Source organism: Rhizobium sp. A22-96 (genome assembly GCF_053521805.1).
Window position 1 is genome coordinate 1 of the sequence record NZ_JBNWDQ010000008.1, and the last position, 57,671, is coordinate 57,671.

Annotated in this window: 44 protein-coding genes and 1 pseudogene (1 of these 45 running past the window's edge); 21 read left to right on the forward strand and 24 right to left on the reverse strand. The window is 56.0% G+C overall.

The annotated features are described in order from the left end of the window. The 5 genes and pseudogenes from ACQZ6F_RS29590 to ACQZ6F_RS29610 form a co-directional block, all read left to right on the forward strand. Positions 1-514, forward strand: a pseudogene (locus ACQZ6F_RS29590) (caspase family protein); the annotation flags it as partial. Between the two features lie 228 nt (positions 515-742). Further along, positions 743-1,849, forward strand: coding sequence for an alpha/beta hydrolase family protein (locus tag ACQZ6F_RS29595; RefSeq protein ID WP_449094811.1), 1,107 nt, complete (start codon positions 743-745; stop codon positions 1,847-1,849). 247 nt (positions 1,850-2,096) lie between these two features. Then, complete coding sequence (locus tag ACQZ6F_RS29600; protein ID WP_449094812.1) at positions 2,097-3,089, forward strand: alginate lyase family protein; 993 nt, start codon at positions 2,097-2,099, stop codon at positions 3,087-3,089. 535 nt (positions 3,090-3,624) lie between these two features. Further along, complete coding sequence (locus tag ACQZ6F_RS29605) at positions 3,625-3,849, forward strand: hypothetical protein (RefSeq protein WP_077471595.1); 225 nt, start codon at positions 3,625-3,627, stop codon at positions 3,847-3,849. A gap of 5 nt (positions 3,850-3,854) precedes the next feature. After that, positions 3,855-4,943, forward strand: a complete 1,089-nt coding sequence (locus ACQZ6F_RS29610; RefSeq protein ID WP_449094813.1) for a transporter — start codon at positions 3,855-3,857, stop codon at positions 4,941-4,943. On the opposite strand, the gene ACQZ6F_RS29615 is transcribed toward ACQZ6F_RS29610, so the two are convergent. Further along, positions 4,940-6,010, reverse strand: coding sequence for a nucleotidyltransferase family protein (locus ACQZ6F_RS29615; protein ID WP_246662605.1), 1,071 nt, complete (start codon positions 6,008-6,010; stop codon positions 4,940-4,942). The genes ACQZ6F_RS29610 and ACQZ6F_RS29615 overlap by 4 nt on opposite strands. Positions 6,011-6,085: 75 nt before the next feature. Then, positions 6,086-7,216, reverse strand: coding sequence for a helix-turn-helix domain-containing protein (locus ACQZ6F_RS29620; protein WP_449094814.1), 1,131 nt, complete (start codon positions 7,214-7,216; stop codon positions 6,086-6,088). A gap of 481 nt (positions 7,217-7,697) precedes the next feature. Between ACQZ6F_RS29620 and ACQZ6F_RS29625 the strand changes: the two genes are divergently transcribed. After that, positions 7,698-8,018 carry a hypothetical protein gene (locus ACQZ6F_RS29625; protein WP_449094815.1) on the forward strand — a complete coding sequence of 107 codons (321 nt, stop codon included), beginning with the start codon at positions 7,698-7,700 and terminating at the stop codon, positions 8,016-8,018. Positions 8,019-8,150: 132 nt separating this feature from the next. On the opposite strand, the gene ACQZ6F_RS29630 is transcribed toward ACQZ6F_RS29625, so the two are convergent. The 8 genes from ACQZ6F_RS29630 to ACQZ6F_RS29665 form a co-directional block, all read right to left on the reverse strand. Beyond that, complete coding sequence (locus ACQZ6F_RS29630) at positions 8,151-8,651, reverse strand: DUF995 domain-containing protein (protein ID WP_449094816.1); 501 nt, start codon at positions 8,649-8,651, stop codon at positions 8,151-8,153. 31 nt (positions 8,652-8,682) lie between these two features. Beyond that, the gene (locus tag ACQZ6F_RS29635) at positions 8,683-9,627 is read right to left on the reverse strand and encodes a glycoside hydrolase family 26 protein (RefSeq protein ID WP_449094817.1); all 945 of its coding nucleotides are present in this window, start codon (positions 9,625-9,627) and stop codon (positions 8,683-8,685) included. Positions 9,628-9,644: 17 nt separating this feature from the next. Beyond that, positions 9,645-10,184, reverse strand: a complete 540-nt coding sequence (locus tag ACQZ6F_RS29640) for a DUF995 domain-containing protein (RefSeq protein ID WP_449094818.1) — start codon at positions 10,182-10,184, stop codon at positions 9,645-9,647. Between the two features lies 1 nt (position 10,185). Then, complete coding sequence (locus ACQZ6F_RS29645; protein ID WP_077471602.1) at positions 10,186-11,595, reverse strand: UDP-glucose dehydrogenase family protein; 1,410 nt, start codon at positions 11,593-11,595, stop codon at positions 10,186-10,188. Between the two features lie 30 nt (positions 11,596-11,625). Further along, positions 11,626-13,467 carry a glycosyltransferase family 2 protein gene (locus ACQZ6F_RS29650; RefSeq protein ID WP_449094819.1) on the reverse strand — a complete coding sequence of 614 codons (1,842 nt, stop codon included), beginning with the start codon at positions 13,465-13,467 and terminating at the stop codon, positions 11,626-11,628. Then, complete coding sequence (gene galE / locus ACQZ6F_RS29655; RefSeq protein WP_449094820.1) at positions 13,464-14,450, reverse strand: UDP-glucose 4-epimerase GalE; 987 nt, start codon at positions 14,448-14,450, stop codon at positions 13,464-13,466. The genes ACQZ6F_RS29650 and galE overlap by 4 nt, the downstream gene beginning before the upstream one ends. Further along, positions 14,450-15,463, reverse strand: a complete 1,014-nt coding sequence (locus ACQZ6F_RS29660; protein WP_077471605.1) for a UDP-glucuronic acid decarboxylase family protein — start codon at positions 15,461-15,463, stop codon at positions 14,450-14,452. The genes galE and ACQZ6F_RS29660 overlap by 1 nt, the downstream gene beginning before the upstream one ends. Before the next feature lie 870 nt (positions 15,464-16,333). Next, a complete protein-coding gene (locus ACQZ6F_RS29665; RefSeq protein WP_246662606.1) occupies positions 16,334-16,753 on the reverse strand; it encodes a hypothetical protein in 420 nt (139 codons plus the stop codon). Between the two features lie 257 nt (positions 16,754-17,010). On the opposite strand from ACQZ6F_RS29665, the gene ACQZ6F_RS29670 reads away from it, so the two are divergent. Both ACQZ6F_RS29670 and ACQZ6F_RS29675 read left to right on the forward strand, forming a co-directional pair. Beyond that, positions 17,011-17,433: a DoxX family protein gene (locus tag ACQZ6F_RS29670; protein WP_449094821.1), complete on the forward strand. Its 423-nt coding sequence runs from the start codon at positions 17,011-17,013 to the stop codon at positions 17,431-17,433. A 240-nt stretch (positions 17,434-17,673) separates the two neighbouring features. After that, on the forward strand, positions 17,674-18,048 hold the full coding sequence (locus ACQZ6F_RS29675) for a response regulator (protein ID WP_449095057.1): 375 nt from the start codon (positions 17,674-17,676) through the stop codon (positions 18,046-18,048). Positions 18,049-18,095: 47 nt separating this feature from the next. Here ACQZ6F_RS29675 and treZ read toward each other — a convergent pair whose 3' ends face one another. Next, on the reverse strand, positions 18,096-19,889 hold the full coding sequence (gene treZ, locus ACQZ6F_RS29680) for a malto-oligosyltrehalose trehalohydrolase (protein WP_449095058.1): 1,794 nt from the start codon (positions 19,887-19,889) through the stop codon (positions 18,096-18,098). A 128-nt stretch (positions 19,890-20,017) separates the two neighbouring features. Here treZ and treY point away from each other — a divergent pair, with 128 nt between their 5' ends. Beyond that, positions 20,018-22,486, forward strand: coding sequence for a malto-oligosyltrehalose synthase (treY, locus tag ACQZ6F_RS29685; protein WP_449094822.1), 2,469 nt, complete (start codon positions 20,018-20,020; stop codon positions 22,484-22,486). A 355-nt stretch (positions 22,487-22,841) separates the two neighbouring features. Here the strand turns inward: treY and ACQZ6F_RS29690 are convergent, their stop codons facing one another. The 4 genes from ACQZ6F_RS29690 to ACQZ6F_RS29705 all read right to left on the reverse strand — a co-directional run bounded on the left by ACQZ6F_RS29690 (position 22,842) and on the right by ACQZ6F_RS29705 (position 29,697). After that, positions 22,842-25,967 (reverse strand): efflux RND transporter permease subunit, encoded by a 3,126-nt coding sequence (locus ACQZ6F_RS29690; RefSeq protein WP_449094823.1) that lies wholly within the window; start codon positions 25,965-25,967, stop codon positions 22,842-22,844. Further along, positions 25,964-27,166 carry an efflux RND transporter periplasmic adaptor subunit gene (locus ACQZ6F_RS29695; RefSeq protein ID WP_449094824.1) on the reverse strand — a complete coding sequence of 401 codons (1,203 nt, stop codon included), beginning with the start codon at positions 27,164-27,166 and terminating at the stop codon, positions 25,964-25,966. Before ACQZ6F_RS29695 ends, ACQZ6F_RS29690 begins: the two co-directional genes overlap by 4 nt. Before the next feature lie 185 nt (positions 27,167-27,351). Beyond that, positions 27,352-28,197, reverse strand: a complete 846-nt coding sequence (locus ACQZ6F_RS29700; RefSeq protein WP_449094825.1) for a glycosyltransferase family 25 protein — start codon at positions 28,195-28,197, stop codon at positions 27,352-27,354. Positions 28,198-28,662: 465 nt separating this feature from the next. Continuing rightward, positions 28,663-29,697, reverse strand: coding sequence for a LacI family DNA-binding transcriptional regulator (locus ACQZ6F_RS29705; RefSeq protein WP_449094826.1), 1,035 nt, complete (start codon positions 29,695-29,697; stop codon positions 28,663-28,665). A 160-nt stretch (positions 29,698-29,857) separates the two neighbouring features. Here ACQZ6F_RS29705 and ACQZ6F_RS29710 point away from each other — a divergent pair, with 160 nt between their 5' ends. The 7 genes from ACQZ6F_RS29710 to ACQZ6F_RS29740 all read left to right on the forward strand — a co-directional run bounded on the left by ACQZ6F_RS29710 (position 29,858) and on the right by ACQZ6F_RS29740 (position 38,956). Continuing rightward, on the forward strand, positions 29,858-31,429 hold the full coding sequence (locus ACQZ6F_RS29710) for a sugar ABC transporter ATP-binding protein (protein ID WP_449094827.1): 1,572 nt from the start codon (positions 29,858-29,860) through the stop codon (positions 31,427-31,429). Further along, positions 31,429-32,442, forward strand: a complete 1,014-nt coding sequence (locus tag ACQZ6F_RS29715; RefSeq protein ID WP_449094828.1) for an ABC transporter permease — start codon at positions 31,429-31,431, stop codon at positions 32,440-32,442. Before ACQZ6F_RS29710 ends, ACQZ6F_RS29715 begins: the two co-directional genes overlap by 1 nt. Before the next feature lie 106 nt (positions 32,443-32,548). Beyond that, positions 32,549-33,472 (forward strand): sugar ABC transporter substrate-binding protein, encoded by a 924-nt coding sequence (locus tag ACQZ6F_RS29720; protein ID WP_449094829.1) that lies wholly within the window; start codon positions 32,549-32,551, stop codon positions 33,470-33,472. Between the two features lie 391 nt (positions 33,473-33,863). Further along, complete coding sequence (locus ACQZ6F_RS29725; RefSeq protein WP_449094830.1) at positions 33,864-34,874, forward strand: Gfo/Idh/MocA family oxidoreductase; 1,011 nt, start codon at positions 33,864-33,866, stop codon at positions 34,872-34,874. 12 nt (positions 34,875-34,886) lie between these two features. Next, positions 34,887-35,846 carry a sugar phosphate isomerase/epimerase family protein gene (locus ACQZ6F_RS29730; RefSeq protein WP_449094831.1) on the forward strand — a complete coding sequence of 320 codons (960 nt, stop codon included), beginning with the start codon at positions 34,887-34,889 and terminating at the stop codon, positions 35,844-35,846. Between the two features lie 519 nt (positions 35,847-36,365). Next, complete coding sequence (locus tag ACQZ6F_RS29735) at positions 36,366-36,755, forward strand: hypothetical protein (protein ID WP_449094832.1); 390 nt, start codon at positions 36,366-36,368, stop codon at positions 36,753-36,755. Between the two features lie 1,040 nt (positions 36,756-37,795). After that, positions 37,796-38,956, forward strand: coding sequence for a glycosyltransferase (locus ACQZ6F_RS29740; RefSeq protein ID WP_449094833.1), 1,161 nt, complete (start codon positions 37,796-37,798; stop codon positions 38,954-38,956). Positions 38,957-39,003: 47 nt separating this feature from the next. Here ACQZ6F_RS29740 and ACQZ6F_RS29745 read toward each other — a convergent pair whose 3' ends face one another. The 3 genes from ACQZ6F_RS29745 to ACQZ6F_RS29755 all read right to left on the reverse strand — a co-directional run bounded on the left by ACQZ6F_RS29745 (position 39,004) and on the right by ACQZ6F_RS29755 (position 42,586). Next, positions 39,004-39,936 (reverse strand): 1,3-beta-glucanase, encoded by a 933-nt coding sequence (locus ACQZ6F_RS29745; RefSeq protein WP_449094834.1) that lies wholly within the window; start codon positions 39,934-39,936, stop codon positions 39,004-39,006. A 57-nt stretch (positions 39,937-39,993) separates the two neighbouring features. Then, positions 39,994-41,076 (reverse strand): glycosyltransferase family 4 protein, encoded by a 1,083-nt coding sequence (locus ACQZ6F_RS29750; RefSeq protein ID WP_077471622.1) that lies wholly within the window; start codon positions 41,074-41,076, stop codon positions 39,994-39,996. Positions 41,077-41,245: 169 nt separating this feature from the next. After that, positions 41,246-42,586, reverse strand: a complete 1,341-nt coding sequence (locus tag ACQZ6F_RS29755) for an NAD(P)-binding protein (protein WP_449094835.1) — start codon at positions 42,584-42,586, stop codon at positions 41,246-41,248. A gap of 305 nt (positions 42,587-42,891) precedes the next feature. Between ACQZ6F_RS29755 and ACQZ6F_RS29760 the strand changes: the two genes are divergently transcribed. Both ACQZ6F_RS29760 and ACQZ6F_RS29765 read left to right on the forward strand, forming a co-directional pair. After that, positions 42,892-44,859: a hydrolase gene (locus tag ACQZ6F_RS29760; protein ID WP_449094836.1), complete on the forward strand. Its 1,968-nt coding sequence runs from the start codon at positions 42,892-42,894 to the stop codon at positions 44,857-44,859. 212 nt (positions 44,860-45,071) lie between these two features. Continuing rightward, on the forward strand, positions 45,072-46,511 hold the full coding sequence (locus ACQZ6F_RS29765) for an oligosaccharide flippase family protein (protein ID WP_449094837.1): 1,440 nt from the start codon (positions 45,072-45,074) through the stop codon (positions 46,509-46,511). A gap of 36 nt (positions 46,512-46,547) precedes the next feature. Here the strand turns inward: ACQZ6F_RS29765 and ACQZ6F_RS29770 are convergent, their stop codons facing one another. From ACQZ6F_RS29770 to ACQZ6F_RS29795, 6 genes are all read right to left on the reverse strand, one after another. Next, positions 46,548-47,549 (reverse strand): glycosyltransferase family 2 protein, encoded by a 1,002-nt coding sequence (locus ACQZ6F_RS29770; protein WP_077471626.1) that lies wholly within the window; start codon positions 47,547-47,549, stop codon positions 46,548-46,550. A 95-nt stretch (positions 47,550-47,644) separates the two neighbouring features. Then, positions 47,645-49,351 carry a Wzz/FepE/Etk N-terminal domain-containing protein gene (locus ACQZ6F_RS29775; RefSeq protein WP_449094838.1) on the reverse strand — a complete coding sequence of 569 codons (1,707 nt, stop codon included), beginning with the start codon at positions 49,349-49,351 and terminating at the stop codon, positions 47,645-47,647. Next, positions 49,348-51,387: a glycosyltransferase gene (locus ACQZ6F_RS29780; protein WP_449094839.1), complete on the reverse strand. Its 2,040-nt coding sequence runs from the start codon at positions 51,385-51,387 to the stop codon at positions 49,348-49,350. Before ACQZ6F_RS29780 ends, ACQZ6F_RS29775 begins: the two co-directional genes overlap by 4 nt. Continuing rightward, on the reverse strand, positions 51,384-52,787 hold the full coding sequence (locus ACQZ6F_RS29785; RefSeq protein WP_449094840.1) for a hypothetical protein: 1,404 nt from the start codon (positions 52,785-52,787) through the stop codon (positions 51,384-51,386). The genes ACQZ6F_RS29780 and ACQZ6F_RS29785 overlap by 4 nt, the downstream gene beginning before the upstream one ends. A 140-nt stretch (positions 52,788-52,927) precedes the next feature. Next, positions 52,928-53,620: a class I SAM-dependent methyltransferase gene (locus ACQZ6F_RS29790; RefSeq protein WP_449094841.1), complete on the reverse strand. Its 693-nt coding sequence runs from the start codon at positions 53,618-53,620 to the stop codon at positions 52,928-52,930. A gap of 141 nt (positions 53,621-53,761) precedes the next feature. Continuing rightward, entirely contained in the window at positions 53,762-54,475 is a 714-nt protein-coding gene (locus ACQZ6F_RS29795; RefSeq protein ID WP_077471631.1) for a sugar transferase, read from the reverse strand. Between the two features lie 303 nt (positions 54,476-54,778). Here ACQZ6F_RS29795 and ACQZ6F_RS29800 point away from each other — a divergent pair, with 303 nt between their 5' ends. The 3 genes from ACQZ6F_RS29800 to ACQZ6F_RS29810 all read left to right on the forward strand — a co-directional run. Continuing rightward, positions 54,779-55,885 (forward strand): IS630 family transposase, encoded by a 1,107-nt coding sequence (locus tag ACQZ6F_RS29800; RefSeq protein ID WP_449094842.1) that lies wholly within the window; start codon positions 54,779-54,781, stop codon positions 55,883-55,885. Positions 55,886-55,975: 90 nt separating this feature from the next. Next, positions 55,976-57,115, forward strand: a complete 1,140-nt coding sequence (locus tag ACQZ6F_RS29805) for a glycosyltransferase (RefSeq protein ID WP_449094843.1) — start codon at positions 55,976-55,978, stop codon at positions 57,113-57,115. Positions 57,116-57,246: 131 nt separating this feature from the next. After that, positions 57,247-57,671 carry the 5' portion of a polysaccharide biosynthesis/export family protein gene (locus ACQZ6F_RS29810; RefSeq protein WP_449094844.1) on the forward strand. 835 nt of this gene lie beyond the right edge of the window, so the window shows 425 of its 1,260 coding nt (coding positions 1-425); the start codon lies at positions 57,247-57,249; the stop codon falls past the right edge of the window.

The window sequence follows — 57,671 nt, forward strand, 5'->3', positions numbered from 1 at the left end:
CAAACCTGCTCCAGCGGGCGCGAACGACAATGCGCATGCGCTTCCCGGTGCGAAGGGGCAGCCATTGCCTGCCGTTGGCAATACGCCTCCGGTGAAGGGGCAGGGCCAGGTGGCAAAGACGCCGCCGCCGCAAGCCGCTCCGACCGCCAAGCAGAACCCGGTTGCTGCAGCGCCCAAGCCGAATGCACACGGCCAGGCGGCAAAGCCGGCAGCAGCCCCAGCCGTTGCCACCAGAGCACCCGCCAAGCCGAGGGCGGTCAACAACAACCAGCCGCATATCGCAGCTGCGCCGCCGCCACGGCATGTAAACCCCGTGGCCGCACAGCCAAGGCCGGCTCCGCGTGCGGTCGCACAGGCGAGGGCGCCTGCGCCGAAGCCTCAGGCTCAGCCGAGACCGCAGCCGCAGCCGCAGCCAAAGGTCGTGCAGCAGGTGAGGAGACCTCCGCCGCCACCGCCGCAGAAGCCGCCGGAAAAGAAGAAGTGCGGAGCCCCGGGGCTTCCCGCATGTCACTGATCGGAGGGCCTGCCCAGGCAGGCCCCATAATCAGCGGCATCTGATTGCAGCAACTTGACCGTGTTGCTTGAAAGGCTTTTTCAACGTCGTAGAACCGGCAACCCAGTGGCATTGCGCCACAAGCTGCAGGTCGCTCTCGACAAAGGACTTAATGGTAGAACCTATGATTATAGCCCGATGGTTTATGTCACTGTTTGGGATCGGCTGAGACCAGAAGCGAGGACAATCATGAAGCGCCATAAAGCAGAGCGTGCGAAGACGGTCCGCCAGATTAATTTGGTCCTCGTTGCTATCGCAGGCTTCCTGCTATCCCTGAACGGAATGGCGGTAGGTGCGACAGCGAAGCCAGCTGTTCTCGTCGCAGATGCGGCAGCCCCCACAGATCGGCCGCCCGTATCTCCAGCGCAGGAAACGCAGGTCGGTTTCGACGAAGTGCGGGTTCCAAACGGAAGTGAGGCGCCGCTGACCGGCGGAATATGGTATCCGACCACAGACGGCCCCCGTAATGTTCCTCTCGATGGCTTCTCCCAACAGGTTGCACTCAACGGGGCGGTGAAGGGCCGCGGGTTGCCGCTCATTGTTCTCTCCCACGGCGGCGCGGGATCTTATGCCGGCCATTACGATACCGCGCTTGCGCTTGCCCGAGCTGGTTTCGTCGTCGCTGCGATCAGCCACGCCGGCGACACACATGACGATCAAAGCAAGGTCATGATGCTTTGGCGGCGTCCGGCGCAACTGAGCCGCTTGATCGACTATATGCTGTCGGATTGGCGTGGGCGCGCCGCAATCGATACACGCCGTATAGGGGCTTATGGCTTCTCGAACGGCGGCTTTACGGTGTTGGTCGAAGCAGGCGGAATACCGGACTTGATGAAAATCGATCCCTACTGCGCCTCTAACCCGACGCACGACCTTTGCACCGCGCTGGCTCAGGCCGGCGTGCATTCGATTTCGGCGATCAACATACCCTCTGACGCCTGGAAGCCGGATCGACGGATCAAGGCGATTGCCGCGGCGGCGCCTGCCTTCGGCTTCACGTTTGATCGCGCCGGGTTGGCGTCCGTGAGCGTTCCGGTATTGTTATGGCGTGCGGCCGACGACCGACGTCAGCCAAATCCGTGGTATGAGGAACACATTCGCGACGCTCTGCCGCTGGTGGCTGAATATCATGTCGAAGCGCGAGCAGGCCACTATGCCTTTCTTCCCCCTTGCAGTGCTCACATGCTCAAATCGCTGCCCCAAATTTGTGTCGATGCGCCAGGCTTCGATCGGGCCGATTTCCACAAGCGACTGAATGCCGAATTGATCCGCTTCTTTCAGGCAGGCCTACCCTGATCGAGCAAAGTGGTAACAGGACGTGGACGCCGAGTGGCCGGAACAGACCACCACGGGATGGACAGCGTTTCACGAGGGCTGGTCAGCGCGTCGCCTGTTACCCGTTTTTTGCTATGAAGATTATCTCGGGTTTAGGCGACGGATTTCGTTCTCTCGACCGTTCAACCAGCACAAATCTTATGAGAGCCTCAAATGACATAGTTCATCAAGGTTCGGACACATCACGGTCCATTGTTGGAGAGCGAGAATGGTTGCGTCATTCAAATTGCCAATGGACCAAAGCCTGCGATATCAGGCAATTCTTCTTGGCATCCTGCTTGTCTTCATTCTCCCCATCACGGCACGAGCAGACACCTGCAAGGTTCCGCCGCCAGTTTTGGCCATAGACCCTCCCGGCTTTTATGATGATCCGGGCGGCTATAGCGAGGCGATAAAGCCGCTCCATGCCTTTATCGAAGAGGTAAATAAGGTCGCCGACAGTGGCGATCAGGCCTGCCTGGTCGCGCTTATTGATAGCTGGGCGCGGGCCAATGCCCTCATGGCACCGATCAAAGGCTATCAGGGATATTATGAACGCTCATGGGCTGGCGCCGATTTGGCGCTGGCGCTGCGTCGGTTCTTTCCCCAGACAAAGACGGGCGCTCACACCGTTCCTCCGGCCATCTCGAGATGGCTTATCGACATGGCTGCCTCCACGCGGGATGCGAACGCCATCAACCGGCTGCACAACAATCTGGTCTACTGGGCAGGCCTTGATCTTGCAGCAACGGGAACACTGACGAACCGACCCGATCTGATCGACGCCGGCATCGCTCGGGCGCGAGAAGGTATCAAGGATATTCAACCAAACGGTACGCTTCAGCGTGAACTGAAACGCGGCGACCGGGCTCTTCATTACCATAACTTTGCCCTTATTCCATTGGTCTTCACAGCGGAATTGGCGCAGGCGAGGGGCATCGATCTGTATTCGGAAAACCATGGCGCCATACGACGCCTGGCGAACTTGGTAATCAATGCCGTCATCAATCAAAACAGCTTTTCGGCCTACACCTCTACACCGCAACACCTATTTCCCTGGACTTTTGCCGGCGATCTTGCCTGGATGGAGCCATATCAAGCCCGCTTCGATGATTCACGTTTGGCGGCCTTGATTGCTCCGCGTCGACCATTTATCAACCCGCGGCTCGGCGGCAACGTCACGGCGGCGTGGGCCAGGCCGCCGGCAATGGGGCATTCCTAGTGCCGAAAGCCCGCATGAATAAAAATGCACGCAAGCATGCTCTGGTGAAGATGGTGCGAAGCCGTCTTCCCAACATTCCGCGTCGATCCTGGTTTTCAATCGGCGCGGAGGGCTGCCCCCTTATCGGCGTCTAATCTTCACCTCGCTGCGGGCGATCAGCGCTTGGCCTGCCTGGTGCGTATCGGGGTTGCAAAGGGTGGGCCAAGTGCGATTGATGGGCGTTAGAAGGCTTGACGCTCACAAGATGAGATGAAGTATATCTTACAGCATAATTCGAAGACATCCGAAAAATACAGAGATACTTTTCACGTATTTCTGATGTTGCTGTAACTGAAAATAGATAACTATTAAAGAGCCAATTTTATAAGTGAAAATTTCACGGCATTGAAGGCTTATATAAAAGATATTGAAATGCATAATATATTAATATACAATAAAGTTGTATCAAATTTCAAATATTATGTATCCTTTAGTTGAAATTTGATCATGTATATACTCTATACTTGGAATTTGCGCTTTTAAGTGGGAGGGTTATATGGTTGATCATGATGAAGCAAGGAATACCGGGCCAAGCAGGCGAGAGTTTGTGGAGGGTTGCGGGAAGTTTGCGGTGGTAGCTCCCCCCGTTTTGACTTTCTTGCTTTCCACGACAATGACGTCGGGCGCTATAGCCAAATCCGGTCACGGCAACAATGGATACGGCAACGGCGGCGACGATGGTGTGCCGGGTCACTCCGGAAAAGAAGATATAGATCGCTGATCGTCTTGCCAGAAGATCTGCTGGTGCTGCCAGGTCAGCGCACGCTGGTTAAACAGCTGGGAAATGCGTTTGTTTTGTTCAGTTGCAACGAGCAAAGGCTGTACGAAATAGACGCACCAGCCGCTTGGACATGGCAGCAAGTTGCCTGCGATGCTGTAGGTATAAGTTGGAGCTGTCTGTCGGCGCGACTGTCATCTGAGTTCGGGTTAACTGGTGCGGACGCAAGAACTCTACTCGATCGATATGTCGAGCTGGGTATCCTCCATGCTTGTATGGTATCTGTCTTTGCCATTTGCATGAATGACACGAGATGGATGATCGAGTCGCCAAAGGCACTCTCAGGAGAATTGAAAGAGCTCTTTCGCGGCATCCTTATTCCAATCAAGGCGCCGTGGGAACATCGTCTTGTTGTCATCAGAAAAAACTTGGAACGATACGACCTGATTGCAGAAGACGAATGTCTGGGGACTTTCAGTCGCTCAGAAATAGTGCCGGCGGTAAAATCGTTCTTGACGGACGCCTTGCTGCAAACAGAGTTTACGTTGGCTCTGCACGGAGCTTTCTTGCGCTGTGGAGATATGCATCTGCTAATCGCGGGGCCTTCGGGAGCCGGAAAAACAACCCTTGCGCTTGCACTGGCCGCAGATAACCGGTGGTCAGTGGAAGGTGATGACATTGTCCTTGTCGATGAAAAGAGCCAGCTCAAAGGCGTCTCGTTTCCAATCGCGATCAAGAATGGCAGCTGGGCACTTTTGCAAGATCGTTTTCCGCAACTCGCGACGTGCCACGCTTACGTTCGCTCCGACGGCAAGATTGTCAAATTTCTTCCCACCGACGCCGAAGGCGATAACAGCCCATCCCTTCGCGCGACGACCATGATCTTCATTCGCCGGAGTGAAGTTGGACAATGTTCGCTGTCGAGAATGGCGCCTTTGATGGCCTTCCAAAGACTGTTGGCTGAAGCGGCCGCACCCGCTCACAAGCTGACTGATCGCGCCTTCAGATCATTGGGCGAGCTTGTCAATAGATCGCAGGCATTTGAAATGGAGGTCGGCAGCCTGGAAGACGCAGTTCAGGCGATACGCAGCCTTTAGATTTCTCCCGACATCCGAGCCATCATGATTTTCTGCCCCTTTTGAACGATGCGCCTGGGCAATTCCTTCAATGGGCCACGAAATCGCCAATGAATCTGCGCGGTTCTTATGCTCCAGGCGGCATTTCCCATAGATCGGACGGCGTAGCCTAGCACCGGATGGTTTTCACGGCTCCTCAGATAAGAATGCAATCTTAGCCACGACGGCATGGACCCGTCTTGCGCGATTTGGGTTGCGAAAACAGAACGAAGTGCCGCCATCTGCGCAGCCAGCATGGCTCGACCTAATGGATCTGAGAGCAAAACATGCAGTTCTTTCCAATTGATCCCATCATCGCTGCTGGAAAGCTTGTATAGTTCGAAGAGGTTTCGCAAATTGATGTGAAGATTCCAGAAATGGCCGTCTTTCAACAGGTCATGCACAATCCAATGCTGGGCCTGAAGGGTGGCTGAAAGAACGTGAGCTTTTCCTGAGCCGATGGCAATTTCTCGCTGGTGTTTTGCCAGCACCGGATCTGAAGGCCAATATTCGGGATATCGGCCAGGTGGGTAGTGCAAATCGACTGCGCCTACGTCTTTCGCTCTACCCCAGCCGAGAGCAGCAATTGGAGCATATTGCAGTTTAAGCAAGCACTCTTCAGCCATTCGTCTTTCATCGCTAGCGACTGTGACATCCAGGTCTCGCATGATCCGAGCGCTTGGCTGCTCTAAGCTTGCCATCGCCAGCAATGCTGTACCCTTGGTGAGCAGTGGTACTATTCCAACGAAGTTCAACGCTGCAACCAGTTCTTCCAGTTGATCGAGCAGCCTTAAATTTCTTGCGACATTGCAGCGGTGAATGAAATTAAGGAAGGAGGCTACCTCATCCGGGAGGAGGGCTTGCCGCTCTTTCTGCGAAACTGCTGTCCATATTGCTGGCGTCAGCAAGGTCTCGTTTGCAAGTGCCAGAACCGCTTCCCAATCCCTTACAACGGAAACGTCCCCCATCAGGCAGGAGGCGAGCTGAGTATTTATTCTTTCAGTGGTGCGAACGATGCTTATGTTGTTTCTCCTTCCCGCACCTGACAAGGACAGACACTCTGATTGCGGACTGTCTCGCTTTTCTATGCTTCGACTGATTGAGCGCCGATTACCGGTTTTAAACTAAATCCCAAGTGTGCTTAGCCAGCCGCTAAAAGTCGGCGCTTCTGCCGTGCGCGGTAGGCGCGTCATCTGACACTCTCCGGTGTGCCTGCGCACGTCACTTGGGCTGTAGCCGAATTCATGAGTGAAGGCGCGACTAAAGTTGGCCGCTGATTCAAAGCCGAGCTCGTAGCCGATATCGACTATTTTTCGATTATTTATCGGGTCGGCAATTGCCGCATGAGCTGCCAAAAGCCGTCTTCTTCTGATGTAATTCAAAACGCCGCCCGATGTCTGGAAAAGCTCATAGAGCCGAGTTCTAGAGATCGCCAATTCCCGACTTAATGCATCTGGCGTAAGGTCCGGCGATCCCAGATTGTTTTGGATGAATCGACGGGCCTTGTTCATCAACCCGATGTGAGAGGTTCGGTCGCCATCCGCGCAGGTGTCCACGAGTGGTGCAACGCTATGGAATATCATCTCCTGCAGCTGGTTTCGCACACTATGCAAATCATCCTTCGTCAAGCGGCTCAAGTTTGCCTCAAGAAATGAAACATAGTCGGACAGAAGGCTCACCCGTCGGCCTGCGAAGACAATATTGTTGCTGGTGCCAGGCAATCCGCCATGTTCCGCGAACAGATCGCACGGCAAAATGAGCATGACGGATTTGGCGCCGAGGGTACGCCCATAAAATGGACAGCCGAGTGCCCGGATCTCCATCATGCCCGGTTCGTTTTCGACGACACGCCCATTGACGCTCGTCCACGTTTTCCCGGTGCGCAGAAAAGTGATCTGCCAGTGATCAATGGAGCTAAAGCGTATCTTCTCAGCCGAGCGTTCATAACTGAACGCCGGCGTATCCTGCTGTATAAGAAGAGCGCCTTCGAGGTTCCATACGGTTTGCTCGACCGGAAACGTGTCATCAGCTTTGAGCCGATCTTGCAGACGTATGTCGACGAGCGGCGTCATACGTTCTTGCCACATTGAAAACTGTTGGTCGGCGGGGACATCCGATGTGGAGAAGGGGAGCGAGATCAGCTCAGGCAATTCATCCAGCCTACCACAAAGAGGGGTTTGCGAGATGCGCGGCCATCGACGTCTTTCCACAAATTCGGGTTGGTCAGACGAAGCTTCAGTTTTGCTCCACATCATGGTAATGGCCTCTCGACAATAAATGCGAAACCGCCGGGCGGAGCGCACGGCGTGTTTGTAGCCGGTTGCTTTGGATCCGAATGTGTAAGTAGCCAATTAAAACCGGAAGTGGCCGTGATGCAGCCAACAGTTTCAGTCTCAACAGGTCGGGCAGTCGCCGACGCCGCTCCCTGACCGCTAAGCTGATGAATGGATCGCATTGAAGGAGCAGTGTTGGTTTGTGAGGAGAGAGTTCTGGCCAGAGGCGATAGATCGAAAGACGGGCCAACAGAAGCGAGCCATACCCGACCGAAGGTCCTGGGCAGCTCTTGTCCCGCACGCCGAATGAATGCCCTCACATACAACATCGCTACAGACCTTAGCCTGAGCCCCCACCGAAGAGTTAAGCAGAATTCGTTAATATTTTCAAGATATTTATAAGCAGGACTTAAATATTCCCCGCCGAGAAGAGACGGGGAAAGTGATATTGGAGATTAAACCTATGGCGGCAGATCGAGAGTATCGAAATCTATTTCGTAATCACATTCTGATTGCATCTTTTATTTCAGCAATTCTTCTGATTGTGTCTCCGGTAGGGCTATCTATTGGCGCAGATGCGTCAGAGCTGCCGCAGGGCAAGGACGCAACGATTAAGCTGTATATGAAGAAGTACGAGAAGAACGATGTCGTCCATTACAGCGGTAGCTCACTCGCGAAAACCGTGAAGGTGTCATCCGAAGAGTACTTCAAAGGCTCTCCCTATGTTTGTACACCGAGCGGATTCGGACGGACGTCGCATTGTCGGACTCGCAGTTTATTTTGAGGCAACGGTAAAACCGCCTCGCACTGCTTGAGAAAAAGAATAGGGGCCTCGTGTTGGGCGACGAAACGGCGAAACATGGGGGCGCAAGCCGTTTCGCCATCCTGGCGATGACCCCTATTTGAGAATGCAACCTCAACCGGGAAGATGTTTGCGAACATAATCTCCCGGCCGCAGTTTCAGAATTTCGTCATCATGTCTTGTTGGGTTATGACGGAACACATACCATTTCCCGCCTGATGCTCGTTTCTGATAGATGACACCAGCTTTCTTGCGATGCAGGAAGCAGGAGAGGTTGGATGCGGCGCTCTTCCTGCTGTACCAGACGGCACTCATGCATAGCTTGCCGCTGTTGGTCGCATACCACATGCCCCTTGCGTAAGATCTCTGGCCGTTGTCGTGGGACCACGCCGTGAAGCGGTTATGCCTATGCGAGAAGAAGCCTGCACCCTTCGTCCAGATCCAGGAGCGTCCTGCATAGAGTCTTTTGAGCGCGACGGCGGTCATCGGGTCGGCCTGGCGTGCGGCTCGCGCGGTCATCCGATCGATTTGATGCTGTGTTGCCGCATTCGCGGTGCCGATCGAACACAATACCGAAAGCGCAACGGCCAGTATTATGTAACGGAACGAAGACATTGTGGTTCTCCTTTAACTCTGCGCCGCGCAATCAATTCAATAGCGGGCTCGCGACGCGCCAATCCGGCCGGCCGAGACCATCCGGCCAAGGATAGACTTCACCGTCGTCAAAATAGACGACTGCTGTCAGGTCCGGGAATTCAGGGTGCGGCTTGTTGGCTTCTTCAGCCCATGCGTGCACATAGGCCTCGTTTCCCTGATAACCCAGCTCTGCGATAACGATCGGCTTCTTGAAGCGTTTGACGCGATCGTAACCGGGTCTGGTGGCGTCCACGAAGGTCGAGTCATGGCCGAGCTTGAGTTGATCGAACGGCTGGTATCCAAAAACGGACAGCCCGATCACGTCGACGAATTGATCACCTGGGTAGTAGGCTTCGAGCCCGTCCTTGCCCATTGGGGACCACATATATTTTGCCGAAGGCAGGCTTTGCCGGCATATCTCAATCGCATGCCGATAGGCCTTGATATAGCCTTCCGGTTTCCAGTAGGCCCAGGTGAATTGCCCGTTCTTTTCGTCCATTTCTTGCGCCCACCGAATGGTGACGGGCCTGTTGAGCTTGGCCGCCGCCGAGCATATCGCTGCCATGTTGGAGTCGTAATGGCCCGCGAGAATGCCGCTGAGAAGATCGTCCGGAGTGACGCGCCAGTCGCGTGCCCAGGACCACGGTTCGACCGTGATCAGCAGCGAACGTCCGCGTTTGCGCGCATATTCGTCCGCCGCGCCAAGCGTCGACAGATCGACATCCTCCCAAGGGAGGAACAGATGCTCGATCTTGGGGTTGGTGTCGTTGGAGAAGTCCCCATTGGGATCATAGGCTCCCCCCGGAAGCGATTGCGATGTGATGATCGGCCTCTTGTCACGAAACAAGGTCTGGTCCTCGGCTTTCGCATCAAGACCGTTGCTGGCGGCGTAAACCGCTCCATAGAGTGCGGCTGCTCCCAGCAAGGTTGCCGTCAGTTTTGAAAGGGTTTTCATCGGATAGTCTCCTTCCCCTATTCGGTCTTGCGAACGCTGATGGAGGCCTTTAAGGCCGCCAATCGCTGCGAGACCAGATCGTCGGCGATCAATTTCGCCGCCTCGTCGGTATTGTTGATCGTTGGATGGCGGAACACGAACCACGCTCCGCCCGCTTCCCGCCTCTGATAGACAGTTCCATCGTGGATCTGGTGAAGAAAGCAGGTCTTGGCGGGGAACTGGCCGCTTGTCGCATGCCAGATCGCGTTGAAACACAGACGCCCAGCGTCAGTCACGGTCCAGCGTCCCTCAGCCCAGGATTGCCCTTCGGCTCCGTCGACCCAGGCGGAAAAACGCCGATCGGCATCCTGCGTTCGGCCCGCGCCATCGGGCCAGCTCCAGGTCTTATCGCGATAGAGGATATATAGCTCATTCGCCGTCATAGGCCGCGCGCCCTCTGGCAGCTTTACATCCGTTGCTGCTTTTGCCGTATTGCCGCCGGCAGCAAGAGTGAGGCCGATGGCAAGTATCATCGCTCTTGCAGGAGCAAAGGAGGTTTCTTTGTTCGATGGCTTCATCTCACTTCTCCCGCACTGTAATTGAGGTCAGCTGTTCCCGTGTCCTGACTGTTCGCGGCCTGCCTGCACGCCTGGCGATTTCCTTGAGGTCGCCATGGAGGCTCGCTGACTTGCCGATTGTCGAAATGTGAAATTCGAGCCGCTGGGCGGCGTCCAGGTCCAACGCATTTCTGAGATCAATGAGGATCGGCTGCCGCATGTGCTCTTTGAGCTGGACCAGGTCCATCTTCTTGATCGTTTCCCACTCCGTCATGATGACGACCGCGTCGGCATCCCTTGTGCATTCGTAGAGATCGTCAAAAAAGTCGACGCCATCCAGAATTTTTGAGGCATTCTCGATCCCCACAGGATCATAGGCCCGGATGTGTCCGCCCAGCCGCTGCAATGCCTCTATGAGTTGCACTGAAGGCGCGTCGCCCACCTCATCGGTATCGGGCCTGACCGTGAGGCCAAGGATTGCAATCGTCAGCCCCTCTATGTCTCCGCCGAATGCCTCCGTCACCTTGCGTGCCATGCGTCGTTTGCGTGCATCGTTGACAGCAACCGTTTCCTCGACAATGCGAAGCGCCACCCCGTGATCGCGTGCCGTTTGCAGGAGGGCCAGCGTATCCTTCGGAAAGCAGGAGCCACCATAGCCCGGCCCAGCTGTGAGAAAATTCGTTCCAATGCGCTTGTCGAGCCCCATGCCAAGGGCCAGTTCGCTCACGTCGCTTCCCACCTCTTCGCAGAGGTCGGCCAACTCATTGATAAAAGTTATCTTTGTGGCCAGAAATGCATTTGCAGCGCATTTGATCAGTTCTGCGGTGCGTCGCGTGGTTACAATGAGCGGCGTATTCCGCAGCGCGGGCGGGCTGTCATAAAGTTCGACAAGGCGCCTGCATGCCCGCTCATCCTCGACGCCGATAATGATCCGATCAGGGGCGAGGAAATCACGGACTGCGAAACCCTCGCGCAGGAAATCCGGATTGGAAGCAATGGAAATTGCACCGGCCTTGCCGGCGGTGGCGATGATCTTTCGAACCATGTCCGCCGTTCCGACGGGCACGGTTGATTTCACAGCGATCACTGTATTGTCGGCAACAAGTGGTGCGAGCTCCCGCGCGGTCATATGCACAGAGGATAGGTCCGTATCGCCGTGGCCGACGCGCAAGGGAGTTCCGACGGCTATGAAGACAATGGCAGCTCCCTCCACCGCATCGGCGAGGTTGCAGGTAAAGTCCAGTTGGCCGGAGGCACAATTGCGCTCCACCAATTCATCGAGCTCAGGCTCGTAAACCGGCAGCTTCCCTTGCCGAAGGGATGCAATCTTCTGGACATTCTTGTCGAAGCAGACGACATCATGGCCCCATTCGGCAAAGCAAGTGCCGCTGACCAAACCTGCATATCCAGTTCCAATAACGGCTATTTTCATTTTGGATAAGCGCCAAAGGCGTCCTTCCTGTCATAAGCCACTTCTGTCGACATCACTCGCGCGCCAATGCGGACTGATCACCATCCTGCGCAAGCCACGTCCTCCGATGCCCGCTCCTGCTATCGAAAAGCGATCGTCAAACAACGCGTAGCCATCGGTGTCCCAGGTCAGAGATTGCAGCCCGCCGCGGCCGCGCGTGATGACGCCGAAACCCGGGAGTGCCATCAGGGCAAGGAGGCTGCAGGCGAGCAGGGGACGATAAAGGCGCCTGTTCATGCGCACTGTGTTTTCGCGTGCATGTTGCCGAACGATAACCAGTAGCAGCAACGTGTAGATCGCAGCATTCAGTCCGGCGAAAATGTAAAAGCCGCTGGCTTCTTGCGCGTTCGTCACAAACAGCACCGGTAGAATGGACAGCAGCGATAGCAAAACATAAGGCACGAGGACTCGAAGAGGCAGCGGATCTACCTCCGAGGTGCCTTTCGGTGTTACCCGAAAATCCACGAACGAACCGGTCGCCCAGTCGCGAACTGCCGCCAAAGCGCCGGCGAGCGCCCAAGGCCAGCGTGCAAACAAGAACAACGTCAGCTCCCAGCTCAGAATCTTTGCATTCATCGGTCGAAACGTGGTCGTCCTGCGCCAACGATAGGCAAACAGGACGAGCAGGACCGATTGCGGCAAGAAGTGCAGCAGAAACTCCGGGTAGGGGACTGCAACAAAAGTCTTTCCACGGATCAGCGCGATTATCGGCAGTGCAAACATCAGACCCATGAAGAGGGAAAAAAGCGAGTACCAGAGCTGCGAGAACAGGAACTGGACCCTGAGGCGCACCGGCAGTCGGCCCACCAGTTTCGGCGAATATTGCAAAAGGATCATCATCAGACTGCGCGACCACTGAAACTCCTGCGTGATGAGGTCGGCAAACGTGCGCGGACCATCGCCATGGGCTATCGCGTCGAGCGCATGAACGCCGTGCCAGCCGTGAGCATTCATCATCAAGGTCGTCGAATGATCCTCTGCCAGCTCGGGGCCGAGACCACCGATGCTTCTAAGCGCTACGGTGCGGACCGCGTAGTGAGATCCGATGCAGAGTGGTGAGAGCCCGCCATTAAACCCCGCTTGAAGCGATCCGTGCATGCTGGCTTCGGCATAGAGACGTCCGCGTGCGGACCAGCTTTCGGGCGCGTTTTGATCACAGATACTGGGCGCGGATACATAGCCGACGGCCGGATCTGCAAACGGGCGAAGCATCTGATGAAGGTATCCTTGCTCGGGAACATGATCGGCGTCGAGCTGGGCAACGAAATCATAGCCTTCATAACCATATTGATCGTAGAAGAAGGCGAGATTGCCTTCCTTGCATCTGGTCCGCCGTGGCCACGTCTGGCGGTGATAATCCGGCCTTCCCTTGCGGGTGGAGATATGGACACCGTGGGTGTCGCACCAACGCTGCGTCTCGGGTGACGGATCCTCATCGGCGAGCCAGGTGTCATGCTCTACATCCTGGGCCAACATGGCCTCCAATGTTCGAGCAACGACAGCAAACGGCTCTGAAGGTGCCTTTGTCACCACCATTGCCACGCGGCTGCCGACCGGTATCCGAAGCTGGCCGGTTGGCCGGCGGGCGCGATAAAAGACGACAATGAAATAAGCTGGGATGATCGTCACCCAAGCAAGCACCAGGGTCAACAAGACTGAACCGATGGGATCGACATGATGCGCCGGTATGAGCCACCAGCTCCAAAAGTAGGCAAGCGCCAGAAGCCAAAGTGCGGCATAACCCAGATATTCTGTTCGCTGGCGGCCACGTAGCACGCGCGTCATAAGCGGCTCGTCGCCAATCGTCTGGACTTGCGTCAGGTTTGAGTTCATCCCCGCACCTCCAGCCCGAAGAACGGAGCTGCAGTCCGAATGATCGTCTCGATGTCCGAATGAACGGCGCGAAAGCCGAGTTTTTCAGCTGCAAGATCGGACGCTGCGTAAAGGACGGGTGGATCGCCTGCTCGCCGGGCGCGGACTGCGACCGGAACCGGGCGCCCGCAAATGAGAGAGATCGTGTGCAAGATGTCCTTGATGGATGTTCCGCGTCCGGTCCCAAGGTTGACGGCAAGATTGGCTCCACCTCTAATCAGATAGTCAACTGCCAATACATGCGCTCGTGCCAGATCCGTGACGTGAATATAATCTCGAATGCATGTTCCATCTGGTGTGGCGTAGTCGTCACCAAAGATGTCGAGGACATCGATGGTCCCCCTGGCCGCCAAGAGCGCACGGGGAATTAAATGTGTCTCCGGATCGTGCCATTCGCCCAACTCGCGCTCCGGATCGGCGCCCGACGCATTAAAATAGCGCAGCGCTACGTAGTGTAGCCCGTAGGCTGCCGAATAGTCGGCAAGCATATGTTCCGCAATCAGCTTTGTTCTTCCATAAGGATTGATCGGGCGTTGGGTCTGGGATTCGCGAATCGGCAGATGATCGGGAATGCCGTAGGTCGCACAGCTTGACGAGAAGATCAGTTTATCTGCACCTGTGCGACGGCAAGCTTCCAACAAGGATAGCGTGCCGTTTACATTGTTTGCGTAATACTTTGCCGGGTTCTCGACGGACTCGCCAACATAGGCCGAAGCTGCGAAATGGATCACGGCTGCAGGCTTATGGTTCTCAATCGTTTCGACAAGTCGTTGGGTGTTGAGGATGTCCCCTTCTATAAAAGGCCCCCAGCGCACCGAAGTCCGGTGGCCCGTCGAAAGATTGTCATAGACAATCGGCTCGAAGCCTTGCTTGTAGAGAAGTTTGGCGGTGTGGCTGCCGATAAAGCCGGCGCCGCCTGCGACCAGTATTTGCCGCCTGGACATCACGCTGCCTCGAAGAGCTCGTTGCCGGGCCGGGCCAATTGGCGTTCGAAATAGGAGATGGTGGACTTCAGGCCTTCTACCAGCGCGACAGATGGCTCCCATCCCAATTCCCGCCTCGCCGCCGCGATATCTGGTCTACGCTGGCGAGGGTCGTCTATCGGCAATGTCTTATAGACGATCCTCGAGGACGAGCCTGTGATGGCAATGATCTGTTCGGCAAGATCGCGCACCGTGAATTCGGCCGGATTGCCGAGATTGATGGGCGTATGAAGAGCCGATTGGTTTCCCATCAGCCGCACAAAACCCTCAACCAGATCGTCGACGTAGCAGAAGGACCTTGTCTGTGAACCGTCACCATAAACGGTAATGTCGTGTCCTCTGAGTGCCTGGACGATGAAATTGGAGACAACGCGACCGTCGTCGGGACGCATACGAGGCCCATAGGTATTGAAGATGCGGGCGATCCTGATATCGACGCCATACGTCACGTGAAAATCGCGAAAGAGCGTTTCGGCTGAGCGCTTGCCTTCATCGTAGCAGGAACGGGGGCCGAAGGAGTTGACGTTGCCCCAATAATTCTCCGGTTGAGGATGAACCTGTGGATCGCCATAGACCTCGGAGGTAGAGGCCTGGAATATACGCGCTTGATGACGGGCGGCGAGCTCCAGGAGATTGAGGGCTCCAAGGACGCATGTTTTCATCGTATGGATCGGGTCCGCCTGATAATGCGGCGGCGAGGCCGGACATGCCAGATTGTAGATCTCGTCAATGGGCAGATTGATCGCTGTTATTATGTCATGTCGTATGAAACTGAACGTGTCGAAACGGAGGAGATGCCACAGATTTTCCATGCGTCCGGTTGAGAAATTATCGACGCAGACGACATTGTGACCTTCATGTAGGAGGCGATCGCAAAGATGCGAACCAAGAAATCCCGCCCCACCCGCAACGAGAATAGTGCGCTTGTGTGTATTTTTTTGAGATCGGGCTTCGGATTTGAACACTATACTCATAAAACTCTCCCAAAACCTGTACGCACACCTGAAACTCAAGGAAAAACGGCACTGTTTTCCCTTCCCGTAGGTGTATAAATCTAGGAAGCGGGCCTATTCGCTTCCGATTATAATTTACTAATATTTAACTATTCTGTCGTTATCCGGGAATTCGAAAATTTTACAATTTGTCCATATTTCTGTTCTTGAGAAAAACAATAGGAAATAAAAAACTGCGTGTTATAAATAATTTATCCAATGAGCCATGTGTTAATGGGCCGAATTATTCGGAGAAAATGTGATGTATTCTTGGTTGATTATTTTAAGTTTGTTTTGTTTTTTAAGTCGTCTTGTCCATGTCAACTGAACATGCGGCGAATACGGTTGTTGCGAACTTTAAAGCTACCCACGAAGGCAGGTCGCCGCACTCGTCGAGGATGACGAGATCAATATGAACAGCGCGATTGGTAATCTGGCCGGCGTGTCGCCGGCTCGATACACTTTCAAGGTCGCGGGTTGAAAGTGCCTCTGCTCAGACTACCGCTTGGCCTGCTCGATGGTTGGCGCGAGCTTATAACGAGGCTCCGAAACAGACGGCTGCAAATTCCAGATTGGACGAAGTTAAAATCCGAACCGCACGCATGTAAGTTCCAAGCCGCGCGCACAGGCTAAGGCGCAGGCGGCACAGTCTCCTTTGATGTCCGCAAATCCGCTTTCTGACAAGGTCGGGGGTCTGGATGACGACATCAGGCAGCTGAAGGGCCAGTTGGTTGAAAAGCTACTTTTGCGGAAGGCTCAGCTGAGAAAATGCTTGAGCGCTTCAAGCGCTCACAGCCGTCGAGTACTCCATACGAACCAAAGGCCAATGTGACATCTCTCACGGTGCACAGCCTATTTCGGATCTTCATAAGTATAGAGTGCACACATTTCATTGCTGCTTCTCGGTGCCCGTTTGCCAGTGAAGACGGCAATTGCGGTAGACTCCGATCCGTCGGCCCATGACGCAACAAAGGTTACGTCGCCAGATCCGCAAAGTTGATTGCCATTTTGCAATTCGGGATCGCCAGGCTCTTTGACACGATAGACCGACGCCGGCACGTTCCGACCATCAACGCTGAAGTGGTCGGCGACGAGATCGGAAAATTCGAGCGACTCTCCGTTCTCAAACTTGATGCTGAAATCGTCCAGCCAGACATCGCCGGTGATGCTCATGGCTGTATTGCTCATCGCTACATAGTGATCCGCCTGTTGGGCAAGTGCTCCAGACGTTGAGAGGATCGTCAGAAGGCTGGAAAGGATAAGGCTGCGCAATTTTAAATCTCGCGAAAGTGACGTAAACGGGTTGGCCGGTCCGATACATTGCATCTTTTCTCCGGAATGCAGAGGCTCATTTTGAGGTGCTTTCAGGCATCATTGCGCGGCGTCCATAATATTCGCGGCCGGCGTCTGAGGAGCCTGCTCGTTTGGCCCGCCTGTCATCGTACTCGAAAAAATCTCTCTCCCCCTGTCGGAACCCCGCTCCGCGTGCCGTCCTTGGAGCATCAACCAGTTCAAACCGGAGGCATATCGTGGAAAACACTCAATCGATCTGGCAGACTGCCGCCATTCTCATCGCCCGCCTGATTTTCGCTGCGATCTTCCTGATGGCGGTCTCGTTCAAGTTCATGGATATGGGGGCTACGGCCGGCTACATCGCCGCTGCCGGTTTTCCCTTGCCGCTGTTCCTCGCCTGGTGTGCAGCAGCCCTCGAAGTGCTGCTGGTCATTGCCTTCCTGACCGGCGCGTTCTTCACGCCGGCGGCCCTCATTGGCTCTGTCTATGTTATCTTCCTGGGGTTCTCATTCCATGGTCCATCGCACTGGGCCGGTAACCAAGCCGAGTTTGGCTTTTTCGTTGACCACTTCACATTCGTGGCCGGCCTATTGTTCGCCGCCGTGCACGGGCCGGGCAGCACGCTTGCCATCAGAGCGGGCTGGCGGAGCAGGGTGTAAGCGCTGCACATGAGCTGAAGCCGGCCGTGGCAACTATGTCTTTGGAGACATCGCTGATGTGGCTGGCCAGCAGCTCCTCCTGCGTCCGACATGGCCAACTATCCAGAGCGGGTATGCCTCCACACGATCGGGCGCAATTCGCAGAGACAGGCGCGCTCCTCCTCTGATCGGCGCGCCCGGAACAAATGCTGTATCGACCAAGTTATTAGCAAGGTTATCTATGCGGGGCTCGCTCAGCACATGAAAGTCTTGATTGTCGAAGATGAAGCCATCATTGCCGAGCACTTGAGGATGATAGCGATCGATGCCGGGTTCATTCCGCTTGGTCCCGCATCGACCATGGAGCAGGCTATGGCCTATGGGCCAAAAGCTGAAATAGCCTTGATCGATGTCGGTCTTGTCGACGGCACCAGCGGGCTACAGCTCGCACGTAGATTGATTGATCGTCATTATACGACCGTGATCTTCGTTACAGGCTCACCGCAAATCTTGAAAGATGGTTTCGCGGGTGCATTCGACGCGATAATAAAGCCATTCGTCGATTCCGAGGTCGCTGAGATCCTGCAGCGGGCCAGGGATTTGCGGCTGACAGGCCGCCATGCCAGTGGCGATTGAATGCGTGGATTTACAGCCTTTGGCAATCTCGGCGGTCCAAACGAAAACTAATGGTCATGGGCGTGATTTTCCAAAACTCGTGCTGAAAGATCCCAGACGACCGTCCAGGGTGCCATACGGTTTCCCGAAGGACTTGCCGATGTGAACAAGACGTGATCTCCAGCTGGGATTTCGTGGCATACCGTCTCACCCGACAGGTTAGCCGTCAGCTGCAGTCTTACCTGACCGAACTGCCAGCGCACGCAGATGAGTGGGCTTATTTGATCATAGATTGAGGAATGTCCGCATGCGTGCTGAAGCAGCGGCACAATTTTTTCGCGCCGAAGACCTATCAGACGTTCATAGTAGTGACTGAGCTCGCTGTTTTGCGCAGCCTTGTCCCAACGCAATTTCGCGCTGAGAAAGGTGGCCTCGCCGGTTGGGTCGGGCGCGTCTTCCGCATCGAAACCCGGCAGACGCGATAATTCCTTCTTGCGGCCAAGCCTGACCTTGCTGTTGAGATTTTCGTCGAGATCGCAGAAGAACGGAAAGGGTTCCGTGGAGCCCCACTCCTCACCCATGAAGAGCATCGGGGTTTGTGGTGAGAGCAGATAGACAGCCGCGATCGCTTTGATAGCTTCGATCGGACGGGAAGCGACCATGCGATCCCCGATTGCCCTGTTGCCGATCTGATCGTGGTTCTGGATGAACGAGATAAAGGCGGTAGGCGGCAAGCCGGCGCTCGGGGTGCCTCTGGATCGGCCGCGATATGTCATGGGTTCACCCTGAAACGCGAAACCCTCGGCAAGTGCCCGACCAAGACGGGATTGATAGTCGGTATAATCCCCGTAATAGCCAAAGGTTTCGCCCGTCGCCGCCACGTGCAGACCATGATGGATATCGTCATTCCACTGAGCCGTAAAATGACAAGGCTTGCCTTCGCCATCGCGGATCAGAAGACCGGAATTATTGTCTTCATTCTCAAGGATCAGATGGATGTGGCGCTCCGGCAAAGCCTGTCTGACGCTGTCCGCCAATTCATGGAGAACATGCGGATCGCTATCGTCCTTGATGGCGTGAACGGCATCGAGCCGCAGGCCATCCATGCGAAACTCGCGGAGCCAATAGATCGCGTTCTGAATAACAAAATCGCGAACGAAGCGGCTGCCGTCGCCATCGTAATTCAAACCGTATCCCCACGGTGTCTTGTGCCGATCGCTGAAGATGGGGGTATAGGCCGGTAATTCGTTTCCGTCCGGCCCGAAATGATTATAGACGACATCGAGAAAGACGCAGATCCCGCGCGCATGGGCGGCATCGACAAGCCTCTTCAGATCCGCAGGGCGCCCATAACTGCTGTCGGGCGCATAAGGCAGAACGCCGTCATAACCCCAGCCGTAACGTCCCGGGAAATCGCTTATCGGCATGAGCTGAATGGCGGTAATGCCAAGCTTCTGCAGATGGTCGAGCTTTTCGATCACCGACAGGAATGTACCGTCTTCGGTAAAGGCTCCGACATGAAGCTCGTAGATGACGATCTCCTCCCAGCGGCAGCCTTTCCAATCCTGCGTCCGCCAGTCAAATTCCGGATCAATAAGTTCGCTCGGCCCATGAACGTCATGGGGCTGGAAGCGCGACGCAGGATCGGGCACCTCGAGACCATCTGGCAAAATAAATTTATAGAGATCGCCCGGCCGGGCATCGGAGATCTCCACGACATGCCAGCCATGTTCAATCGGCTGCATCTCCCATTCCCCACGCTGCTCAATTCGCACACCTACTCTTTCGGCGAGGGGTGCCCATAGGCGAAAAAGGGTGTCGTCCTCTCTGATTTCCGGTCCGAATGCGAGGCTTGCCTGCATATCACCCGTCCATTCCCGATTTAAATGTCCGCGCATCTCCAACGCACTTTGGCGGCAACTGTTCCTGAGGCTGGAACGGATCGCCTTCAGCCCCGTTGATAATAGCCGGTCAGTTGCAAGGGGAAGCCATGAAAATTCCAACCTCCACCTACCGCCTGCAATTTCGCGGCGACATGACATTCAGGCGGGCGACGGGGTTGGTAGCCTATCTAAAGGATCTCGGCATCAGCCACGTCTATGCTTCACCGATCTTCACCGCGACCAAGGGGTCGACGCATGGCTACGATGTCACCAATGCAAACGAGATCGACCCGGTGCTCGGCGGCCGAAAAGGTTTCGATGCCTTCGTGGATGCCTTGCAGCAGGCAGGGCTTGGCCTGATTGTTGATATCGTACCGAACCATATGGCGGCTTCGGTCGAAAATCCCTGGTGGCGTGATGTGCTGCAGCGTGGTTCGAAGAGCGCCTATGCTTGCCATTTCGATATTGATTGGAGCCGCAAACTGACGCTGCCTCAGCTGGGAAAGCCGTTTGAGGAGGCTTTGGCGGCCGGCGAATTCGAGGTGCTTTGCGAGCCTGACAATGGCCTGGTGCAACTTGCCTACTTTGATCATCGATTTCCCCTTTCGGATGAGAGCGTCTGGGAGGTATTGGCGCAGACAGCCGCGGATGCCCGGCTCTTGCAGGCATTCTCGCGAGACGCTGTTAGAATGAAGGCTCTGCTCGAAGCGCAGCATTGGCAATTGCTTCACTGGAAAGATGCTGCCGACAATCTCAGTTATCGCCGCTTCTTCGAAGTCGCCGGGCTGGTCGGTATGCGGGTGGAAGACGAGCGCGTCTTTGAAGAGACGCATCGATTGATCATAGAGCTGGTTCGCTCCGGTCAGGTGCAGGGTTTACGCGTCGATCATATCGACGGGTTGGCTGATCCGAAGACCTATCTCGGGCGCCTCCGCCAAGCTACCGGTCCGGATATCTTCATTGTCGTCGAGAAAATTTTGGGGCGTGGCGAGGCGCTGTCGGTGGACTGGCCCATATCAGGCACGACCGGGTATGAATTCATCTGCGCGATAAGCGACCTATTCGTCGCGGAGGATGGGTTGCATAAAATCGATATGGCATATCGCCCCATCGGCACGGAACATGCCGAGTTTGCGACGGGTTTACGCAGCGCAAAGCTGTTGATGGTTGAGCGTAATTTTGCCGGGGAGACGGCCCGCTTGACTGGGTTGGCCCTGTCCATTTTCTCGGATTTCAGCGAGGCGGATCTGTCGGCGGCACTTCGGGAGTTGTTGGTCGCGTTTCCGGTCTACCGGACTTACGGCTACGGGGGAGCGCTATCGTCCGAAGATGAAGCGGTGCTCTGCGACGCTATCAAAGATGCACAATCCAGATTGCCGCACACCTCCGCTTTGAGCGCGGTAGCTACGCTGCTGCGAGGGGATATTGCAGGTGCCTTGGCCTTTGAATTCCGAACCCGATTTCAGCAATTGAGCGGCCCGGTTATGGCGAAGGCTGTCGAGGACACGCTCTTTTATCGTTACAACTGCCTGATCGCTTCAAATGAGGTGGGAGGTAATCCCACCGCAGTGCCGGGAGGTGTTGCTGCCTTCCACCACTTCATGGCGGATCGCCTTCAGCGGCAACCCCAGGGACTGTCCGCAACCGCAACCCATGACACCAAACGCGGTGAGGACGCGCGTGCGCGGCTTTACGGCCTCACACAGCATCCGGAGATCTGGACCGCGGGTGTTGCGCGCTGGTGTTCGATGAATATGGGCTTTCGCTCCGAGCTCGCCGATGGTTCAGCGCCGGAACCGAATGTCGAGTGGATGCTATATCAGGCGCTCGCCGGCATCTGGCTGGAATATGCTGGAGAGGCTGAGAGAGGTGATCTCAGGGATCGTTTCAAAGCCTATGCCTTGAAGGCGATACGCGAGGCGAAACTACGCACGGATTGGATGGATGGGGATCCGGTCTATGAGAAGGCAATTCTGAACTATATCGAGCAGCTGCTTTCGCCTGACAATAGAGTGTTCATGAACGACTTCGGGAAGACCCTGCAGCCGTTCATCGACAACGGCTATCTGAACAGCCTGTCGCAACTGCTGATCAAGCTGACGGCTCCCGGTATTCCCGATATCTATCAGGGCAATGAAGGGCTCGATTTTAGCATGGTCGATCCGGATAATCGCCGGCCGGTCGTCCACGGGCAGGCAGACACACCGAACAAACCTTGGGCGGCCTCTCTCAAGCGAAGGATCATGCGCGGTGTGCTGCGCCACCGCGGGGATCATCCCAGGCTCTTTTGTGAAGGCAGCTATGTGCCGCTTGAGGTCACAGGAGCCCGCGCGAATAATCTTGTGGCCTTCGCACGAATTCTCGAGGGGGAGATTGCCGTGACGATAGTGCCGCGTCTCGTTGATGCCGCCAACTTCGGTTCTGGCTTCTGGAAGGATACTGCGGTTATCATGCCGCTAAAGCCTGATCAGCAAATGCATGATCTTCTGACGGGTAATCCACGGCCGATGAGCGCAATTCCGGTGGCGCAATTGTTTGCCGACCATCCCGTGGCTTTCCTGGTCGGGTCGACCTGAGCGTTCTGCATTTAGTGGGCATATTGAGCGGTTTATGCAGTGCGGCGCCTGCCTTTGTAGGCTGTAGTAAGCCAACATCTCCTGGTTCCTGCATATACGTCATTGAAGGTAGTGCCGAGTTGCCTGCAGCGGGACCTCAGGAAAACCAGTTCCACTCAATTCTGCCTGGAGAGCTGCTCTTCGGCGAAAATGCCCGCTCTACCTATCAGCCACCTCGCACCAAAAAGGACACCCGGCCACAATTCCTATTCTCTGGAATCTGCGCTTGAGGTGGCATTGCCAACCGGATTTTCCTTTTTAGTCTTGCCGCCACCTCACCCTTTCATGAGGTCTTATTCTCTCACGAATGGCCTATCTATCGCGAATTCGCCGCTTCCCTGCTCATATTGGCGCGGCGGACTAGTTCGTAGGCATGCGAACCGGCGTTGGTACGTGGGCGCGACAGGCTATTGAGCGCCAGATAAACGACGGGCGTTGTGAAGAGAGTAAGCATCTGCGAGACGATCAATCCGCCGACGATCGCGATTCCGAGCGGCACCCTAAGCTCGGCGCCCGCACCCGTTCCTAGCGCCAATGGCAGGGCGCCGAGAAGGGCTGCAAGGGTCGTCATCATGATGGGCCGAAAACGAAGCAGACAGGCCTGGCGGATGGCCTCCACCGGTGACAGCCCCTGGTTTCGTTCCGCCTCCAGCGCGAAATCGATCATCATGATCGCATTCTTCTTGACGATGCCGATCAGGAGAATGATGCCGATCATCCCCATGATGGAAAGGTCCTGACCGCATAACCTCAGCGCCAAGAGTGCGCCAAGACCGGCGGAAGGCAAGGTCGATATGATCGTCAACGGATGGATCGCGCTTTCGTAAAGAACGCCAAGAACGATATAGACGGCGATTACGGCGGCCAGAATGAGCCATGGCTGGCTGCTCAGCGAATCTTGGAAAGCCTGTGCCGTCCCCTGGAAGGAGCCGATGATCGTGATCGGCATGCCGACGGTCTGCTCGGCACCATGGATCGCCGTTACCGCATCGCTCAGCGCGACGCCCGGTTTCAGATTGAACGACAGTGTGGTTGCGGGCATCGAGCCTTGGTGGTTGATCGAGACGGGCATCACGCCGGTCTTCAGCGAGCCCAACAGACTGAGCGGCACCAGTTTCTGGGTGGTCGCCGATCGGACGTAGAGATGGCCGAGCGCCTCTGGAGACAGGGCAAAACGCGGGTCCACCTCCATGACCACATGATATTGGCTGACCTGCGTAAACAGCGTCGCTACCTGTCTCTGGCCGAAGGCGTCATACAGCGTCTCGTCGATCGCCTCGATGCTGACGCCCAGTCGTGCCGCAGTCGCGCGGTCGATATCGAGCGTCACGCTGCTTGCGGCTTTTTGCTTGTCAGAGATGACATCCTGGAGCTGCGGCAATGCGCTCAATGCCTTTGTCATCACCGCGGCCCACTTGTCCAGTTCTGCGGGATCCGGGCCTTGCAGCGTGTACTGATACTGAGAAGCAGATGAACGCCCACCAACCTGAATGTCCTGGCGGACCTGCATCCCGAATGTCAGGCCTTCAAGACCTGAGACCGCCTTTTTCAATCGCGCCATGACATCCGGCGCCGGGCTTCGCTGTCCGAACGGCTTGAGATTGATCTGCACCTGCCCGACGCTGGCGGAAGGGCTGGGGTTGATCCAATAGGCGACATTGTCGACGGCAGGGTCGGCCATCACGATCTTTCCGAGTGCCTGCATACGTTCGGACATGTTGTCGAACGAGATGTCCGTCGCAGCTTGCGCTTGACCTTGAATGAAACCTGTATCCTGCTGCGGCAGGAAGCCCTTCGGAACCACCACATAGAGCCACAATGTGGCGCCAAGCGTCGCGATGGTGATCGCGAGAGTAATCAGGCGGTAACGCAACACGATATCGAGGCCGTCGCCATAGCGTCGCGTGCAGGCGTCAAAGAACATTTCGGACCAGCGATAGAGGCGGCCGCGGGGCCGGCCGTGGTCATTCTTGATGAGCCAGGCACACAGCATTGGCGTGACGGTGAGCGACACGGCGCCGGAAATCAGGATCGCGACACTTACTGTCACCGCAAATTCACGGAAAAGGCGCCCGACAATGCCACCCATCAGCAGAATGGGAATGAACACGGCAATCAGCGAAATGGTCATGGATACGATCGTAAAGCTGACCTCACCCGCGCCCTCTATCGCGGCCCGCAGCTTGGGCTTTCCGTCTTCGATATGGCGGACGATGTTTTCGATGACAACGATCGCATCATCCACGACAAAGCCGACGGCGATGGTCAATCCCATCAGCGACAGGTTATCCAGGCTGTAGCCGAGCAGATACATGACAGCGAAGGTGCCAACCAGCGAAAGTGGAATTGTGACGGCCGGGATGAGCGTGGCCCACAGGTTGCGCAGGAAGCTGAAAATGACCATGACGACCAATGCGATGGTGATCAGCATCGTAATCTGGACGTCGCGAATCGAGGCATCGATGATCTGCGTGCGGTCGCCCACGACCGAGAGCTTGATGCCGGCCGGAAGAGAGGCTTGCAGCATGGGAAGCCGATCCTTGATGGCCCGGATCGTGTCCAGGACATTCGAACCGGCCATCTTGTGAACATCGATCATTACCGACCGGTTCATCTGTAGCCAGGCGGCCTGGTTCGAATCCAAGGGCGCCGTCAACACAGTGCCGATATCCTGCACGAAGATCGGCGCGCCGTTTCGATAGGCGATGACCATGGATTTGTATGCCGGTACGTCGACGATCTGGTCGGTGGCGTCGAGCACCATCGTTCGTCCGCCACCGGTGACCGATCCTTTCGGCGCGCTCAAGGTCTGCTGTCCGATCGTTGTGCGGATATCTTCCATGGTGAGATCGCGTGAGGCTACCTTGTCGGGATCGAGGCGAACGCGGATCGAAGGGCGTTGCGGCCCGTGGAAATCCACCAGGCCGACACCATCCATCTGCGAAATTTGCTGTGCGATGATGTCTTCTGCGTAGTGATCGAGTTCAGTCAGCGGCAGTCTGTCCGAGGTCAGGGCCAGTGTCAGCACCGTCGCCTCCGCCGGATTGGCCTTGTGAAACGCCGGTGCGCTCGGGAGATCCTTGGGAAGCTGGCCACTGGCTGCACTGATCGCCGCCTGCACGTCCTGCGCGGCGCTGTCGATGTTTCGGTTCAGGTCGAACTGCATGGTGACATTGGTGCGTCCAGAGGAACTGACCGAGGTCATCTGCGACACGCCGGCGATGGTCGAGAGCTGATTTTCCAAAGGCGTTGCGACCGATGTCGCCATTGTATCGGCGCTGGCACCTGGAAGCGTGGTCTCAATCTGGATCGTCGGGAAATCGACTTGCGGGAGCGATGCGACCGGCAACATCATGTAAGCGACGATGCCGAGAAGCAAAACCCCCAGAGCAAGCAGACAGGTTCCGACCCGACGCCGGATGAAAATCTCCGAAAAGCTCATTGACCCTGATCTCCGGCAGCAGCGACATTCGCGGTCGAAGGACGCGCCTTGACCAAGGTGCCGTCCGTCAATCTCGACTGGCCCGATGTCACAACGGTATCTCCCGGCTTCGGGCCGGAGAGAAGGGTCGTCATGCCGGCGGTGACCGGGCCGGTCTTCACCGAGACCGTGGCAACGGTGCTGTCCGACTTCACGATAAAGACATAGGGACCTGTCTGGCCATTCTGGATGGCGGCCGAGGGCACGACAGTCGAGCCTCGATCGGTCCTCAGAACAATACGGGCACTCACCAATTCTCCCGGCCAAAGCGCCAGGTCGTCATTGGCAAAGACTGCCTTGAGCTTGACCATGCCCGTGCTCATGTCGACCTGGCTATCGATGACGGACAATTTGCCGTCGGCCAGATGGCGGACACCGTCCCGGCTGTCCACAGCAACAGAAAGAGCATTCTGCGTCTGGCCGGAAATCAGATCGGGCAGTTCGTCCTGCGGCAAGGAGAAGAGAACTGCAATCGGCTGCATTTGCGTGATGGTTACGATCCCGGTGGTGTCACTGGTATGAACGATGGCGCCCTGTTCTGCCTGACGCAGGCCCGCACGGCCGCTGATTGGAGCGGTCACGGTGGCAAAGCTAAGGTTAAGCTTGGCGGCCTCGATTGCAGCTTGCTCACCGGCGGCCGTCGCTTCCATGATCGCGACCTGCGCGGCGGCGGTATCTGCTGTTTGTGTTGTGCCGCTTCCCGTCGTTGTTAGTTTCCTGGCGCGCGCCTCATCGATCTTGGCGGCATCAAGCTGGGCGATATCCTTGCGATAGGCAGCTTGTGCCTGGTTGATTGCTGCCTCATAGGGACGTGGATCGATCTCGGCGATAACGTCGCCAGCCTTGACGTTCTGTCCTTCGCTGAAGAGCACCTTCTGCAGTTGGCCGTCGGCACGCACCTTCACATCTACCGCCGTGATCGGCGTGACATACCCGAGACCGGACCGTTCGATCGGAACGTCCTGCCTGGAAACAAATGCAGTTTCCACCGGCACCGATGCGAGAGCTGGCGAGGTAGCCTGCGGTGCGGACTGGCTTTCGTTGGCAGGCAATGCGAAGAAGATGGCTGCCCCGGCAATCGCGATACAGGTAATGGCTCCCAAGGCTATTTTACCGCCACCTGGTGTCGTCTTGAGCCGTATAGAATCCGGACCGTCCATATTTCATTCTCCAATGTCTGGCCGATGAGGCCATGGCCTTGATTTCAAAAAGTCTCTCGCATGCCAGCATCAAGTTGGGCCGTTGCCGGTCATGGTTGGTGGTTTGCAAAAGGAGCTACTTGTCCTCCAATAATCACCGGCTTTGATTGCAGCGATCGACGTCTGGGAGAGTGAATAACGCGATGTCATTTCATCCACCTGAAGCGCAGCAGAATTCCTGCCCGAAACAGAAAACGTGTTGCCTCGAACCAGGCGCGGTATGGATAGATGCTGAAGCGGCGCCACCATGGCAGCCGGTACTGACGATGTCCCTGCTGGATCTGCGTCGGAAAACCGGTCATTTGGTCGACCGGCACCGGGTTGACGAAAACCGCCCGCAATCCGACGAAGTGTTCAAGGTCGTAGGCGAGATCGAAAGGCAATTTCATCGGCATCAGCTTCTCGACCATCCATCTGGCTGCGCGTCTGTTGATGACGTAGGCACCGGACCCTTTCTCCCGCGTCAGCGCGATGGCGAGCGACCGCTTCGATGTGATTGCCCGAAAGGGATATTTGCGGCCGGTATTGACCGTCGAGAGACGCAGAATGTCCCATGTCGCCCTGGCGTTCAGCGCGCCACGCAGCAGATCGCCGAAATCCTCCGGAAAGACCAGGTCATCTTCAAGAATGAGGGCATGCGGCTCACCCGAAGCAAGGAAACGCCTCACGCATTCGATGTGGCTGAGGTAGCAGCCCACCTCGGATGGATTCGCCCGTCTTCCATGGCATCTGCGATATGCTTCGGCGTCAAATTCAGGGATCGGGAAGGTGATATTCCGGCCGTCTACCGCCGGCACCCGCTCGAACGGCAACCCCGCGCGTGAAAGTCCCTTGCTCATGAAGGTGAGGCGATCCTCGGCCCGATCAAGATTGATGAGGTAGGTCTTCAGCCGAAGGGCGATCGGACCTGACGAAGGCATGCTGAAAGAATTTTCGCCGGGAAAGTTTTCGACATTGGCAGATCTGTTCAGGCGAAGGCTGCTAGCGCTCATGATAATCCTGCCGAAGCCGCTTGATTTCCTTTTGCACGAAGCCCTGCCGCAGCTTCGTTTTGGATATGCGCCGTGAGGCGGCGTCAGTGCTTGGTGCTTTTACGGCGGGAAGATTGCCGGGATTTTTCCAAAACCATACGGTTTCGTAAGCACGGCACAGTATGGCCCAACGATCGGTCACATGTGCCGGTCGCCTCGATGTCGATGGGGAGATGTGTTGGGCAGGCTTGTCAAAGACTACATACAGCGCCGGATGCGGTTACCGTCGGAATGTTCATCGACAACGGAATGAGGCGGTTGCAGCTCGAAATCTCATTAAGGGCATCGTCATGCTCGGAGATTAGTTGACAGCCGAGGCGAGTGGACGCCGGAATGCCTACCGTATTCCCCATGGGGCGAGTCCGTTTTGGAATGGATCTTGCGTCAACATCACCGATGAAAGGGCCTGTAGTGCCGGTGTCACCGTCAAATATTGGCGGCCGTATAGATCTCGAACGGCAGAATATGCTGTGACACCTGGGGTGTTCTATGCGTATCGAGTGCCTCCGCCATCGCGCGAACCAGGGTTTCGGCCAGCAAACGCGGGGGGTGTGAGAGGACGACTTTGATCAATCCTTCCGCCAATCCAGTGCGCGTCTCGTTGGTGAGTTCGTGCGCGGCGACCATCAGGCGCTTCGCTGCGGGGCCGCCATCCTCGCGCAGTGCGCGCATGACGCCGGTCACGCCACCGCCGGCGACATAGAGGCCGACCCAGTCGGGCTCCGAACGCAGCAGTTTCCGTGTGAGTTCATAGGCCAGCTCAGGTTCTTCCTGCGTTCCCATGGTTTCCATCATCTGGAAATCGGGCGCGCTCTCGCGAAAATAGGATCGAAATCCGATTTCACAGAGCTCCTGCGCCAGATAACGATGGCTCCCGACAAAGACTGCGACTTTCCCCGGCCTCGGATTTACGTTGTCTATGAACCAGGCGGCGGTCCGGCCTTTCTTGACGCAGTCATTGCCGACGTAACCGGCCCGGCCCGGCGCGGAAAGGTCCGAGATCATCGTGAACACCGGAATGCCTTCCGCCTCCAGGCCATCGACGGCATGGTTCACCTGCGGATGATCGGAGGTAATCATGCCGATCGCGTCCGCCTCGCGGCTCAACGCCAGAATTGCTTCTGCCGCCTTGGCTGGACTGAGGTCATCCATGAAGCGGACAATGGCTCGTCCATGGGCTTCGGGGTAAAGCTCGACAGCTTTCGTCAGTACGTCGGCCCACATCTGGTAGAGCTTGCGGTGGGACTGCTTCAATAGGAAGCCGAGTTTGATGACCGGCTTGTCGCTCTCGATCCTTCGCCGAATGGCGGTCACCCCGTGAAAGCCGATCTTTTCGGCCGCCAGTAGCACGCGTTCGGCCGTCTGTGGGCGAACCGGGTCGCGGCCGTTCAGCACACGGTCGACCGTGGATACACCCACATTTGCTGCCTTTGCCAAATCGGCGATGGTCGGTCGGCTCATCGTGAATCTCCCAAATTGTGAAAGCATTTATGATGTAATTTGGGAGAATCGTCCACGAGCAAATTGACAGAAAATGGAAAGATGTGGTGATTTGCCGCCCATTGGAGGAAGCGCTCGGTTGAGCTGAGTGCACAAAATCCTGTTTCGGGAGGACCGGTTCATGCCAGCGGCGATCAATTCGGCGAATGATTTCGCGCGCCCTTGCGGACCTGATGGGAACGCAACTGCGGATAATTTCGTCCTTGAGATGCGAAGCATCACCAAGGCATTTCCCGGCGTTCTCGCGCTGGATGGGATGAACCTCAAGGTTCGGGCGGGTAAGGTCCATGTGCTCGTCGGCGAGAACGGCGCCGGCAAGTCGACGCTCATGAAAATCCTCAGCGGCACCTACTCCATTGATGGTGGAGAAATCATCTTCAAGGGCGACGTGTTGAGCTCGCAGAATACGGGCACGGCGCTTGCTCGCGGTATATCCATGATTCATCAGGAGCTTAGCCCGGTTCTCGACATGACCATCGCCGAGAACATCTTCCTCGGTCGCGAGCCGGTCCTGGCGAGAAAGGCCCCGTTGTCCCGCTTCGTCGATTTCCAGAGGATGAACACGGATACGCAGCTCCTGCTGGATCGGATTGGCCTCAAATATGCGCCTGACACCCGAATGGGCGATCTGTCGATCGCGGCCATGCAGTTGATCGAAATCGTCAAGGCGATTTCACGCGAAGCATCGCTCGTCATCATGGACGAGCCGACCTCGGCGATCAGCGACACTGAAGTGGCCATGCTGTTTCGCCAGATTGCTGATCTGAAGGCGAGTGGCGTCGCGGTCATCTACATCACCCATAAAATGGATGAAATCTTTCAGATCGCCGATGACATTACCGTCATGCGCGACGGTCAGTTCATCGCAGCTGGCCCAGCCAGCGACTATGACGCGAACAAGCTGATCTCGCAGATGGTCGGGCGCACCATATCGAGCATCTTTCCGAAAGAAGAAGTACCGATCGGGGATGTCGTTCTCTCCGTCGAAGGCATCTGCCGCGACGGTTTTTTCCAAGACATCAGCTTCTCTGTCCGCGCGGGGGAAATCGTCGGTCTGGCAGGTCTGATCGGCGCGGGGCGAACGGAAGTCGCAAGAGCGATTTTCGGGCTCGATGCATGCGATAAGGGGACGATCCGGCTGAATGGCGCGGCTCTTGAGGTCACTTCTCCGGCCCAGGCCATCTCTCAAGGGATCGCCATGGTGTCTGAAGACCGCAAGGCCGAGGGCCTCATTCTTTGTCGGTCGGTTGGCGAAAACATCTCGCTCGCCAACCTCAAGAAGTTCGCCTCCGGCCTCTTCATTGACGAAACGCAGGAAGAGACGGCCGCCCAGCGCATGATCAAGATGCTGCAGATCAAGACGCCGGACACGGCCATGATCGTGGAGAACCTGAGCGGCGGCAATCAGCAGAAGATCGTGCTGGCGAAATGGCTGCTCGGCGATTTGAAGCTGCTCATACTCGACGAGCCGACACGCGGCATCGATGTGGGGTCGAAATCCGAGATCCATCGGTTGATGACGGAGTTTGCCCGACAGGGCCTCGCGATCATCATGATCTCATCCGAGTTGCCGGAAATTCTCGGAATGAGCGATCGCGTTGTGGTCATGAGCGACGGCCGTGTAACGGGCGAACAGACAAGAAGCGAGGCCGATCAGGAAAGCATCATGCGCCTCGCAACGGGAGGACACTGATGACTACGAAACCTGCGGCACCGATATCCAATGACGCCGTCTCGAAACCTCAATCACGATCAAGCGGCTTGAGCGTTGCGCTCGTCTATCGCAAATACGGCACGACGCTCATATTCATAGGGATCTGCATTCTTGCCTCGCTGTTAAGCCCGACATTTCTAACCGAGGCCAATCTGACGAATGTGCTGAGACAGGTTGTCGTCGTCAGCCTGCTCGCCTGCGGCGTGACCTTCATCATCATCCTTGGCCATATCGACGTTTCACTCGGGTCCGTGCTGGCACTTGCCGGCGTCATTGCCGCAAGCGTGATGGCGATGACGGGCAGCATCACGCTTGCAGTCACCGCCGGACTGACAGTCGGCGCGATAACCGGCATCGTAAACGGTTTCGTCATTACATTTTTTCGCATCCCCTCCTTCATCATGACGCTGGCCATGACGACGGTCGCGCGGGGAGCCGTCCTGCTCTATACGGGCGGCGCGCCGGTTTCCGGACTGGGCGATTTCAAGCTCATCGGTCAGGGCTCCATCGGGCCGCTACCGATCTCCGTGCTCATTTTGGCGGTCTTTGTCGTCATCTCCTGGGTGCTGCTCAACAAGACGAAATTCGGCCGTTACGTCTACGCCGTTGGCGGCAACGAGCGGGCGGCGCGTGCATCCGGTATCAATCCGAGCAGCATCATCGTGAAGGCTTTCATCTTCAACGGGATCCTGTGCGGGGTGGCGGGTATCGTCCTGATGTCGCGCATCAATTCCGGCCAGCCCGCCGGTGGCGTCGGCTACGAATTCGATGCGATCACGGCCGTCGTCGTCGGTGGCACGAGCCTGATGGGCGGCACCGGGACGATCACCGGCACCGTGATCGGCGCCATGATCATCGGCGTCATCAACAACATCCTCAATCTGCTGAATGTCAGCTCCTACTGGCAGCAGATCATCAAGGGGCTGATCATCGCAATCGCCGTCATCCTCGATGTTTGGACAAAGTCGGCCCGGGTCAAGAAGAAGGCATGACATCGTCAGTGCCGCGCGAGCGATGGAGCGCTCGTGCGGACGACCACCTGTGTGTTGGCGCAACGAGCGCTTCGATCGATCTTTGAATCACCAATGGGAGGACCCTATGAAACTTATCGTCAAACTCGCACTTGCCTGCGCCGTTTCCGCTACCGCGCTTTCTGCAGGCGCCGCCATGGCCGCAGACAAATTCGTCGTTGGCTATGCCAACATGGCCGACACCGACGTTTTCGTGATGGCCCGCAAGACTGCCTTTATCGCTGCGGCAAAGGCCGATCCGGATGTCGACATCAAGTTTACCGACGCCAATAATGACGCCAGCAAGCAGCTGGACCAGATCGATAACCTCATCGCCCAAAAGGTCAACGCCATCGTTGTCGTGCCGGTCGACTATCAGGGGATCGTCCCCGGCGTCGAGAAGGCGAATGAAGCGGGTATTCCGGTGATAGCGCTCGGCATCCAGTCGGCGGGTGGCAAATACACGTTCGTGGGCTCGAAAGAGGAGGATGCGGGCCGCCTGCAGGGCGAATACATGAAGGCCCATCTGCCGAAGGATGCCAAGATCCTATACCTTCAGGGCACGCTCGGCCTTTCCAACACTCAGGGACGTCTCAAGGGCTTCCAGGATGCCCTGGGTCGCCCTGACGTGACGACCCTTGCCAGCCTGACGGGCAATTACGATCGTGCCGAAGGCATGAAGGTCACCGAGGACTGGATCCAGAGCTTCCCGCAGTTCGATGCGATCATTGCGGCAAACGACCAGATGGCGCTCGGCGCCCTGCAGGCTCTTCAGGGTGCCGACCGTCTGAAAGGCGTGATGATTTCGGGCGTCGACGGTGTTCCGGATTCGCTCAACGCCATCAAGGCCGGTGACATGACGCAAACCATCTTTCAGAACGCCGCTGGTCAGGCAAAGGCCGCCTTCGATGTCGTCGAAGGCCTGAAAAAGGGCGAGCCGGCGCCGGCCGAAAAACTCGTACCTTTTGAGTCGATCACCAAGGACAATGTCGCTCAGTACATGAAGAAGTAACATCTCCCAAGGTGCGTGTCGGACCTATGCCCGGCACGCACTTGATCCATCAGACCAGACGCAGTCGACAAAGGCTGCTCTTCATCGCCAAGGCACTCAAAATGCGACAGATTCCAGCGACGCGATTCTGTACGATCGCCGAGATCGCCAAAAGGACGGAGCTTGGTACAACCACCATTCACCGGGCCATTCAAAATGAACGCTCGGTCAGTGCCGGCACGCGAAACGCCGTGTATTGCGCCATTGTCGAGCTCAACGAGGAGGCGATAAGCCGCTATCGGCGGGAGCTGTCGATTGGCGGCAGTCCGTCAAACAGGATTTCGCCACGCATGTCCGGGCGTGGCGAAATGAATGGATTATACCCGATATCGACAAGCAGACAGGAAAACTCATGACAATAAAGATCGCAATTATCGGGGCAGGCTTGATGGGAGCCGACCACGCGCGTTTGATCGCCGAGGATGTGCCCGGAGCCACCTTGCAGGTCGTGTGCGACGCATCCTTGGAACGCGCTCGCCGGATCGCCGATGATTATGGCGCGGCGCATGCTCTTACCGACCCGCTGCAAACCATTTCGCGCGACGATGTCGACGCGATCCTCATCGCGAGCCCGGACGAAACTCACGCGGCTCTTTCTCTTGCCGCGATCGAAATTGGTAAGCCGATCCTTTGCGAGAAGCCGCTTTCGCAAAGTTCAGACGAATGCCTGCAGGTCATCAGGGCGGAAGTTTCGAAGGGCCGCCAGTTCGTCCAGCTTGGCTTCATGCGGCGCTATGATCCGTCCTACCGGGAAATGAAGTCGGCGCTGGCCGGCGGTGAAATCGGCGACGCCATCATGATGCACAACTTCCATCGAAACGTCGAAGCGCCTGCAAATTTCACCGGCCAGATGGCGATTACCAATTCGGCGCCTCACGAGTTCGATGTGGCAAGGTTCGTGCTCGACGCGGACTACACCGCGATATCGGTTTTCCAACCTGCCGGCTTGGATCCCTCACGCACCGGCGCGCCCGTCTTCATGGTTGTCGAGAATGACAAGGGCCAGCTGGTCAACATCGAGGTGAACAACAATGCCGCCTATGGGTATGACGTCTGGGGCGAGTTGGTTGGTCAGAAGGGGTCCGTTTCCCTGAACGCGCCTGTGCACGCCATCCACAACACCAATCTGACGGCAACCGAGCGATACGCACCCGATTGGCGCCCGAGATTTGCCGAGGCCTATCGGCTGCAAAACAAAGCCTTCGTCGAATTTGCGCGAACCGGCAGGTTTCCTGCCATCGCCGCGAATTCCTGGGATGGGTATTGCGCCGCAATCGTTGCCGAAGCCGGCGTTCAAGCGCTGACGAAGCGCGAGAGAATTGTAATTTCGATGGTCGACCGACCGAGCCTTTACGCACGATAATTGGAGTTAGACATGAAACTCGGCTTTGTTTCCGACAGCCTCGGCGGCTTGGAATTCGATGCGGTGCTGGACGAGGCAACCCGTCTTGGCGTCAGCGGCGTCGAGGTCAATACCGGCGGATGGTCGACAGCCCCGCATTTTGACCTGGCTGCGATGAAATCCAGCGCCGAGGCCCGGCGGGCCTTTGGCAGGGCTTTCCAATCGCGCGGCCTCGAGCTCATCGCGTTGAATGCAAACGGAAATCCACTGCATCCTACCCAGCCACAGCAGGCGGAATGCCTCAAGGACACAATTCGGATCGCTGGAGAACTCGGGATAAAGACCGTCTGCACGATGTCCGGCCTTCCTGCAGGCAGCGATGGCGACCTCATGCCCAACTGGGTGGTGTCGAGCTGGCCGCCGGAGACGCAGGAAATCCTGAGATATCAGTGGCAGGAGAAGCTCCTGCCGTTCTGGAGCGAGATCGCGGTGCTCGCGAAGGAAAATGGTGTCGAACGTATAGCGCTTGAATTGCATGGCAACCAGTGCGTCTACAACGTTCCCTCCCTTTTGAAACTGCGGGCGGCGATCGGTCCGGTGATCGGCGCAAACCTCGATCCTTCGCATCTGTTCTGGATGGGGGCGGACCCGCTGGTAGCCGCTCAGGCGCTCGGCGACGCCATCTATCATGTCCATGCCAAGGACACGCTGCTCAACGCCCCGATCCAGGCGACGACGTCATTGCTGGAGAACGGCTCGCTGGTGGACATTCCGGCGCGCAGCTGGTCCTATATCACACTCGGCTTCGGCCATGGCGAAGAGTGGTGGCGTCAATTCTGCTATCGCCTCAAAATGGCTGGATATGATGGGTGGCTTTCGATCGAGCACGAAGACGTGCTTCTTAACAGCATCGAGGGGTTGGAAAAGTCCGTTGCGGTCATGAAGCAGGTGATGCCGGTTGCCGCCAGCGATTACAGCCCTCAGGCGATATGAGATTGTGAACCGTGTTCGATGGGCGTTTCATCGATCTGCTACCTTTAGTTCGGAGTGAGCAAGAATGGGTGGAGCTGCTATCGGAGAGTGGCTCCCAAACACCGTGGGGGCTTCCATTGCAAAAGGCGGCTGGTGATCAGCGGTTCAATTCCCATCAAGACCGCTGCTTTCTGGCCTGTGTCCACAAACTACGTTGCGAGGGCAAGTCTTTGAATATTATAAGGTAGTTGCTGATGTCAGCGCTACACCGACTAACGTGGAGCAATGGCGTGCGTGAGTTAGGGACACTGTTTTGACACCTCTATACTCGTTGGCAAAAAGATGCTTTGTGGGTGTGCCTCACAAAATCGGTCATGAGCTGCAACGGAACTATCGTCCAGCAGCGATTGATTAAGGCAGCAGCGGTTTTGAGTAGGCCAAGTGGCGCGCTGTGGTTAGTTGCTCGTCCGGATCGAGCTCAGATGTAAGCGATATGCCTATGGATCGGACTAGGTTTCTTTTCGCAAGGGGCATGTGGCCATGACGACTGTCCCGGCCATCATCGCGGTTATCCTCATTGCAGCGGTGATGTTGCCGCTGTTCGTGTTTCTCGTATTCGTGGCGGCGGATGCGCTGGGGCTTTCCTTCGCCGATCGCATCCTTGCTGTCGCCGTCCACGCTTTGATAATCGAGTTCGCCATAGGTAGCGTCGTGAACGTCGTTGGCGGCTTCGCGATAGTTGCCTTAGCGATCTGGGGAAGCCTGCATTTTCCAGAAATGGCGTACCGACTTCTGTCACTAATCCTAATTCCCGCCGGTCTGTGGCGCGTGTGGCGGGGTGTGGTGATCTGGATTTCGGGTGATCGGACGCAGCCATCGCCTGATCCGGCGAAAAAGCGGGCGAAGCGCTCCGATCGCTTAGGATCGTAGGGCTGAGAGGGAGCGGCGAGGACAATGCGAGGCCGGAGTACCGGCTATTGTCCATCATCCGGAAAACCGAATAGCTTCCAGTTTCCGTTCGATGCGAGATCGAGTGACGTCTCTTCATGATAGGCGGTCAAAGAGAGTATTAGAGATGTCCATGCAGTCGATCTATCATGGGTGTCGAATTCTGTCATGATTTGACCCGTTTTCTGCTTGGCGCTGACCATGGTAAGTGAAGGCGGGCCCATGAAGTGCCTCACTGTTTTAAGCCGTTCGCGGGCTATCACGAAGTGGAAAATTGGTTAGTTTCATGTGGTATTCAACACTCGAATGTTTGCTATTGCGAGCGTCACATTACCTAACGTCGCTATGTCTAATCTGTAAAACTCGAGCGCAATCAGGATTTCCCGCTTTGTGAATGGGTCCTGGAAAAGTTGCGTTCTACAGCCGTTATGTGCCCATAGAATAATGCTTTGCATGGTGATACGAGTCGGGTTCATTCGTCGCCGGAACATATAAAAGCATTGTTAATCTACTGATGCACATCATTTTGCTTTGAACATTTTCCTGCCGGTCACCAACGACACAAGTCATGCCCGTTTGAGTGGGCGGCAACCGAATGACATTAGCTACATAAATTCCGTACCTGAAAATGCTACAATTCTTGACAAGATCTGTCCGTCGCTTGTTGCCAAGTTGGCAAAGCGTTGATTTCTACCAGATATTGATCCAATTGGGCATTTTGTGCTGACTATGGAGATATCTCATATCGCGCCGGATGCTCTATCATTTTTTGCCAGAATAGAAGCGTGGAAAACTGGAAAAATGGATCAATTCAAGCTAATAATGATAACTTGCTAGCCTATACATGATTAGATTAACGGGATTGATGGTTGTGAAGAAAACCGTTGTGATGCTCATGGTAGAAAAATGCGTTATTACGGCATGTACAAGCGATTTGAATACGTTTCTATTGTAACTATTGATGCGTATCGTGTCTTGATATCGGCGGTATAATCTGAAGAGATCGAACGGGGCGAATGCAGATGAAAAATGAATTTCCGGTCGGGAAAGAACAATCAACATCCATAGCCCGCAAGAAAATTCTCTACATTCAGCCTGGCACCAGTTCCTTTGCGGGCATTGAGAGGGTTGTCGATACCATATGCACCGCCCTGTCAGATAAATATGCAGCCGATTTTGACATCGATGTTCTCTACACCTCTCAGCACAAGAACAGGCCAAGCGATAGTCAGAGTTACAATACTATCGATAGAATCGTGCGCAATAGACGAGAATTGATGCTCGTTTTGAGGAGCGTGTTCAAAGGGAAGGACTACGATCTTATCGTTGTCCCGCAGATCGAGCCGACCGTGATCTGCATGATTGCCTCTATCGGTATCCGCAGGAATTTTGCCATGCACCTGCATGGCAATCCGCGGTTGGAGCCAAGCCACCTGAAAGCCAAGATACTCTTCCTTCTGATGAGAATTTATTTCATCAGGCGGCTTTCCTATGTGTTTGGCACCTCGCCCAAACAGCTCGAGTCGTTCAGGGCGATGTTCAAGAGCAAAGTGAGGCAATATTGGCTGCCAAACCCCGTCAGGCGATTTGACGCTCTTCGGAACAAGCCGAATGAGGAAAGAGGCTATGTCACCTTCGTGAATGTCGGCCGTTTCTCAGTTCAAAAGGGGCAGGACATCCTTCTAAGAGCGTTTGCTGAACTCCATAAGGTTCGCGAGAATGTTAAGTTGAAGGTTGTGGGTTACGGACCAGGCGAGGCCGAGTTGCGCGATCAGATCAAGCGCCTAAATCTTGAAACCGTGGTGAGCGTTGAACATTATCCGGACAACCCGTCACCAGCCTTAGCGGCAAGTGATGTCTATGTGTCGACGTCACGCTGGGAAGGCTGGTCGTTGGCAATATGCGAGGCTTTGCGGTTTGGTCTTCCGGTCGTATCAACTGATTGCGAATTCGGCCCCAGCGACATTCTTGTCGATAGGCGTCTGGGGCTTCTGGTGCCAGTTGCGGGCGGTGAAGAACTGGTCAATGCGATGATCTATTATTGCGACAATCTCGAGACTGAGCTCTCGCATGCCGAATTCCGGCAAAGTTTCATCGACAGTTATGACACCGAGCGTGTCGTGGATGTGCACGCAGATGCGCTGAGGGTCGCCTCGATCGGTCTTCCACGGGTGATTGCCTGAATCACCCTTTCCCTTTCTCCTGGCGGTTCGCCCGCGAGGTGCGCACGTCACCCATAGACCCTCATATAGTCGATCCGCATATGGGTTTGGCGGTCCTGTGGCAGCAAGGGATTTGGGAAAGGCACATCCGAACGCAACGCGAGCGTCAGAAGCGGCCAGAAGACATCGCGTCGTTCATCCATCTCCGCTGCGCGCCCTAGGATCCAATCGACAGGCTCGCCGGTCTTAGGATTGAGGATTTGCTTGCGCTCGAAATAAAAGCGGCACCGCGCGCCCTCGATGAGCAGGCCGTAGCGGAAATAGCCGCTTGTGATGTTGACGACCGTCGGGACGCCCACCCCTTCGTGATGCTCGCCCGGCTTTCCCCATTCATGCAGATAGGCGCCGTAAAGCTCGTGCTCCCATCCTTTCTGCTCGACGACATCGAGCTCGATGCTCGTTGCCGGAAACAGGATGCTTCTGCCGTTCATCAGCCAGAAAGCAGGAAAGCTCAAAGGATGGGCGGGAAACCACGCCCGCGCCTCGAAGTAGCCTTCTCGCCAACCTTTGAGGATCGTACCGTCCGGTTTTGCTGTCTGGATATTGCCGGAGATCCATTGATATTCCGGTAGATTGTTGCCGTAGTAATTGGGCACATGCATGGGCTGGCCGATGTATTGAGCCGAGATCTGCAGAGCCTTGCCATTGCCTGCAGACGGATCGTCCACGATGGAATAAGGGTCGAAGCCTTCTTCACCGCCGAACCGGCTGAAGGCTGAGCGGCCATAAAATCCGCTGTCAAACGTCGTCGCCTTGGCGCCCGCGTGCCATATCGTCTGGTCGAGCGAGACGAAACTCTCATCGAAGATGATATTGCGGCCTTGGGTCGGATCGTGGCGCTCTTCCGCCGCCGGTCTGCCTTTTGTCAGCAATAGTCCACCACCGGTTGCCAGCGAAGCCGCTCCGATCAGAAGATTGCGTCGCGATGTCAGGCTTCTCATCGCTTGTTCTCCCATGGTCCGGTGGATCATCAGTGCGTCGCATCAAGCAGTCATGGTCTAGGCAGCGGCGGACGCGCTCTTGTTGTTCTTGGGAAGAACGCCGCCATAAACATCCAATGTTTCGCGTGCGACGCGATTGATGGTCAGGCGCTCGATGTGCACCTGGCTTTTGTCTTTCCATTCCCTGACATGGGCAGGGTTTTCAAGGAGGTGGCAAAGTGCGGCTGCAAGAGCGATTGGATCGTGTGGTGGTACGAGCATTCCGGCCGCGCCATATTCCAGCAATTGCGGAATACCGTCCACACTGCTGCCGATGACGGCACAGCCCGCCTCGCGAGCCTCTGATAGAACGAGCGGAGCAGGGTCTGCATGCGAGGGTAGTACGAAGATGTCCGCGGCCATCATCCAAGGAAATGGGTCCTCCTTTGCGCCGAGGAATTCGACGGCGGAAGCGCATTCCATATCGGCAACCATGCTACGGTAGTCGGCATGAAACGGGCCGTCTCCAACGATATGGAGCCGGGCCTGCGGATGCTCTTTGTAGGCGAGGCAAAAAGCTTCGAAGAGGTCGGGGAGCCCCTTTCTAGGGTGAAGTCCACCAACGAAAAGAATACTCGGTGACGTCATGACAACCGGGTTCCGACCACGCCCGTTGGAACGGACCGAGCCGATCGTCCCGTTCAAGACGACACGAAGCCGCGATGACGGTATTCCCCGCTTCCGCATCGAGGCGCCGACAGCGTCGCTAACAGCAATGACACGGTTACCAAGACCCATCAGGATCGCGCTCTTTTCAAACTCGTTGTGGACTGTGGTGACGAGAGGAACGCCCGAAAGCCGACAAATCGGCCATGCCAGAACGGCACTCGTCATCATGTGCGCGTGTATGACATCCGGCCGCCAAAGGTTCACGTGCTTGCGCAAGGCGAACGAAGATTTGAGTAGTTTGATCGGTTTGCGATGATGATCGATCATTACTGTCGTGACGTTGTTCTTATGCAGTATTTGGTCGAAATCGCCGCCGCCACTTGCGACGCAGACACTATGCCCCAGCTGCACCTGCGCACAGGCTAAATCGACTGCCGCATGAACATGTCCATTCAGCCTGTTTGTATGATTGAGGATATGTAAAATTCGCATTAAAACGCACCATATATATGTGTGATAAATATAGACACTCTATATCAAGGATGCATTTTGACTATGGTACAGTCTTTCCACCGGATCAATGATAAAAATTCCGATTTTAGCGAATGAAAATTCGAATTATATTCGTATTATTTCTGGTATATTCTTTATATCATGCAATTTAACTACCTACTGAGATGCGTAGCGCAGCTTCCGCTTCAACCGTAGAGGCGCGCGCAGTCGGTTGGTAGTTAAAGCCGCCCTGGCGGCCAAGAGATTCTAGGCCGAAGTCGCGAAGCTGCCGGATCGCTTCAGCTGCGTGCAGGGCAGCCCCTTTGCTATAGATCGGATAGGCCTCGTCAAGCACGTGACTGCCTTCCAGCCTGAGGTCGCCGCGAAACAGGCCATTGGTGTGAACATGGTCTCTGAAATCGCGTTCGGCTCGTTCTGTCGAGCCGCCGACATGGTTGCCGATGACTTCTGCCGTGAAATATTCCCGACCGTCGACCAGACCATAAAAATCGGAATACATCGTGAGGCGCTTCCAGGCGCCTTGATGGGAGAAGTTATAGATGATCGACTGGGAAAAGCCACGGTCACCAGCAAAACTGAAATAGAGGCCAATGAGCGTGATTGTCTCCAACTTTCGTCCTGAATCCCGCCGACACAATCGTTCCGCCATGTGGATGGGTATGGTTGAAATAATGCGATCGGACGTGACGATCCTGTCCTTGAGTTGTAGTTGAAATTGTCCGCCGACCTTGTCGATCGCCTGCATGTCGGCTGCCAGTTGAAATTCGGCACCATTTCTTTTCAGCCGTTCGGCTGCCGCACTATAGAGAAATTGGAATCCCTGTTTCGGGCGTGCCATCTGCCGGTTGGTCGGCCCTTGCTGTTTCCGCTTTAGCGCCCGTCCAATCAGGTTCCGGATGGAGGCGTGCTCACTGATCCAGAGCATCCGCTTACGCGCGAGATCGATGTCTATGCCGTCCGTTGCGATCCCGTAGAAGCGCTTCATGTAGGATTCAAGGCCGGATCGATACAAGAGACGGCTACCTATCCAGTAGCGTGCAAATTCCCTCGCATTGCGCATGTTTCGTTGAAAAAGCCGGGCATAGATGACTGAAGCGAATATTCGGATGGTCTCAGCTATTCCGGCTCCGAAGACATCGTCGCGGACCGAGATGGGGTAGGTGGTGATCATGCCCTGAGGATTGAGGCGCGCCCATCTTGGTTCGATCGGGATGTATAGTGGCAACAATTCCGGAAAGTGAGCGAGCAGCGGAGAATCGTCCTGAAATATCAGGCTGCCGATGTCAAACGTGTAGCCCCCGCATGACCAATCGATATGATTGCCGCCGATGTGGTCATACTCGTCAACGATCAGGACCCGACGCAGGCCGTCCCTTAAAAGAACGGATGCCGACACAAGTCCTGAAATACCCGCGCCAAGGACTATGGCGTCGAATTGTTCAGTTTGCGAAATGACGTCGCTAACGGTGAGATGGTCTGCATTGTCCATGGAGTCGTCCCCAGCTCCAGAGTTTTTATGAGCGTAATTTAAAATTACGTACAACGAAAGTTTAATTAAGATTTTTCATCAATCTATTTCGAGAAAATGTGTATAAATACGTCAGAATTGGCAAGGTGGAACAGAAATTCGAGTGAAATATTGAGTTATATTTAATTTAACTTGATATATTTCCGTGTATGTAGTTACAATGAATATTGGAGAGGGGTAAAACCCTCGGGTGAAGCCTGTTTGTCCTGAAGTAAATTACAACCTATAGACTGTGAATATTTCGGTAAACGCCGAGGGGGTATTTCGTGCTGCGGCCAAGCCTCGACGATCTCGATAACAGCATGGGCGAAATCAGGGTGATTTCGACCGATGTATTCGACACGCTGCTTCTGCGGCGAGGAAAATCGCAACGCTCGCGCATCGCTGCCGGCGAAGCACAGTTCGTCCATCTCCTGAAACAACGGGGCCTGATCGTCGGAATAGATGAGCTGGTAAGATGTCGCCTTCTTGCCCAGAAATTTGCCTACCGCGCGCTGAATATTGGCGAGGGTGTCGGCGAGGTGCGTCTCACGGATATTATCAGCTGGCAGCTGAAAATGCTTGGTTTGCCGGGCGATCTGGTCGATGAGCGTATCGCCATAGAACTTGCGATCGAGAAAACGTCTTTATCGGCAAATGCAGCGCTTGCGACCTTATTGAGGCAGCAACGGCAGGCTGGAATGCAGGTAATAGCTGTGAGCGATACGGCGCTTTCGACAGGCCAGCTTGCAGAATTGATCAATCACTTCCACGGTCCCGGGCTTATTGACAGGATCTACTCGAGCGCGGATGCCCAGACAAGCAAACGGTTCGGTGGCCTCTTTGCCGCGGTGCTCAAGGCGGAGGCTATTTCTGCGTCAAGCCTCCTGCACATCGGTGACGATGAGGCAGCCGACTTTCGGGTGCCAGACGGGATGGGGATCAAGACGCTTCATATGCCGAAAAGCTTGCTTGAACGCTACACCTCGCGTGTCGACGGCGCCAAAGCTGGCATGTTCAGCCATATTCGTCGGCATGCGGAGCGCCGTGGACATCTTCTTATGGAGCCGACCGACACGGTATCCTTTGGTCGCGAAGTCTTCGGGCCGATCGTTGCCGAGTTCTGCCTCTACATCTGGCTCTATGCGGAACAAGCCAAACGCAGCAGCGACACGACAGTGCTCTTCTGCGCAAGAGGTGGGATCGGCATCAGGGAAGCATTTGAACGAACGCTGCGCGCTCTTGGTCTCCCCTTCGATGTCAGGCGCGAAAATTTAATGATTTCACGCTTAGTCGCAGCGCGTTCTGCGGTCATCACCAGAAGTCCTGCGGTACTGGACGAGCTTGGCCGCGAATTCGAGCGCGGCAGTTTTGCGGATGTTGCGCGGGCACTCGGCGGAAAAAATTACGAATTGCCGGATATCTGGCATCAAACCTTCGATCCCACGCGCTTTTTCTCGCTGCTGGATACAGATGCCGGCCAGTCGGTGTTTGAGGATATTCGCAAGCAGAACGAATTGTTTGCGCGTCATCTCGAGGAAATATCGCCGGGCACAAAGCGTATTGTGCTTTGCGATACCGGTCTTTACGGCAGCACCCAGCGTTTGTTGACAGTCGGCTTTCCCGATCGCCGGTTCGAGACTATCCAGTTTGCTCGTTGCAACTATAAAGGGCTAAGCGAGGATCATTTCCCAAGAGTTGCCGGTCTGGTTGTCGAGCAAAATCTATACGATCCGCTCAAGCCGGAAACAACAGTCCTAAGATACTGGCAGATCATCGAGAGCTTGTTCGAGCCGGCGGTACAGTCAGTCCGCTACTTCAGCGAAACCGACGATGGCGCGGTCATGGCGAATTGCGGTGATATCCGCTTCGGCGCGCTCGATCCTTCCGCCGAAAATCCGCTTCTGCATGGGGCATTGCAATATATCGATCATGTCATGAGCGGTGCCCAGGTTTTACGCGAAGCCGACCATGCCTGGTTGCGGCTCAAACGCGCCATCGCCAATCCGGGCAAGATCGACATCATCGCACTCGGCGTCGGCGCTCGCTCCGTGGATTTCGGACGGTCGGACATGGTGCACGTGCTCAACCGCCCGCAAGCGGCGGACCTCGCCACGAAACTGAAGTCTGTGAAATCGCAGCTGTGGCGCGAGGGTGCTATCGCGCGTGATTTTCCACGTTTCAAACCGCCGCTGCTGGCGGCACTTGAAATGGCGCATGTGCTGAGGGGAGTTTCGGCGCGCCTGCATCGATGAACAGTTGAGTTTGCCAAGGATAGCTTCATGAGTGTTTTGATGCGCATGGGTCACCGCCTAACTCGAAGATCATCAGGCCATCGACCCGAAATTCAGGCAAAGAAGGCTGGAAGAACCGCGAGAGCACCGCTATTGCGCCGTTCACTGGATGCCCGAAAGATTGCGCGGCTCGCCGATGAGACGTGCCGGCGACGGGTGGGGTCCTAGTCGAGATGCTTGCACTCAAAGCCTTCAAGGGAGCAGGTTGGCTTGTCGTTTCGCGATTTGTAGGCCGCCTTATCGACTTTTGCACGCTGTTGTTCTTTGCTCGTATCCTCACACCTGCGGATTTTGGTCTGGCTGCTCTGGCGATGTCGCTTGTCGTCGTTGTCGATACGGTGCTGGAAGTACCGGTCACCCAGGCGATGGTCCGATTAACCGTGATCGACAAGAGTCATCTGGACACAGGTTTTACCCTGAGCATTTCAAGGAGCGGGCTGATTGCGGTCATTGTTATGATCGCCGCCTGGCCCTTCTCGATGTTCAATCACAATCCGCAGCTCACTCCGCTGATAGCCGTTCTTGCCGTCGGGCCGATCATCAAGGGGTTTTACAGTCCGGCCATGGTGCACTTCGTTCGGAAACTGGGTTTCCGGCAAACTTTCCTTCTCGAATTTAGCGGCAAGCTATGCGCCTTCGTCGTTGCGATGATTACGGTATTTTCCGGGGGGAGCTATTGGGCGATTGCCGCCAATTTCGTCACCAATTCGATGGCCGCGGTCGCGGTCTCCTATATGCTGGCACCCTACAGACCAGCCCTTTCCCTGGTACGCCTATCCGATTTCGCCGGCTTCGTCGGCTGGTTCAGTTCCGCGCAGCTGATCTCGGCGCTGAACTGGCAATTCGACCGCTTCCTGATTGGCGCCGCGACCGACAGCACCACGCTTGGTCGCTATGCTGTTGCGAGTGACGTATCCGTAGTGCCGACGCAAAGCCTGATAGGGCCAGCACTCCAGCCGGTGATGGCGGCGTTTTCGCTCATCACCTCGGATCCGCAGCGCATGCGGCTGGCCTTTCTCAAGGCTGCCCGCTTCGCGATGCTGATCTCGGTGCCGGCTTGCATCGGGATATCTTTGACGGCCGACCTTGTGACCGATCTGTTGCTCGGAGCAAAATGGAAAGATGCAGCACCTTTGCTCAGCATTCTGTCACTGGCGGTGATCCCTATACCCTATTTCCAGACCTTGTATTCCGCTAGCCTTGCCCTTGATCGTCCTCGCACTCTATTCAGGCTGAACGCCATTGATCTATGCCTGCGGATATTGCTGATCTCCGTTGGCTTTTATCTCTTTTCAGTCAGCGGTGTCGGCGTAGCGAGAGTTGTTCTCTCGGCAATCATGTTTGCCTTCTATCTGAATGAGGTACGGGTGCTGCTGGGACTTGGGATTTCGGCACAGTTGAAGAATCTCTGGAAGATCGTGCTTGCTGGCGTGGTGATGGTGGCGTGGGTTGTCATATTGCGAGAGCAATTGGCAGGTAGGTCGTTGAACCACATATTGGAGCTTGCCTTTGTCGCGACAACCGGCGCCGCAGCCTATGTCGGGACACTCCTGGTTCTCGGTGTCCGCTTGATTGCCGGAGGCGGTCGCCTCGAGCTGGCCGATCGGCGATAGCCGCGTACACGATCCGTAACGGCGGGCGTCGAGCCTTTATATCAACGCCTGAAGTAGTCCGATTGTGGAACGCTTTCCGGCATTGAGCCGATAGGCAAGACCGCGACGGGCGTTTCGGTTTGGCAATACCATGGTCAGCAGGCAGAACGCTGTGATCGTCACCTTGGTCTTCACGGGATAATATTCTCGCCAGAGCTGCCCAAGCAGGGGCAGAAGGATTGAAGCGGACGGCCGTCGACCCTCAGCAATCGCCAAATAGAAGCTGCGTTCGAGATAGAAATAGGCTTTCTCGGGGGCAACCAGATCTTCCGCCCGGTCATACTGCGTCAAGATCTGGCGCAGATGCTCCATCCGCAATACAAAACGGTGCAGTTCTGCGCGCAGTGAAACCGGATCGACCGGGCGACCCAATCCGGAGATGTTGCGGCCGTGGACGCGATACCGTCCCAGTTTGTCCGAAAGGCTCACCACATCTCCCATGAAGGGCGCGATGAAGAGGATTATGCCATCGACCGCCCGATCATAGTCCATTTCGCGAAGATACTCACAGACGTCGCGCCTGAACACATTGCCCGATGTCGGAGGGCTGGTGTAGACACCCGTGCGCAGCACGCGATCCCTGATCGTATGACGGTCGCGAAAAGCCTCCAGAGTTGTTCCGCTGCTGGTGACGTTTCCTTGGTGATCGATGCGCGTCAGCGAGAACTGAAGCTTGGCAACGTCACTATCCAGCTTGGATAATATCGTGGCGAGCGAGCCAGGAGCCAACTCGTCGTCTGCGTCGAGAAACAGGATAAAGGGTGCGTGCGTCCGTTCGAGCCCGTAGAAGCCGGCGGCTCTTTGCCCACTATTTTCGATCCGGTAAGCCGTGACACCTTCACGCTGGATGACATCCCACGACGAATCCGTAGAGCCATCGTCGACGACAACAAGCTCGCACTCCTCGCAGCCCTGGGAGACGACGCTGCGGATTGCGTTCGCCACGTAGGCCTCGTAGTTCCAGCAGGTTATGACGACGGCAATTCGCGGTATCTCCATTTTGTCCTATCTACCCCTCATTCTAAACCGATCCGTTGAAGCCACCCGGCCTTGGCGCCATCTGCCGTAGCCGTTCTGCCATCGGGTGCTGCGCATCAGGTCTTTGCCAGGTCGATGACAGTACCGATGACATTGGCGCCGGAGCGCCGCAATTGTTGCAATGCGTCACTGACCTCGTCCGTCGTTGTTTTTCCGGCGTGCGCCACGATCAACACCGCGTCCGCGTGGGCCGCCAAAGCCAGGGCATCACTTGAGCCATCTATCGGCGGTAGGCCTAGGAGAACATCTCCTCTGGCGCGCGCGGTTTCCACAATCCGCCCGACCCGACGATCACGAAAATCGACATAGAGGTTCGTCAGGGCGTTGTTGGAGTGGATCGGAAGGACGGCGATGCCATGGCCGTCGCCGCGGCCGTTGGCAAAGATCACCTGCTCGGGGCGTATGTCGGCAACGAGAGCATCGGCCAGAGAGGTCGTCGCCAGCCTTTCCGGATCATGATCTCTGAGATCGGACGGATGCGTCTCGGCGTTGAAGAGCGTGATATGCCGGCCGCTTCGATTGATGAATTGCGCCAGGCTAAGGCACAGGGCCGAAACGCCCGAGGCACCGTCCCAGGCGGTGACAGCGACAATGATGCCGCGTTCGTTGCGAATTGCCGAGCAAGCGATTTCGATGGATGTCCGAAGGTCTCGTATTGCAGCAGCGTAAGCATTGCCTGGCTGGTTGATGACGACGGAAACGTGTCGGCGGTGTGAGCCCCGAAAGACACCCCCACGACTTACCGCATCCGGTAGTGTTCCCAGACAGGGTATTCCGGTGTCGCGCGCCAAATCCTTGCCGTTACGCACCTTGCGATCAAGCGCCAGATTGAGCGCAATGAAGGAAAAGCTGCAAAGCAGACCGAGAATGCCGCCCAGGGCTGTGATTAACGTGGTGCGTGGGCCGGATGGGCCGAGCGGTGCTTGCGCGGCGCCGATAATCCGGGCGTCTCCGTCGGGGGTAGGGATTGCGGGCAGTGCGCCTTGCTTCATGGCAATCGTCGCAGCGTCGACCTGTGCCGCCAATGCGTCGAGGCGCCATTGCAAGACTTCAGTCCCCGCCTGCGCCATTTCTTCCTTAGAGGTAACGGCCTGGAGGACATAGCCGGAAACCGCGGCATTGGCGATACGGGCGGCAAGTGCCGGATCGGATGAGGAGTAGCTGATCTCTATGACATAGGATTGGCCCACGCGGCGCACGTCGAGATGTTGTGCGAAATTCTGGAATGCTGCCTCGCGACCGTCGGCGTTGCGTGATGTCGTGGTGTCAGACGGACGTGGAGCTTTGCCTCCACCTGGACCGGTTATCTTGAGCCACAATCCATCCAGAACGCCTTCCACTTTGTTGACGATGATATCGCGCATGCGCGGCGGTTGCGGACCGAGTTCCGGGCTATTGGCCAGATCCAGACTGTCGAAAACTGCGGAAAGCAGTCGCTCCGAGCGGATAATCTGCAGTTCACTATCCGCCCTGTTCGGGTCCAGGTTTTGCGCGTCCTGACTGGAGGCCAGCGTCGAGCGATGCGGCTCAAGCAGAATTGAAGCCGTCGCGGTATAAATGCGCGGTAACGAATGAGCGTAAAATGCCGCAACGCCGATGCCGACGGCAGTGCAGAGGATCAGCGTCGTCTTGTGATTCAGCGCCAGCATGCTCATCGAGCGCAGCAGCGCGATCGGTCCTTCGTTGGATCTGTCGGTGGAAAGGTCGTCGAGCCGCCAGAGCCGGGACGAACGTTCCAAGAGAGACGGGCTGTTCTGCGTCATCTAGTCCTGACCTCCGACTTAAGTTGCGCTGGGTTGTTTCTAGGCTGCAGTCCAGCCGCACGCTCGGGCTGCAGATGGCCGCGAAGAAGATCGACGATGGCAATCAGATTGCCCCTCAGACGTCCCCGGCGATCGACGAAGGGCTCGGGCCGAGCTGCTCGGGCGAAGTTCATGGCCATGTTGCAGAAGATGTGATTGGCGACCATCGCACCGCTCATCGTTCCCTTGCTGAGCATGTAGATGGGGTTTACGATCTGCGAATAGCCGAACCGTTCCCCGCTGACGCGGCCGCTTTTGACGCCCATGTGCACGCCGAAAGCCTCCGCGGATTTGACGAAGCGGCCACCGCGTTTGGCCAGGGTCGCGGCAAAATCACGGTCCTCGAGCCAGCCGTAGAGAACCAGGCGCTCATCGAAACGCGTTTCCCCGAGGCTTTCCACCCGGAACGCCATGTTGCAGCCATAAGGGCTATAGGGCTCAATCCAGGCCCAGTCGCTTGGCTTGGCTGCGTCAACAAGGCGCAATGCCTCCTCGAACCCTATTCCCGGACCGCCGACGCCATCGGCAAGAACGCGTCCGGTGAAACCAACGATCTGATGGTCATCACGGAATGCTCTAGCCGCTGCCGCCAGCCATTTCTTGTCGGCCAGGAAGTCGTCGTCGAAAAAGGCGACGATTTCGCAGTCCTCCGGAAGGCTCAGAAGGGCGGTGTTGCGTTGGCTGGTTAGGCCCGGAGCACCGGTTACCACTGTCACTTCCTGATGGCCGACAAGATCGCCGGCATCCGCGATATCGGGGCAGGAAACGATGACGGCCATTGGCTTCAATGTTTGCGTGGCCAGCAGGTGGCGCACGGTAGCGCTGACGATACCCGGGCGTCCCCGCGTTGCGACGATGACAGCGACACGTGGAGCGCTTGTACTGGATGGTTTGTATGTCTTTGGCCGGGCGATAGGCTGTTCAAGTAATTCCATGTAACCGGCTGCGGTTTGTGACCAGGAGAAGTTTCCGATCTGTTCATATCCCCGCCCGACGAGGTCTTCGCACAGGGCCGAGGACTCTTTTAGAGTTTGGATTTGCCGGACCCAGGCGGCCGGATCCGTGGGCGAGGCGAACAGCGCCGCTTCGCCGCAGACCTCCGGTATGCTGGCGCAATGAGAGGCGACGACAGGGCACCCCCGTGCCATCGCCTCGACGATCGGAAGGCCAAAGCCTTCAGTCAAGGATGGAAAGGCAAGGCAGAGTGCTCTTTCGAGCAGGTAAGCTAGGTCATGGTCAGAGACGCGGCCGATCAGATGGACATTCGATCTTTCCCTGAGGGCTCCGGGAACGAAAATATCCGCGCCTCCGCCGGCGATCACGATGTCGACACCGATCTCGTCAAGTCCCGAAGCCGCGTCGATAAGGAGAGCGAGATTTTTGTGACGTGCTTGGGAGCCGAGGGCGAGAATAAACCGGCGATCGCTCCGCCCCAAGGTCTGGGCTATGAAGCTCGGCGCGATTTGCGCCAGCGCCGGATCCCAGCCCAGTGCGTGTTCGTGACCGTTCGGAAGCACGACGATGTCGTCCAGTTTGATCGGTAAATGCCGGGTGATCTGCCGCGCGGCGGCATGTGATACGGTGACGATACGGGCGGACCGGCGCACGAGCAGCGGCTGCAGGGTCTGATAGACGGCACGGAATGCGCGGCTGTAGCTGTCGGGGGTGGTGAAAACATTGGCGTCATGAATGCAGACGATTTGATCAGTCTTTGTGGCGGGCGCGGTATTGCACAGATTGAGGAGCCGGCCATGCCATTGCGCAGGGAGTGTCATCTGTTCCCAGGCGTGACCGGAAAGAGCTCCGGATTGAACCAGCGGCATATGGCCGAAGCCGGGATCTGGTGCCCCTGAAGGCGCGATGATTGCAGCGTGTTTGTCCACGGCAGCAAGCGCCCCGTCGAGGGCTCGCACAACGTTCGAGGCATAGCGCTGCACTCCCGTTGCATTTTGCGTGAGGAAACGGCCGTTGACCGCAAAGAGGGCGCGAGCGCTCATATGGCGATTGCTCCTATGGGGCGGTTCGCATGCACTATTTGCCTGCTGCGCTCGGGCCACGCCGAGGCCAGGCCGGCGAGCATGCAGAAGAAAAGACCCTGATCGATAACGGGGCTGACCAGCATGTCGCCCACCAGCAACCCGAAGCAGCCATTACATGCCGACAAACGCGCATCCGCTGTGAAGCTTCCAGGGATGCCACGCTTTCTGATCAGGGCCCCAAAGGCGAAGAGCAGATAGAAGACGGTTCCGGCGACGCCGACATTGGCAAGAAGCGCGAGTATAAAGCTGGATGTGCGGGCAGTGCCGAGGCCAACGCCCAGTCCCATGGTGTCGAAGACATTCTGAATTGCGACAGTATTCCACGCGCCCCGTTCAATTGCCGAGTTTGACGTGGATTTACCGAGTGCGACAATATCGATGTAGTTGTAGACAAGTTTCGACATGGTTGGATCGGTTGCAACAAGAAGCGCAGCGGCGACCGCGATCGTCGGCACGAATACGATGATCAGGGTACTGAAGCGGCGTGCATTCTTTCGCCCTCCGACCATGATGGCGGTTCCATAGAGGACCAATCCCATCACGGGCGCCCCGACGAGGCCAGTCGACGACGTCGACATCACAACCAGCGCAAGTGATGCTGCCGCGATTGATCCGGTAAGATAGGGATGACGGCCACAAAGCCAGAGCGTACCGGAAAAGGCGAATACACCAAGTGTCGATCGAGCGTAGGATGACGCCTCTGTAAAGGAGCCGACGATACGCTTGACACCCGCGACCTGGTCATCTGTATGAAGAACGTATTGAGCATTCCGCATGAAGGCGAGCATACTCTGTGTTCCCGTCGAATAGGTCGCAATATCGAGCAATGCAAAGAGCGTGTTGGCGATACTATAGGCAAGTAAGCCTATGAGAACGGCATTGAAGCCCTGTCTGGTCGATGCAACGGCAACCGTCATCGCAAAACAGAGCAGGTTTCCTACCATGTAAACGCTTTGCGTGAGGTTGCTTGAGACAGGGACCAGCGGAACTGTGGAGCGGCTGTCATCGAACATCGTTGTTCCAAGCGGAACGATCTGTGTGATGCCGGACAGAAGGCGGGGCGCGAAATAGGCGGTCAGCAAGCCATAGAAGACAAGCAGGGCAAACCAGAAGCCTGGTTCGCCAAACCGCAATGCATGAACAAATGCGACGGCGGAGCGCTCACGCGTGATAATGCCAACGGCGAGAAATCCGAGAAGAACATGGCCAGGTTGAATATTTGCAGATCCTATGAACATCGCCGCAGCTGACCCGAATACCGCTGCAATCGCCAGCGCGATGGTTGTCGCGCGGTTTCCAAGAAACAGACAAAAGAGACCACATAAAATTGCGGCAATACCGATAGGCTCGATGCTCATGGCAGGGCCTTTCGATGCTCATGACGATAAGTGGCAGGCAGCCGACCGTCGGGTACGGACCATAAGTGAACGCATGAATCGGATTTTGTGCTTCTCAATTTCCGGGCGACAGCATACGTTCGGAGCGGCTGCATCGGCGGCTACTCGGCAAGAACAAGGAGAGAATAGCCGCCCAGAATCCGTACAGCCAGATCCGGATGAAGAGAATAAAGCAATTTGCGCGGCAACCGCATCAGCATGCTGCTGAATGCTTGATTGGGAAGCTCGAGGCGGCTCGCCGTATATGTATAATCGACGATTGAATAACCGCAGTCGGTAAGTGTCGCAAGTGCAGTATCCTTGAAGAAATAGTGCAGATGCCCGACATTTGCGCGCAGTTTTGTAATTGGCCACGCACGCAACAGTGATTGCACGGACAGATCAAGCGGGATGTGGAAAATCTTGTAGCGACCGCAAGAGCGCAACCCCTTGATAAAGGTGATGTAATCCTCGACATGCTCAATGACATCGGCAATCACGGCAATATCGTATTGCGCATCTTTTTCCTGGAGAATGTCGCCCATACGGAAGGCTACTCGGCTCGTTTCCTTGGTTTTGGCCCTTTGATACGCATGAGGGGAGATTTCGTAGCCTGTCAAACGCGCTTTTGGAAATGTGCGGGACAGATTCAGGAGGATTTCACCCGTGCCGCAGCCGACTTCGCAAAGGCTTTCGAAGTCCAGCCGGTTCTTGCGAATGATCGCTTCGATCTGACGCGCCTTCCACGGTGAATCCTCCTCATGCCACGTTGGATTGAGTTCTGCGTAGTGATCGGTGAGATAAATGTCGTGCAAAGCTAACCATTCCTCATCAAGAGTTCGATTGCTGCGGACTGCGAAAGAAACCTGGCGATATCGGATCGCTATCAAGCGACCCCGGCTTACAGCTCTCCAAATCCAACACAGCCAAATGGCCGAGTGGAATTGGTTGGTAGATCAATAGCTGCCTCGCGAGGTCAAGACTGCCGGAATGGTCTTGGCCATAATGACAATGTCGCCCACCAGGCTTTGCTCCGTCACGTAGCGCGTGTCGAGTTCGACGCGCGTATCGTAGCTGGTATCGCTGCGCCCGCTTACCTGCCAGAGGCCGGTCAAGCCGGGGCGAACCCGCATGTAGTCGACAAAATGGACCCCGTAGAGCTCCGCCTCGCTTGTAACGATGGGGCGCGGACCAACAAGGCTCATCTCACCCCGGATTACGTTCAGGAGTTGAGGGATTTCATCGACGCTGTTCTTGCGCAGCAGCTGGCCGAAAGGGGTAACACGCGGGTCGTCCTTAAGTTTTCTTGTCGCATTCCATTCGGCTCTGAGGGCGGGATTGGTATCCAGATGGCGCGCTAGGACCTCCTCACTGTTGACGACCATTGTCCTGAACTTAAAGCAGGAAAACAGCACTCCATGCCTGCCAATTCGCCGATGTGAATGAAAGATGGGGCGACCCTGGGTCACGAGAAGGATAGCCACCACCATCAGGATCATCGGTGCCAATACAACCAAGGCAATTACGGCCAGCGTTGCGTCAATAAGGCGCTTAATGGCCTGGGAGTACATCTTCCTTGATGGTGCTGCGCGGGCGGTCGTGCCGGGTAACCGAGATGTTCGTAGGTCACCCAAAGGGGCGAGTTCACGTCTAAGGTCTATTTCCCTCATCAGCTTGCTCCGTATTCGGAAGACTAAAGAAATGTTGCTTGAAATGCCTGGAAAGGTGCTGTCCCGCACCTGACGTGAATGTACAGTTAAGTTAACAAACAATAAATAAATTGACAATAACTTTATTGCGTCGCAATATATGCGCATGAATTATGATATATTCGAGTTATCACACGCAATAATTAGGTGTTATTAAGTCTAATGTAGTGATAAAGTTGTATGTCTATTTAGTTGTATCGACAATAGACTGGAACTGAATTTCGCATCATTTAGCAAGTACTTGTTTTTACGGGGAACGTAACAATGGCGAGTGCAACCGGAAGACCGACGGAGCCCCTGGTTCTGAGTAGGGAAGAGCGGGATTATCTGGAGCTGCAGGTTCACCAACATCAGACGGTGACGCGGTCCATGACGGAGCGATGTCAGATCATCCTTCGCTGTGCCGACGGCATAACCAGCAAGGCTGTGGCGGCGGAGTTGGGCATTCATGAAAATACTGTCGGCAAGTGGCGGCGACGCTTTTTAAGGAACCGCATCGATGGCCTTTTCGATGAAGAGCGCCCCGGAAGACCGCGCACTATAGATGATGCACAGATTGCGGCGGTCATCGAGCGCACGCTGCAGTCGGCGCCTGACGATGCTCCTCATTGGTCGATCCGTTCAATGGCCGCATCAACGGGCTTCTCCCACACGACAATCCGGCGAATCTGGGCGGCGTTCGGGCTTCAGCCTCATCGCGGTCAGTCCTACAAACTGTCGGCCGATCCGATTTTCGTGGATAAAGTCTGTGATATTGTTGGACTTTATATGTTTCCGCCAAATCGAGCGCTGGCGCTAAGCGTCAACGAGAAAGGTTGCAAGCAGGACGTCTGTGGCAAGCCTATCGCTTCGACAACAATGCACTCAGCTGCCGAGCGGAAAGTGCCAGCCTACGTTCAGCACGGGGCTACGTCGCTCTTCATCGCTCTTGATGTCGTCTCTGGTTTTGTGATCGACGATCACCACAAGCAGCATAAGGCGGGGGAATTCCTCGATTTCCTGAAGCAGATTGATGTGAGCGTCGACGCGGAATTGGACATTCATATCATCCTGGATCATTGCAACGTGCACAAGGTGGCGATGGTGCGATCCTGGCTAATGCATCGGCCTCGCTATCATGTGCATTTCATGCCCACGGCGACATTGTGGTTACGCCAGGTGGAAAGCTTGTTTATGGAAGTTAGCCGTCGGCAAGCGACGCATGGCACCTCGAAGTCTGCAAGCCAGTTAGAGGCCGACATCCGGGCCTTTATCGAACGGCACAGTCAAAATCTGAAGCCCTACAAATGGATAGGATCTACCGATGAGATAAAGTCGTCAGGCAAGCGTTTCGACAAAAAAACGCAGCAGACGTTATATCGAGAACTTTAAGTGCATCAAGATCGAGGGTGTTGTTCAGCATAACTTCACTTATACATTCGATGTGGCCGTCAAATGGCTACCTTGTTCATGGAGTACTTCATGCGCGTTGCAATCATACATTATTGGTTGGTTGGTATGCGCGGAGGGGAAAAGGTTCTGGAAGCCCTTTGCAAGATGTATCCCTGCGCGGACATCTTTACGCATGTTTACGACCCGGAAGCCGTTTCCGATATCATAAAGCGACATAAGATCCGCACGACATTCATCGATCGCCTTCCTTATGCGAGGAAATTGTACAAAAAATACCTTCCATTGATGCCGATGGCCTTGGAGCAGATGAATCTCAATGAATACGATCTGGTCATAAGCAGTGAATCAGGACCTGCAAAGGGAGTGATACCCAACTCAACCGCCTTACATGTCTGCTACTGTCATTCGCCGATGAGGTACATCTGGAACATGTATAATAGTTACTATGACAGTTCCGGTTTGATGACGCGTCTGATGATGCCTCCGCTTGCCCATTATCTGAGAACGTGGGACGTCGCGACGGCCAATCGGGTCGATGATTTTGCGGCAAATTCGCTAACTGTCGCCCAACGCATCAAAAGCTACTATCGGCGCAGCGCCGAGATCATTCATCCGCCGGTAGATACGACGGCATTTCGCCCCTTGCCATCATCCGAGATCGGCGACCATTATCTCATGGTCGGCGAACTCGTCGGCTACAAGCGACCTGATCTTGCGGTCGAGGCGTTCAACCGAATGAGGGCGAAACTCGTCGTCATCGGCGGCGGCGAGATGCTCGACCGATTACGAAAGGTAGCAGGTCCCACTGTGACGATCTTGGGGCCTCAGCCGTTCAGCGTTCTGAAAGAGCAATATGCATGCTGCAAGGCGCTTGTTTTCCCCGGCGAGGAGGATTTTGGGATCGTGCCCGTTGAGGCAATGGCGAGTGGTCGACCCGTCATCGCATTTAATCGCGGCGGTGCCACCGAAACGGTCATCGCTGACAGGACGGGCTTATTCTTTGACGTGCAGACGACCGAGGCGATAATTGAGGCGATTGAGCGCCTTGAGCGTATGGAATTCAATCCCGCTGACGCGGTGGCGCGAGCCGCGGAGTTCAGGACCGGGGTCTTCATGGAGAAATTCGGGCGTTTCGTCAGCAGATCAACCGGTGAGCAGCTCAATATGGCGCATTGGTTGGAGCCGTCGCAGGGACGTTTGTCGTCGTGAGCGCCATTGTCGGTGCCGAACAGGAGTGAAACGCCATGCCGCCAAATGGTCCGATGCCCCGCAAACCCGGTCGGGCGTTTGTTGCTCGGTATCTTCGCGGCCAGGTTTTACCGATTGTTGGCGCTGCGATCATGCTGTCAGCAGTTCTAGGATCAACCGGCGTTTTTGCCGCGGATTACATCCTCGGTCCGCAGGACAAGCTGCGGATCAGGGTATTCGAATGGCGACCGACGACCGGGGCTGCGATCGAATGGGCGCCTTTGACCGGAGAATTCGTCATCTCGGCAGCCGGCAACCTGTCTCTTCCCATCATAGGGGCGGTGCCTGCCGCGGGCATGACATCGGAGCAGGTCGCAGAAAGCATCAGCGAACGATTGAAGACGCAGGTCGGCATGCAGAAGCGCCCCAATGCATCCGTTGAAGTGTCGGAATATCGGCCCTTTTTCCTGACCGGTCTTGTCGCAAAGCCGGGGAGATACGACTATAGCCCTGGCCTCACCGTCATTCAGGCATTAAGCATGGGTGGGGGAACCTTTGGTTTGACCGACCCGAATCT

Bases quoted from the DNA above. Each gene is read 5' to 3' on its own strand.
- ACQZ6F_RS29595 (WP_449094811.1), top strand. From the start codon at position 743: ATGAAGCGCCATAAAGCAGAGCGTGCGAAGACGGTCCGCCAGATTAAT.
- ACQZ6F_RS29600 (WP_449094812.1), top strand. From the start codon at position 2,097: ATGGTTGCGTCATTCAAATTGCCAATGGACCAAAGCCTGCGATATCAG.
- ACQZ6F_RS29605 (WP_077471595.1), top strand. From the start codon at position 3,625: ATGGTTGATCATGATGAAGCAAGGAATACCGGGCCAAGCAGGCGAGAG.
- ACQZ6F_RS29620 (WP_449094814.1), bottom strand. From the start codon at position 7,216: ATGATGTGGAGCAAAACTGAAGCTTCGTCTGACCAACCCGAATTTGTG.
- ACQZ6F_RS29625 (WP_449094815.1), top strand. From the start codon at position 7,698: ATGGCGGCAGATCGAGAGTATCGAAATCTATTTCGTAATCACATTCTG.
- ACQZ6F_RS29630 (WP_449094816.1), bottom strand. From the start codon at position 8,651: ATGTCTTCGTTCCGTTACATAATACTGGCCGTTGCGCTTTCGGTATTG.
- ACQZ6F_RS29635 (WP_449094817.1), bottom strand. From the start codon at position 9,627: ATGAAAACCCTTTCAAAACTGACGGCAACCTTGCTGGGAGCAGCCGCA.
- ACQZ6F_RS29640 (WP_449094818.1), bottom strand. From the start codon at position 10,184: ATGAAGCCATCGAACAAAGAAACCTCCTTTGCTCCTGCAAGAGCGATG.
- ACQZ6F_RS29645 (WP_077471602.1), bottom strand. From the start codon at position 11,595: ATGAAAATAGCCGTTATTGGAACTGGATATGCAGGTTTGGTCAGCGGC.
- ACQZ6F_RS29650 (WP_449094819.1), bottom strand. From the start codon at position 13,467: ATGAACTCAAACCTGACGCAAGTCCAGACGATTGGCGACGAGCCGCTT.
- galE (WP_449094820.1), bottom strand. From the start codon at position 14,450: ATGTCCAGGCGGCAAATACTGGTCGCAGGCGGCGCCGGCTTTATCGGC.
- ACQZ6F_RS29660 (WP_077471605.1), bottom strand. From the start codon at position 15,463: ATGAGTATAGTGTTCAAATCCGAAGCCCGATCTCAAAAAAATACACAC.
- ACQZ6F_RS29675 (WP_449095057.1), top strand. From the start codon at position 17,674: ATGAAAGTCTTGATTGTCGAAGATGAAGCCATCATTGCCGAGCACTTG.
- treZ (WP_449095058.1), bottom strand. From the start codon at position 19,889: ATGCAGGCAAGCCTCGCATTCGGACCGGAAATCAGAGAGGACGACACC.
- treY (WP_449094822.1), top strand. From the start codon at position 20,018: ATGAAAATTCCAACCTCCACCTACCGCCTGCAATTTCGCGGCGACATG.
- ACQZ6F_RS29690 (WP_449094823.1), bottom strand. From the start codon at position 25,967: ATGAGCTTTTCGGAGATTTTCATCCGGCGTCGGGTCGGAACCTGTCTG.
- ACQZ6F_RS29695 (WP_449094824.1), bottom strand. From the start codon at position 27,166: ATGGACGGTCCGGATTCTATACGGCTCAAGACGACACCAGGTGGCGGT.
- ACQZ6F_RS29700 (WP_449094825.1), bottom strand. From the start codon at position 28,197: ATGAGCGCTAGCAGCCTTCGCCTGAACAGATCTGCCAATGTCGAAAAC.
- ACQZ6F_RS29705 (WP_449094826.1), bottom strand. From the start codon at position 29,697: ATGAGCCGACCGACCATCGCCGATTTGGCAAAGGCAGCAAATGTGGGT.
- ACQZ6F_RS29710 (WP_449094827.1), top strand. From the start codon at position 29,858: ATGCCAGCGGCGATCAATTCGGCGAATGATTTCGCGCGCCCTTGCGGA.
- ACQZ6F_RS29715 (WP_449094828.1), top strand. From the start codon at position 31,429: ATGACTACGAAACCTGCGGCACCGATATCCAATGACGCCGTCTCGAAA.
- ACQZ6F_RS29720 (WP_449094829.1), top strand. From the start codon at position 32,549: ATGAAACTTATCGTCAAACTCGCACTTGCCTGCGCCGTTTCCGCTACC.
- ACQZ6F_RS29725 (WP_449094830.1), top strand. From the start codon at position 33,864: ATGACAATAAAGATCGCAATTATCGGGGCAGGCTTGATGGGAGCCGAC.
- ACQZ6F_RS29730 (WP_449094831.1), top strand. From the start codon at position 34,887: ATGAAACTCGGCTTTGTTTCCGACAGCCTCGGCGGCTTGGAATTCGAT.
- ACQZ6F_RS29735 (WP_449094832.1), top strand. From the start codon at position 36,366: ATGACGACTGTCCCGGCCATCATCGCGGTTATCCTCATTGCAGCGGTG.
- ACQZ6F_RS29740 (WP_449094833.1), top strand. From the start codon at position 37,796: ATGAAAAATGAATTTCCGGTCGGGAAAGAACAATCAACATCCATAGCC.
- ACQZ6F_RS29745 (WP_449094834.1), bottom strand. From the start codon at position 39,936: ATGAGAAGCCTGACATCGCGACGCAATCTTCTGATCGGAGCGGCTTCG.
- ACQZ6F_RS29750 (WP_077471622.1), bottom strand. From the start codon at position 41,076: ATGCGAATTTTACATATCCTCAATCATACAAACAGGCTGAATGGACAT.
- ACQZ6F_RS29755 (WP_449094835.1), bottom strand. From the start codon at position 42,586: ATGGACAATGCAGACCATCTCACCGTTAGCGACGTCATTTCGCAAACT.
- ACQZ6F_RS29765 (WP_449094837.1), top strand. From the start codon at position 45,072: ATGCTTGCACTCAAAGCCTTCAAGGGAGCAGGTTGGCTTGTCGTTTCG.
- ACQZ6F_RS29770 (WP_077471626.1), bottom strand. From the start codon at position 47,549: ATGGAGATACCGCGAATTGCCGTCGTCATAACCTGCTGGAACTACGAG.
- ACQZ6F_RS29775 (WP_449094838.1), bottom strand. From the start codon at position 49,351: ATGACGCAGAACAGCCCGTCTCTCTTGGAACGTTCGTCCCGGCTCTGG.
- ACQZ6F_RS29780 (WP_449094839.1), bottom strand. From the start codon at position 51,387: ATGAGCGCTCGCGCCCTCTTTGCGGTCAACGGCCGTTTCCTCACGCAA.
- ACQZ6F_RS29785 (WP_449094840.1), bottom strand. From the start codon at position 52,787: ATGAGCATCGAGCCTATCGGTATTGCCGCAATTTTATGTGGTCTCTTT.
- ACQZ6F_RS29795 (WP_077471631.1), bottom strand. From the start codon at position 54,475: ATGAGGGAAATAGACCTTAGACGTGAACTCGCCCCTTTGGGTGACCTA.
- ACQZ6F_RS29800 (WP_449094842.1), top strand. From the start codon at position 54,779: ATGGCGAGTGCAACCGGAAGACCGACGGAGCCCCTGGTTCTGAGTAGG.
- ACQZ6F_RS29805 (WP_449094843.1), top strand. From the start codon at position 55,976: ATGCGCGTTGCAATCATACATTATTGGTTGGTTGGTATGCGCGGAGGG.